Annotated in this window: 51 protein-coding genes and 3 pseudogenes (2 of these 54 running past the window's edge); 36 read left to right on the plus strand and 18 right to left on the minus strand. The window is 45.8% G+C overall.

The features are described from left to right. The 5 genes from prfA to GPLA_RS18355 form a co-directional block, all read left to right on the plus strand. Positions 1-262: the 3' portion of a peptide chain release factor 1 gene (prfA, locus tag GPLA_RS18335; RefSeq protein ID WP_007106476.1), read on the plus strand. The gene continues 827 nt to the left of window position 1, outside the view; 262 of the gene's 1,089 nt are visible here — the last part of the coding sequence; its start codon lies beyond the left edge, outside the window; it ends in the stop codon at positions 260-262. Between the two features lie 5 nt (positions 263-267). Next, positions 268-1,122 carry a peptide chain release factor N(5)-glutamine methyltransferase gene (gene prmC / locus GPLA_RS18340; protein ID WP_007106477.1) on the plus strand — a complete coding sequence of 285 codons (855 nt, stop codon included), beginning with the start codon at positions 268-270 and terminating at the stop codon, positions 1,120-1,122. A gap of 130 nt (positions 1,123-1,252) precedes the next feature. Then, entirely contained in the window at positions 1,253-2,806 is a 1,554-nt protein-coding gene (locus GPLA_RS18345; RefSeq protein ID WP_007106478.1) for a response regulator, read from the plus strand. A gap of 45 nt (positions 2,807-2,851) precedes the next feature. Beyond that, on the plus strand, positions 2,852-3,229 hold the full coding sequence (locus GPLA_RS18350; RefSeq protein ID WP_007106479.1) for a SirB2 family protein: 378 nt from the start codon (positions 2,852-2,854) through the stop codon (positions 3,227-3,229). 152 nt (positions 3,230-3,381) lie between these two features. Then, complete coding sequence (locus tag GPLA_RS18355; protein ID WP_007106480.1) at positions 3,382-4,284, plus strand: SirB1 family protein; 903 nt, start codon at positions 3,382-3,384, stop codon at positions 4,282-4,284. Between the two features lie 18 nt (positions 4,285-4,302). Here GPLA_RS18355 and bioA read toward each other — a convergent pair whose 3' ends face one another. After that, positions 4,303-5,583, minus strand: a complete 1,281-nt coding sequence (gene bioA, locus GPLA_RS18360; protein ID WP_007106481.1) for an adenosylmethionine--8-amino-7-oxononanoate transaminase — start codon at positions 5,581-5,583, stop codon at positions 4,303-4,305. Positions 5,584-5,681: 98 nt separating this feature from the next. Between bioA and bioB the strand changes: the two genes are divergently transcribed. The 6 genes and pseudogenes from bioB to GPLA_RS18390 all read left to right on the plus strand — a co-directional run. Then, a complete protein-coding gene (gene bioB, locus GPLA_RS18365) occupies positions 5,682-6,791 on the plus strand; it encodes a biotin synthase BioB (RefSeq protein WP_007106482.1) in 1,110 nt (369 codons plus the stop codon). After that, positions 6,791-8,005, plus strand: coding sequence for an aminotransferase class I/II-fold pyridoxal phosphate-dependent enzyme (locus GPLA_RS18370; protein ID WP_007106483.1), 1,215 nt, complete (start codon positions 6,791-6,793; stop codon positions 8,003-8,005). Before bioB ends, GPLA_RS18370 begins: the two co-directional genes overlap by 1 nt. 4 nt (positions 8,006-8,009) lie before the next feature. Then, complete coding sequence (locus GPLA_RS18375) at positions 8,010-8,918, plus strand: methyltransferase domain-containing protein (RefSeq protein ID WP_226993154.1); 909 nt, start codon at positions 8,010-8,012, stop codon at positions 8,916-8,918. A gap of 58 nt (positions 8,919-8,976) precedes the next feature. Further along, the gene (gene bioD, locus GPLA_RS18380) at positions 8,977-9,720 is read left to right on the plus strand and encodes a dethiobiotin synthase (RefSeq protein WP_007106485.1); all 744 of its coding nucleotides are present in this window, start codon (positions 8,977-8,979) and stop codon (positions 9,718-9,720) included. Between the two features lie 173 nt (positions 9,721-9,893). After that, positions 9,894-10,166, plus strand: a complete 273-nt coding sequence (locus GPLA_RS18385; RefSeq protein ID WP_007106486.1) for a response regulator — start codon at positions 9,894-9,896, stop codon at positions 10,164-10,166. 28 nt (positions 10,167-10,194) lie between these two features. Further along, positions 10,195-11,045, plus strand: a pseudogene (locus GPLA_RS18390) (FtsX-like permease family protein); the annotation flags it as partial. A gap of 151 nt (positions 11,046-11,196) precedes the next feature. On the opposite strand, the gene GPLA_RS18395 reads toward GPLA_RS18390, so the two are convergent. Further along, positions 11,197-12,003 (minus strand): DODA-type extradiol aromatic ring-opening family dioxygenase, encoded by an 807-nt coding sequence (locus GPLA_RS18395; protein ID WP_007106488.1) that lies wholly within the window; start codon positions 12,001-12,003, stop codon positions 11,197-11,199. Beyond that, on the minus strand, positions 12,000-12,359 hold the full coding sequence (locus GPLA_RS18400; protein WP_007106489.1) for a DoxX family protein: 360 nt from the start codon (positions 12,357-12,359) through the stop codon (positions 12,000-12,002). The genes GPLA_RS18395 and GPLA_RS18400 overlap by 4 nt, the downstream gene beginning before the upstream one ends. A gap of 138 nt (positions 12,360-12,497) precedes the next feature. Here GPLA_RS18400 and GPLA_RS18405 point away from each other — a divergent pair, with 138 nt between their 5' ends. Then, positions 12,498-13,394: a LysR family transcriptional regulator gene (locus GPLA_RS18405; protein WP_007106490.1), complete on the plus strand. Its 897-nt coding sequence runs from the start codon at positions 12,498-12,500 to the stop codon at positions 13,392-13,394. A 357-nt stretch (positions 13,395-13,751) separates the two neighbouring features. Further along, positions 13,752-13,826, plus strand: coding sequence for a hypothetical protein (locus GPLA_RS24115; protein WP_264370825.1), 75 nt, complete (start codon positions 13,752-13,754; stop codon positions 13,824-13,826). Between the two features lie 43 nt (positions 13,827-13,869). Here the strand turns inward: GPLA_RS24115 and GPLA_RS18410 are convergent, their stop codons facing one another. The 6 genes from GPLA_RS18410 to GPLA_RS18435 form a co-directional block, all read right to left on the minus strand. Further along, positions 13,870-14,073, minus strand: a complete 204-nt coding sequence (locus GPLA_RS18410) for a hypothetical protein (RefSeq protein ID WP_007106491.1) — start codon at positions 14,071-14,073, stop codon at positions 13,870-13,872. A gap of 171 nt (positions 14,074-14,244) precedes the next feature. After that, positions 14,245-15,588: a PQQ-dependent sugar dehydrogenase gene (locus tag GPLA_RS18415; RefSeq protein WP_007106493.1), complete on the minus strand. Its 1,344-nt coding sequence runs from the start codon at positions 15,586-15,588 to the stop codon at positions 14,245-14,247. A gap of 340 nt (positions 15,589-15,928) precedes the next feature. Next, positions 15,929-16,702, minus strand: coding sequence for a substrate-binding periplasmic protein (locus GPLA_RS18420; RefSeq protein WP_040515323.1), 774 nt, complete (start codon positions 16,700-16,702; stop codon positions 15,929-15,931). Positions 16,703-16,834: 132 nt separating this feature from the next. Further along, positions 16,835-17,842 carry an LLM class flavin-dependent oxidoreductase gene (locus tag GPLA_RS18425; RefSeq protein ID WP_007106496.1) on the minus strand — a complete coding sequence of 336 codons (1,008 nt, stop codon included), beginning with the start codon at positions 17,840-17,842 and terminating at the stop codon, positions 16,835-16,837. 142 nt (positions 17,843-17,984) lie between these two features. Next, a complete protein-coding gene (pepE, locus tag GPLA_RS18430) occupies positions 17,985-18,689 on the minus strand; it encodes a dipeptidase PepE (protein WP_007106497.1) in 705 nt (234 codons plus the stop codon). A 127-nt stretch (positions 18,690-18,816) separates the two neighbouring features. Next, complete coding sequence (locus GPLA_RS18435) at positions 18,817-21,408, minus strand: TonB-dependent receptor (RefSeq protein WP_007106498.1); 2,592 nt, start codon at positions 21,406-21,408, stop codon at positions 18,817-18,819. A gap of 336 nt (positions 21,409-21,744) precedes the next feature. Between GPLA_RS18435 and GPLA_RS18440 the strand changes: the two genes are divergently transcribed. The 4 genes from GPLA_RS18440 to GPLA_RS18455 are packed head-to-tail and all read left to right on the plus strand — an operon-like array spanning position 21,745 to position 25,748. Continuing rightward, complete coding sequence (locus GPLA_RS18440) at positions 21,745-22,422, plus strand: histidine phosphatase family protein (RefSeq protein WP_007106499.1); 678 nt, start codon at positions 21,745-21,747, stop codon at positions 22,420-22,422. Between the two features lie 15 nt (positions 22,423-22,437). Further along, entirely contained in the window at positions 22,438-23,664 is a 1,227-nt protein-coding gene (locus GPLA_RS18445; protein ID WP_007106500.1) for an acyl-CoA dehydrogenase family protein, read from the plus strand. A gap of 14 nt (positions 23,665-23,678) precedes the next feature. Then, a complete protein-coding gene (locus GPLA_RS18450; RefSeq protein WP_007106501.1) occupies positions 23,679-24,713 on the plus strand; it encodes a phosphotransferase family protein in 1,035 nt (344 codons plus the stop codon). A gap of 60 nt (positions 24,714-24,773) precedes the next feature. Next, on the plus strand, positions 24,774-25,748 hold the full coding sequence (locus GPLA_RS18455; RefSeq protein ID WP_007106502.1) for an NADPH:quinone oxidoreductase family protein: 975 nt from the start codon (positions 24,774-24,776) through the stop codon (positions 25,746-25,748). A gap of 197 nt (positions 25,749-25,945) precedes the next feature. On the opposite strand, the gene GPLA_RS18460 is transcribed toward GPLA_RS18455, so the two are convergent. Beyond that, positions 25,946-26,341, minus strand: a complete 396-nt coding sequence (locus tag GPLA_RS18460; protein ID WP_007106504.1) for a DUF3718 domain-containing protein — start codon at positions 26,339-26,341, stop codon at positions 25,946-25,948. A gap of 230 nt (positions 26,342-26,571) precedes the next feature. On the opposite strand from GPLA_RS18460, the gene GPLA_RS23755 reads away from it, so the two are divergent. Further along, positions 26,572-26,742: a hypothetical protein gene (locus GPLA_RS23755; RefSeq protein WP_007106505.1), complete on the plus strand. Its 171-nt coding sequence runs from the start codon at positions 26,572-26,574 to the stop codon at positions 26,740-26,742. A gap of 13 nt (positions 26,743-26,755) precedes the next feature. Here the strand turns inward: GPLA_RS23755 and GPLA_RS18465 are convergent, their stop codons facing one another. Next, positions 26,756-27,946 (minus strand): aspartyl/asparaginyl beta-hydroxylase domain-containing protein, encoded by a 1,191-nt coding sequence (locus tag GPLA_RS18465; RefSeq protein ID WP_007106506.1) that lies wholly within the window; start codon positions 27,944-27,946, stop codon positions 26,756-26,758. Positions 27,947-28,096: 150 nt separating this feature from the next. Between GPLA_RS18465 and GPLA_RS18470 the strand changes: the two genes are divergently transcribed. After that, on the plus strand, positions 28,097-28,636 hold the full coding sequence (locus tag GPLA_RS18470; RefSeq protein ID WP_040515349.1) for a DUF924 family protein: 540 nt from the start codon (positions 28,097-28,099) through the stop codon (positions 28,634-28,636). A 121-nt stretch (positions 28,637-28,757) separates the two neighbouring features. Here the strand turns inward: GPLA_RS18470 and GPLA_RS18475 are convergent, their stop codons facing one another. Beyond that, positions 28,758-30,848, minus strand: coding sequence for a S9 family peptidase (locus tag GPLA_RS18475; protein ID WP_040515325.1), 2,091 nt, complete (start codon positions 30,846-30,848; stop codon positions 28,758-28,760). Positions 30,849-31,272: 424 nt separating this feature from the next. Here GPLA_RS18475 and GPLA_RS18485 point away from each other — a divergent pair, with 424 nt between their 5' ends. Together GPLA_RS18485 and GPLA_RS18490 are read left to right on the plus strand one after the other, a co-directional pair. Continuing rightward, entirely contained in the window at positions 31,273-31,554 is a 282-nt protein-coding gene (locus GPLA_RS18485) for a YkgJ family cysteine cluster protein (protein ID WP_083882114.1), read from the plus strand. After that, positions 31,541-31,852 (plus strand): hypothetical protein, encoded by a 312-nt coding sequence (locus GPLA_RS18490; protein WP_040515329.1) that lies wholly within the window; start codon positions 31,541-31,543, stop codon positions 31,850-31,852. Before GPLA_RS18485 ends, GPLA_RS18490 begins: the two co-directional genes overlap by 14 nt. 214 nt (positions 31,853-32,066) lie before the next feature. On the opposite strand, the gene GPLA_RS24280 is transcribed toward GPLA_RS18490, so the two are convergent. Beyond that, positions 32,067-32,471 (minus strand): ion channel, encoded by a 405-nt coding sequence (locus GPLA_RS24280; RefSeq protein WP_040515331.1) that lies wholly within the window; start codon positions 32,469-32,471, stop codon positions 32,067-32,069. A 157-nt stretch (positions 32,472-32,628) separates the two neighbouring features. Between GPLA_RS24280 and GPLA_RS24285 the strand changes: the two are divergent. From GPLA_RS24285 to GPLA_RS24405, 9 genes and pseudogenes are all read left to right on the plus strand, one after another. Continuing rightward, a pseudogene (locus GPLA_RS24285) lies at positions 32,629-32,932 on the plus strand (TolC family protein); the annotation flags it as partial. 35 nt (positions 32,933-32,967) lie between these two features. Continuing rightward, entirely contained in the window at positions 32,968-33,135 is a 168-nt protein-coding gene (locus tag GPLA_RS23005; protein ID WP_007106514.1) for a DUF6488 family protein, read from the plus strand. 1,525 nt (positions 33,136-34,660) lie between these two features. Further along, positions 34,661-35,749 (plus strand): ABC transporter ATP-binding protein, encoded by a 1,089-nt coding sequence (locus tag GPLA_RS18505; RefSeq protein WP_007106516.1) that lies wholly within the window; start codon positions 34,661-34,663, stop codon positions 35,747-35,749. A 6-nt stretch (positions 35,750-35,755) separates the two neighbouring features. Continuing rightward, the gene (locus GPLA_RS18510; RefSeq protein ID WP_007106517.1) at positions 35,756-36,856 is read left to right on the plus strand and encodes an ABC transporter ATP-binding protein; all 1,101 of its coding nucleotides are present in this window, start codon (positions 35,756-35,758) and stop codon (positions 36,854-36,856) included. After that, a complete protein-coding gene (locus GPLA_RS18515; RefSeq protein WP_007106518.1) occupies positions 36,853-37,719 on the plus strand; it encodes a carbohydrate ABC transporter permease in 867 nt (288 codons plus the stop codon). Before GPLA_RS18510 ends, GPLA_RS18515 begins: the two co-directional genes overlap by 4 nt. A gap of 16 nt (positions 37,720-37,735) precedes the next feature. Next, on the plus strand, positions 37,736-38,536 hold the full coding sequence (locus GPLA_RS18520) for a carbohydrate ABC transporter permease (protein WP_040515351.1): 801 nt from the start codon (positions 37,736-37,738) through the stop codon (positions 38,534-38,536). An 11-nt stretch (positions 38,537-38,547) separates the two neighbouring features. Continuing rightward, complete coding sequence (locus GPLA_RS18525) at positions 38,548-38,823, plus strand: DUF2160 domain-containing protein (protein ID WP_007106520.1); 276 nt, start codon at positions 38,548-38,550, stop codon at positions 38,821-38,823. A 227-nt stretch (positions 38,824-39,050) separates the two neighbouring features. Then, on the plus strand, positions 39,051-40,799 hold the full coding sequence (locus GPLA_RS18530; protein WP_007106521.1) for an ABC transporter substrate-binding protein: 1,749 nt from the start codon (positions 39,051-39,053) through the stop codon (positions 40,797-40,799). 366 nt (positions 40,800-41,165) lie between these two features. Next, positions 41,166-41,309, plus strand: a pseudogene (locus GPLA_RS24405) (IS5/IS1182 family transposase); the annotation flags it as partial. 348 nt (positions 41,310-41,657) lie between these two features. On the opposite strand, the gene GPLA_RS18535 reads toward GPLA_RS24405, so the two are convergent. Beyond that, the gene (locus GPLA_RS18535; protein WP_040515333.1) at positions 41,658-42,449 is read right to left on the minus strand and encodes an AraC family transcriptional regulator; all 792 of its coding nucleotides are present in this window, start codon (positions 42,447-42,449) and stop codon (positions 41,658-41,660) included. A 107-nt stretch (positions 42,450-42,556) separates the two neighbouring features. Between GPLA_RS18535 and GPLA_RS18540 the strand changes: the two genes are divergently transcribed. Continuing rightward, on the plus strand, positions 42,557-43,789 hold the full coding sequence (locus tag GPLA_RS18540) for a CynX/NimT family MFS transporter (RefSeq protein WP_007106524.1): 1,233 nt from the start codon (positions 42,557-42,559) through the stop codon (positions 43,787-43,789). Positions 43,790-44,063: 274 nt separating this feature from the next. After that, entirely contained in the window at positions 44,064-45,440 is a 1,377-nt protein-coding gene (locus GPLA_RS18545) for an NAD-dependent succinate-semialdehyde dehydrogenase (protein WP_007106525.1), read from the plus strand. Positions 45,441-45,605: 165 nt separating this feature from the next. Here the strand turns inward: GPLA_RS18545 and GPLA_RS18550 are convergent, their stop codons facing one another. From GPLA_RS18550 to GPLA_RS18565, 4 genes are all read right to left on the minus strand, one after another. Beyond that, positions 45,606-48,185 (minus strand): M1 family metallopeptidase, encoded by a 2,580-nt coding sequence (locus tag GPLA_RS18550; RefSeq protein WP_007106526.1) that lies wholly within the window; start codon positions 48,183-48,185, stop codon positions 45,606-45,608. A 227-nt stretch (positions 48,186-48,412) separates the two neighbouring features. Further along, positions 48,413-50,062, minus strand: a complete 1,650-nt coding sequence (locus GPLA_RS18555; protein ID WP_007106527.1) for a long-chain-fatty-acid--CoA ligase — start codon at positions 50,060-50,062, stop codon at positions 48,413-48,415. 78 nt (positions 50,063-50,140) lie between these two features. Beyond that, on the minus strand, positions 50,141-50,908 hold the full coding sequence (locus GPLA_RS18560) for an SDR family NAD(P)-dependent oxidoreductase (RefSeq protein ID WP_007106528.1): 768 nt from the start codon (positions 50,906-50,908) through the stop codon (positions 50,141-50,143). Positions 50,909-50,923: 15 nt separating this feature from the next. Continuing rightward, positions 50,924-51,844, minus strand: a complete 921-nt coding sequence (locus tag GPLA_RS18565) for a haloalkane dehalogenase (protein WP_007106529.1) — start codon at positions 51,842-51,844, stop codon at positions 50,924-50,926. A 263-nt stretch (positions 51,845-52,107) separates the two neighbouring features. Here GPLA_RS18565 and GPLA_RS18570 point away from each other — a divergent pair, with 263 nt between their 5' ends. The 4 genes from GPLA_RS18570 to GPLA_RS18585 form a co-directional block, all read left to right on the plus strand. Beyond that, the gene (locus GPLA_RS18570) at positions 52,108-54,216 is read left to right on the plus strand and encodes a 3-hydroxyacyl-CoA dehydrogenase NAD-binding domain-containing protein (RefSeq protein ID WP_007106530.1); all 2,109 of its coding nucleotides are present in this window, start codon (positions 52,108-52,110) and stop codon (positions 54,214-54,216) included. Positions 54,217-54,252: 36 nt separating this feature from the next. Next, a complete protein-coding gene (locus tag GPLA_RS18575; protein ID WP_007106531.1) occupies positions 54,253-55,434 on the plus strand; it encodes an acetyl-CoA C-acyltransferase in 1,182 nt (393 codons plus the stop codon). 47 nt (positions 55,435-55,481) lie between these two features. Continuing rightward, on the plus strand, positions 55,482-57,284 hold the full coding sequence (locus tag GPLA_RS18580; protein ID WP_007106532.1) for an acyl-CoA dehydrogenase C-terminal domain-containing protein: 1,803 nt from the start codon (positions 55,482-55,484) through the stop codon (positions 57,282-57,284). 82 nt (positions 57,285-57,366) lie between these two features. After that, a protein-coding gene (locus GPLA_RS18585; RefSeq protein ID WP_007106533.1) for an alpha/beta fold hydrolase crosses the window boundary here: on the plus strand, positions 57,367-57,671 show its beginning. Its footprint extends 595 nt past the window's final position; 305 of the gene's 900 nt are visible here — the first part of the coding sequence; its start codon is at positions 57,367-57,369; the stop codon falls past the right edge of the window.

Here is a 57,671-nt window from a genome sequence, read left to right on the forward strand (position 1 = left end):
GCAATCTCGTTTGAACAAGCTTGAAGAAGATAAACGTCAAGCAGAAGAAACATCAACCAGACGTAACCTAGTAGCCAGTGGCGATCGTTCTGAGCGTATCCGTACTTATAATTTCCCACAAGGGCGTGTTACTGATCACCGTATTAACTTAACCTTATATCGTTTAGACGATGTGGTTGCGGGTGACTTAGATGCAGTACTAGAGCCCATTCGTCAAGAACACCAAGCCGATTTATTGGCCTCATTGTCTGACGAAGGGTAGGGAGTGTGAGCACAATAAATAGTGCTCACAGTATCGCTGAGCAATTAGCGAGCGCTAAACGGCAATTGCAGGTGAGTGACAGTGCGGCCCTCGATAGTCGCCTGTTAATGTGTCAGGTTTTACAATGTGAATCCGTGTATTTAATGACATGGCCTGAAAGGGAATTAAATACCGCGCAATTGTTGGCTTTTGAACAATTGGTGGCTCAGCGCAAAGCCGGTCACCCCATTGCCTACCTTATCGGTTATCGTGACTTTTGGAGTCTGCGCTTACAGGTCTCACCCGCAACATTAATTCCTCGCCCCGAAACTGAATTATTGGTTGAAACCGCATTGGCGCTGTCTTTACCGGAGCAAGCTCATGTGCTTGATCTCGGTACGGGAACGGGGGCGATTGCGTTGGCTTTGGCCAGTGAAATGCCCAACTGGCATGTTACGGGTATTGATAAGAGTGTTGATGCTGTCACGTTAGCGAAAAAAAATGCTCAGTTGAACCAACTCCCCCAGGTAACGTTTAAGCAAAGCGATTGGTTTGCACATGTTGCTCAGACACGCTTTTCACTGATTGTCAGTAATCCTCCTTATGTTGAAGATGACAGCGTGTATTTACAACAAGGTGATGTGCGTTTTGAACCGGCTAGCGCGTTAACCTCTGGACCCGATGGCTTAGACGACATTCGTTTGATTTGCGCGAAAGCCAGCAGTTATTTGACACCACAGGGCTGGTTGGCCTTCGAACATGGCCATCAGCAAGCACTGGGAATTCAGGCATTACTGGCCGCTCAGGGCTTTAGCCAAATTCGTTCTGTCAATGATCTTAACGGTCAACCACGTATCACCCTTGGTTGTCTCGCGGTCTAAGTGTCCATGAGTTTTGTCCTTGTTCTTTTTCAAACGTTGCAACTATCTGAAAAGCGTACTATTTTGGACGAGCATATAGGCGTACAACAGTATCAAGTTAGACATTGTGCAAGGGAAGGGAATAGAAAGAATGAACGACGAGTTGTTATTTGCAGAAGACCTAGACGAAGATAAAGTCGAATATCAGGGCACATGGAAAGTCCTCATTGTGGATGATGAGCCTGAAATCCATGCGGTCACCAAACTGGCATTAAATGACTTTGAATTTCAAAACAAAAATTTAGAATTCCTCAGCGCATACAATGGACAACAAGCCAGAGACATTCTACTCAAAGATAATGATATTGCGGTGGTTTTGCTTGATGTGGTCATGGAAACCGATGATGCAGGCTTAAAAATAGCCGACTTTATTCGCAACGAAGCAGAAAATCACTTCATTCGTATTATTTTACGTACCGGCCAACCAGGCCAAGCCCCTGAACGTGATGTCATCATTAATTACGATATTAACGATTATAAATCGAAAACAGAACTCACCGCGCAAAAACTGTTTACTGTGGTCATCGCCGCGTTACGTTCTTATCGGGATATCGTTGCCATTAACGAGAATCGAAAAGGACTGGAAAAAATCATTTCTGCGTCGGCAGATTTGTTTCGTACCCATTCAATGGAAAGCTTTATTGAAGGCATAGTACAGCAATTATCGTCGTTGTTAGGTGGCGGTAATAATGCCGCGTATCTCACCTGCGCTGTAGCGGGCCCGCGACCGTTCTCCGGGTCATGCACGCATTCGTTAGATAATCTTGTGGTGTTTACCGGCCAAGGCGAGTATCAAAGTGCTGCGGGCAAAGCCCTTCCAAGCGTTTTATCCGGTGAGCAATTAGATGCCTGTCGCGTTGCCTTAAAGGATAAATCCTTAGTGTATGCTGACGAGTACTTAGTGGCTTATTGCGAAAGCCATACTCAGTGCGGCTCATTGTTATATTTATCCGGTTTGCCAAAACGCCTTACTGATGCGCAGAAAAAGTTGGTGGAAATTTTTTCACAAAATGTACAAATCGCATTCGACAATATCATGCTGACAAAAGACATCGAAGATACTCAGCGAGAAATCATCGAACGCTTAGGTCAAGCCATGGAAGAAGGCAGTGCAGTGGGCAGTCATATTCAGCGTACCGTTAAAATATGCCAGATTTTAGGCCAAGCTTTGGAATTAGATGAAGAGCAATTACGCTTGCTCACCTCGGCAGTGCCGTTACATGATGTGGGTAATTTATATGCGCCTACCCACACCTTATTTAAAACCGATAAATTGAGCACACACGATATTGATTTGATTGCTAAGAACACAAAATTGGGTTATCGCTTACTCAAAGATTCAAAGCGGCCGCTGATTCAAGTGGCTGCTACTATTGCCAAAGAGCACCATGAACATTGGAATGGCAAAGGGCATCCCTATGGTTTGCACGGTGAAAACATACATCTATTTTCTCGTATCGCCTCAATAGCCATTGCTTATAACGTGATGCGAAGCGCTACCCAGCATCAAGATGCTTGGCCAGTGCCTCTTGTTTTGGCGCGTATGCAGGAGTTAAGCGGAAGTCAATTTGATCCTAATCTTGTCGCCATATTAAGTCAGAATATCGATAAAATTGAAGATGTAACTTTAGATTGTGTACGTTAATGCACATAGCGTAAGATCCCACTTTATTTTACTAAGGACCACTTCATGTACACAGCTGTAAAACACATTCATTTGACTTGTATCGCCCTGAGCGTTTTACTTTTTATTATTCGCTTCTTTTGGACGATGACCGGTTCAAGTATGCTGCAGAAAAAGTGGGTCAAAATCACCCCACATATCGTTGACACGCTTTTACTGTTAAGTGCCGCAACCTTATGTGTTCTCATTAGCCAATATCCATTTGTCACACCTTGGGTAACCGAGAAACTAGTGGGTTTGTTCATGTATGTGTTTATGGTTGCATTAGCGCTTAAAATGGCACGCACTAACTTTATGCGCGTTATCGGATTTGTAGGGGCGCTAAGTTGGATTGCCTTTACCGCTTTGGTGGCTATCAGCAAACAGCCTATTTTATTCTCGTAAAACGGGCACTCTTGGTATATTGAGTGTTGCCCGAGGTATTCAGGCAACACCTTTTTCAAGTTCAACTTTTTAAGCCAATCCTTCATTCTTCTATCAAGATTACGCCGTCCTTTCCGATAAAATAGATACGTTATGGATGAGGTGATCTCCCAGTGCAGTCTTTAGAGCAAGCAATTCAAAGCAACCAACTACTATATGCGGGGCTGATCGCCAGCCAGCACAGTGTTGGCGATGGCATGCCGGTCAATGTCCGTGAGTGTTTGCAGCAACTCAATCGTTGGTCGAATCGGGCTAAACATTTCGCTCATATTCACCAACCAGATGCCAATGCCCTAAAACGCTTTATTCAGTTTTTTTATCGCGAATTGGCGTTTAGCGGCACACATAATCAAGGTGATTCTTGTCAGCATAGCTTGATGCATGAGGTCATGAGCTACCGCAGTGGCACGCCTGTGACATTGGCGATTGTCTTTAGTAGCCTAGCGAAGCGTCTTGGTTTTAAGGTGAGTTGTATTAATTTCCCTGGTCATTTTCTGCTGCGCTGTGAACTCACCCATACCGCTGATAATGGGCTAGCGGGTTTGCCTGCTGTGCTGGCAGATTGCCAATCTAATAGGCAAAATACCCCGGGCTCCCAAGGGCAATACTTGTTTATTGATCCCCTTGATGGGCGGGTCTTATCAGGGGATACCTTGGAGAAAATGTATTTTAGCGTAATAGAAGATATCGATAATGAATCTATGCCTAAGGAAGCTCTTGAACCTGCGAGCAGCGATGAAGTTATCGTGCATATGCTGAACCAAATAAAAGCGGCGCTGATTAACGCTAAGCGCTATGAACAAGCTCTGCGGGCGATAGAGTTATTGATTACTCTGTGTCCAAATAATCCCTATGAACGCCGAGATCGTGGGGTATTACTGCATGAACTGCAATGTCCACAACTGGCGATCATCGATTATCAGTATTTCATTCGCCAATGCCCGCAAGATCCCGCAGCTACCTTGTTAGCGCATCAGGTTAAACATATGAACACCACGCCACCTGTGATGCATTAACTGCTATTGTGCTACGCCCTAAGCTAACACGTCATAAATTGCCTGTGTGAGCTGGCTTAGTTCATTTGGCGTGATGATATAAGGCGGCATAATGTACACCAGTTTACCGAACGGGCGGATCCACACCCCTGCGGCCACAAATTTGCGCTGCAAAGTAGCGACATCTACCACTGATTTGCATTCAACCACGCCAATCGCACCTAAAACGCGAACATCGGCAACAACCTCCAAATCTCGGCATGTTGCCAGTTCTTGCTGCAATTGGCGCTCGATGTCAGCGACCTGAGTTTGCCATTCTCCTGTGGCGATTATGTCTAAACTGGCGTTTGCCACAGCGCACGCAAGTGGGTTGCCCATGTAGGTTGGGCCGTGCATAAATACCCCAGGGCTACCCTGACAGATCCCCTGTGCAACATCTTCAGTACATAGGGTTGCAGCTAACGTCACATAACCACCGGTTAAGGCTTTGCCTACGCACAGTATGTCGGGGCTGACATCCGCATGTTCACAAGCGAACAGTTTACCGGTGCGACCAAAGCCAGTGGCAATTTCATCACATATCAACAGCAAACCGTAGTCATCACATAATTGGCGAGCACGTTTTAAATATTCCGGATGATAAATACGCATCCCTCCGGCATTTTGTACTATGGGTTCGAGTACCAGTGCGGCAAGCTCCTTATGATGTTGCTGGATCAATTCTTCCAAAGGAGCAATATCGTCTTCGTTCCAAGTTTGGTTAAAACGGGTTTGTGGTGCAGGGGCAAAAATCTGCTGGGCGAGGGCATCGGTAAACAAAGAATGCATGCCGTTGATCGGATCACATACCGACATAGCGGCAAAGGTATCACCGTGATAGCCATTACGCGGGGTAATAAAGCGGTGTTTATTCGGACTACCTTGGCAGGCCCAGTATTGCAATGCCATTTTCATGGCGACTTCCACTGACACAGAGCCTGAATCCGCCAAAAACACGCGCTCTAAACCTGAAGGGGTCATGTTGATTAATTTACGGCATAAATCGATAGCAGGCTGGTGGGTTAGCCCACCAAACATGACGTGAGAGAAATCATCGATTTGGGCTTTGGCGGCTTGATTTAATTCAGCTCTGCCATAGCCGTGAATAGCAGTCCACCAGGATGAGCAGCCATCGACTAATTTTTCACCGGTCGCTAAATGAATATGGACACCTTGGGCGCCAGATACCTGATAACAAGGCAGGGGATCAAGTGCAGAAGTATAAGGGTGCCAAATGTGTTGTTGGTCAAAGGCGAGGTTTGCCTGAATTGAATCGTTCAAAAAGTACCCACTTGTAAAGTTTAAAAATGAAATTAAGTTGACAATGTGCTAAGCGGACTTAGACTAAGCGCGAATTATTATGATGTAAAGGATCAAGTATGTCAGCCAGTGTCAATGCCCTTAGTAACAGCACAACCAGTGATATTCGCCATGACTGGACGTTAGAAGAAGTGAATGCGCTATTTGCATTACCCTTTAATGATTTAATGTTCAAAGCGCAATGTGCACACAGAGCGCATTTTGATCCGAATTATGTCCAAGTCAGCACGTTATTATCAATTAAAACCGGCGCGTGTCCTGAAGATTGTAAATATTGTCCGCAAAGTGCTCGTTATGACACAGGTCTTGAAAAAGAACGCCTGATGGAAATCGAAAAAGTTATCTTACGTGCTCGTGAAGCCAAAGCTGCAGGCTCAACACGTTTTTGTATGGGCGCAGCTTGGCGTAATCCGAAAGAGCGTGATATGCCTTATGTTACCGACATGGTGCGTGAAGTGAAAAAATTGGGTTTAGAAACCTGTATGACACTCGGTATGTTAACTCGTGAGCAAGCAATAGCCCTGAAGCAAGCCGGTCTTGATTACTACAATCATAACTTGGATACCTCACCGGAGTTTTACGGCGACATTATTACCACACGTACCTATCAAGACCGTTTGAATACCATAGGCAATGTACGTGAAGCCGGCATGAATGTTTGCTCTGGCGGTATCGTTGGTATGGGCGAAACGGGTTCTGACCGTTCAGGTTTGCTGATGCAATTGGCTAATTTAGATCACCATCCAGAAAGTGTGCCGATTAACATGTTGGTCAAGGTTAAAGGGACACCCATGGAGAATGTCGAAGATTTAGATTACTTCGAGTTTATTCGTACCATAGCGGTTGCACGTATCATTATGCCTAAGTCGTTTGTGCGTTTATCAGCAGGGCGTGAAGCCATGAATGAGCAAATGCAAGCCATGTGCTTTATGGCGGGTGCGAATTCGATTTTCTACGGTTGTAAGTTGTTGACCACCTCGAATCCCGAAACCCATGAAGACGTGACTTTGTTCAAAAAGCTCGGTATCAATGCCAAGCAAACTCGTGAATTTTCCGATGAAGCCCATCAAGCAGCCTTAATGGAAGAAATTCAAAGTAAAGAAACGTCACAAACCGCAGATTTATTTTATGATGCGACTCAGAAAAAAACTGAGACAGTAAGCGCTTAATGGCCTTTGAATTTATTCAAGCAGCGCTTGCTGAGCGGCGCAAAGACAACTTGTTTCGCCAAGTTACCACCTTAGACTCTGCGCTAGGTGCGTTAATTGAAGTGGACGGCCAGTACTACCTAAATTTCTCCAGTAACGATTATCTCGGAATGCGTCAATCCACTGCTGTCATGCAGGGCTGGATAGACGGCATTGGTCAATTTGGCGGAGGCAGTGGTGCTTCTCCTTTGGTCACTGGGCATACTTTGGCTCATCAAGCGTTGCAGGAGCATCTTGCGCACAGTTTGAATCGTGACGCTGTGCTGTTGTTCAATTCAGGTTTTGCGGCTAATCAAGGGCTATGCCAAGCACTATTTCAATCCCCCATCAGTCAAAAGAATACACATGAGGGGCATATTGTTGCAGACAAATTAATGCATGCCTCATTGCTAGACGGTGCCATGAGCAGCGACACTACCTTGCGTCGCTTCAGCCATAATGACAGTGCGCATCTGCAACGGCTGTTAGCTAAAATTCATGCAGGTGCTGAGGGTAAAACCCAAGATATTTTGCTGGCCACCGAAGGTGTGTTCAGTATGGATGGCGACGAAGCGCCTTTACAGGAGCTGGCCGCTATCAGTGCGCAGCATAATGCGTGGTTAATGGTGGATGATGCCCATGGTTTTGGGGTGCTGGGCGAAACAGGCATGGGTGCCCTAGAGCAGCATGGATTAAATCAACAACACGTGCCTGTGTTAATGGCCACCTTTGGTAAAGCGATTGGCACTGCTGGGGCGTTTATTGCGGGCAGCCAAGAGCTAATCGACTATTTAACCAACTTTGCGAAGCATTATATATACAGTACGGCCATGCCGCCTGCGCAAGCAGTGGCAACACTGGCGAGCCTGCAAGCGATACAGCAAAGTGATCAGCGTGCATTGTTGCAAGATAATATTAGCTACTTTCGTCAGTTAGCTAATGCCGAGGGTATTGTGTTAACCCCATCAATGACCGCCATTCAACCCATTATTATTGGCAGCCCAGAGCGCACGGTTTGTATCAGTCAAGGGTTACGTAAGATGGGGCTGTGGGTAAGTGCGATCCGCACCCCAACTGTACCCAAAGGAACCGACCGGTTGCGCATTACATTAAGCGCAGCTCATCATAAAAAAGATATTCAGGCATTGGTTGACGGCTTGACGTTAGTCATGGGCGATGATGCTTATGGGGCATAAAGCAATGCACGGGACTGCAATGGTCAAACATGTAGATGAGCGGCCAATGGTGAACCCAGTAAATAGCGTAACGCTTGAACGGCGTCTTAAGTCACGTATCGCCATGCAGTTTAGTCGAGCCGCGACGCGCTATGATAACGCAGCGCAGGTGCAAATTGATATTGCTGATGACGCAGTGGTTTTGTTTACTGAGCACACTAAAAATGACCTAACAAAATTACCTCGCCGAGTGCTCGATATTGGCTGCGGGACGGGCCGGGTGACGCGGCAGTTGGCGGAAACTGGGGTTAATAAAGCGCAAAATATTTTGGCCATGGACCTAGCCTTCGGCATGTTACAACATGCCGAACAAGCCTGGGAACAGCCAATCAGTGGGCAATCAGCACCGCAGCTATCAACTATCTGTTGGTTACAGGGTGACGCTGAACACATCCCTTTGGGGGATAATACGCTTGAAGGGGTATTTTCATCCATGGCGCTGCAATGGTGTAAAGACCGAACTCAGGTATGCCATGAAATTAATCGAGTGTTGGTCAGTGGCGCACGTGGTGTACTGGCAATTATGTGTGCAGGCTCAATGCATGAACTCGATACCTGTTGGCAGCATATTGATCATACGCGGCAAATTAATCATTTCGCGTCAGCCCATGATTGGGCAAGTTCAGCTGAAAAAGTAGGTTTACAGGTGAAAATGCAGCAAAAAAACTATGTGACCTGGCACGCAGATGTTCGCACGCTGCTTGGCTCAATGAAACAGATTGGCGCCAATGTCGTCACTGGTAATGGCCAGAAAAAAACCATTAGCCGTCCCACATTACATACCCTCGAGCAATATTATCAAGAGCAATTCGGCAGCCACCAAGGCTTGCCTTTGACCTACAGTGTGTGTTTTTTACAGATCACAAAACCCTAGACTCACTACTTCAAGCTATTGAGTAAAGCCAAAAACCCTCAAATTAAGGAAATGCGTCATGTCGCTTAATAACGCTCAACAACCCAGTGTACAACATGCATTTTTTGTTACCGGTACGGATACCGAAGTGGGTAAAACCTTCGTGAGCTGTGCCTTACTTGCCGCGTGTCGCGATATTGGACTATCCACCGCAGCATATAAGCCGATATCGGCAGGTTGTGAGCGCACCACTTTGGGTTTACGCAACGAAGATGCCTTACAGCTTCAGCTGGCGAGTAGCCTAGTGCTTGATTACGACGAGGTGAATCCCATTGCCTTTGAAAAGCCGATAGCCCCGCACTTAGCTTGTGCGAAAAAAGTCGCATCGGGTGACGGTACCTTCATCGAGTTACATGATATTAATCTGGGTTACCAGCATTTGGTTGATAAACAAAGTGATGTGCTGTTGGTCGAAGGGGCAGGTGGTTGGCGCTTACCTCTGGGTAAAAACAGTGAAGGGTATGAGCAATATTTGTCTGATTTTGCTGTGGCACACAAGCTAGCGGTTATTTTAGTGGTGGGCATGCGGTTAGGCTGTGTGAATCACGCCTTATTAACGGCACAAGCCATTGAACAGGACGGACTGATTGTGGTGGGTTGGGTTGCTAATATGCTTGAGCCTGATATGCCCTTTTTGGAAGAAAATATTCAGAGTTTGCAAAACTTGTTGCAGGCTCCTTTACTGGGGCGTGTGCCAAGGGCATCAGCGCCTGAGGATGTAAAAGCGTGTTTTGGATTGCAGGCACTAGGCCTGATTACTTAGGGCGTAAAATTTAAGCGCTAAAACGTTCACTATTTATTTCATCCGTTTAGTCAGTACTTTGATACCTGACATAAGGATTGTGTCGTTCTTTAAAATGACAATCTGGTCATACTTGTTGCGAGTGCAAGGCTTCAGGTGGGATACTTTCATCGGTCGTTAGGGACACACACTGAATGAAAATACTGCTTGTCGAAGACGAACAAAAAATAGCTGATTTTATCTGTGCAGGCTTGGGCGCAAAAAGCGTTAATGTCTCCCATTGCATTGATGGTAATCAAGGCTATGAATTTGCATGTAAACATACCTATGACGCGATTATTCTCGACATTATGCTTCCGGGACGTGATCGCCTAGATATACTGCGTTCTTTTCGCCGAGCGGGAGTTAATACCCCCGTTATCCTGCTTACTGCCCGCAACGAACTAGGTGATCGTGTTCAGGGCTAATGTGGCTATTCGTTATTCCAGTGAAACGGTTACCGGTTCAGTGCAAGGGGTAGGTAGTGAGTATTTCCGTGTTCGGGGTTACAGTTTGGCCCAGGGGCAATATTTTACTGAAGACAGTATTGAGACCTTAGCCCAAGTCGCTGTGATTGACGCAAACACCGAACAAGCACTCTTCTCGCAAGGCCATGCACTGGGCAATGTTATTTTTCTCGGTCAACTTCCTGTGCGCGTTATTGGCGTGACACAACCGATTCAAAGTGTGTCTGACAACAGTGATGAACTCAATGTTTGGCTGCCTTATACGACTGTGTCTGGGCGTATATTTCGGCAAAATTATGTCAGTGATATCACGGTAAGAGTCGGCGGAAATGTTGCCAGTGATGTGGCGGAACAAGGGATTATCCGTTTACTGAGCATGCGTCACGGCACGGTTGATTTTTTACTATTAACACAGACACAGTGCGCAAAAGTATTGCTAAAACATCTGAAACCATGACCTTGCTTATTTCTGCCATCGCGTTCATCTCGTTATTAGTAGGAGGAATTGGCGTGATGAATATCATGCTAGTGTCTGTCACAGAACGAACCCGCGAAATAGGTATACGCATGGCAGTAGGCGCTAGGCAAACCGATATCATGCGCCAGTTTTTAATCGAAGCTGTGTTGGTCTGTTTCTGTGGTGGGGCATTAGGCATCGGACTGGCCTATCTAATCGGTGTGATTTTTACATACACCAACAGTGATTTTCAGATGATTTATTCGAGTTCATCTATCCTTGCCGCGTTTGTCTGCTCAACCTTGATTGGCATTTTGTTTGGTTATATTCCAGCCCGCAATGCAGCAAAACTTAACCCTGTTGATGCGCTATCCAGAGATTAATCAAAACACACAATGTTATCCTTGTAGCGACAGTGCGAAATTAAGATAACCGCCTTTTTAATTAAGGTGGCGGCTACTTTTTCTGATTTTCTCGCAGCCGATTGGCGCTGGTAAGTGCCCTTAAATACAGGCTGATTTAGACTCTCGGCTATCATTGCCACATAAATGCAGATATTTTTTTGTCAAACAACAATCCGCTAAACACTTTTACGGCGGGTGTATTTTGGGCAATGCTTGCGCCAAAACACACATGAAGCGGTAACAAGTGTTCTTCCCTGGCGTGACTTTCTCGAGCGGAGGGGGCGGTTTCCCAGTCGATTAAGTGCTGTGTGCTTTGTCCTAAGTTTTTGTCTGTTAGGGCATTTGTTAGCCAGTTGTCAAAATTTAGGCTGTCTTGATTGCTTCCATTAAAATGATGAAATGACATGCCTGAACCAATGATTAATACGCCTTGCTCTCGCAGTGAACTCAAGGCTTGACCTATTTTTATGTGTTGTAAGGGGTCGAACGAACGCACCAATGAGACCTGCACCACTGGGACGTTTGCCTTAGGGTACATCAACATTAATGGTACAAATGTACCGTGATCATAACCACGCTCAGGATCTATTGCGTAATCAATGTCGTTGGCAGCAAATAAACGGCCAATGTGACGAGCAAGCTCAGGTTGACCGGGTGCCGGATACTGATATTGGTAAGTTTCTTGGGGAAAGCCGCCATAGTCATAAATCATCCCCGGATTGGCGGATGAAGAAATACTCACTAGGTTTGATTCCCAGTGTGCGCTAATGATCACCAGCGCTTTAGGTGGCTGTATTGTTCGGGGGATTTGGCCTAAAAATGCGATGAGTTCTTTATGTTGCTCCTCACCCATAAGCGGCAATGGACCGCCACCATGGGGAATATAAAGTATTGGCATCAATGAAGAAGGCACTATATTTTCAGTGGGGATACTCATTGGGTGATGACTCCTTTACGGCGATTATGGATGATGTTTATCAACAATAACGACAAAACAATTGCAGGTACGGCATTGGCAACCGCGTCGTATACGAGATGGAAATACAGTGCGCCTGCCATTATGATTAACAACCCACTGGCGGCTGAAATGCTGAGTTTTTTAAGCCAAATTCCAATTGCACCTGCCAGTTCGCTTGCTCCGATAAAATAGCCAAACCAAACAGGTAAACCCATTGCTGCAAATGACATGTGCATTTGCTCAACACCGGCTAACTTGGCAATACCCGCCGCCGCGAACGCCATTGTTGCTAACCCTAGTGATGCGTACAGCCCATATTTTCTAAATTTACTCATGTGTTTCTCCTACAAAATTAAATTAAAACTAAGTCGTTTCTCAGTCCGTGAGAGAAGATTAGACTGATGGTTAGTTAATTAATATTGAATGTTTGTGAAGAACTTATAAACTAATACTTTATAAGTTAAGGAGTGACTATGAAGTTTGATCAACTCATCATGTTTGTGACGGTCGCCGAGTTGGGCTCATTAAGTCAAGCCAGTACGCGGCTACATAAAACGCAGCCGGCTATTAGTCAGGGTATACGCCAACTTGAAAGCGCATTTAATTTGGCGTTATTCAATCGTGCTGGTTATCGATTAGAATTGACCGAAGCCGGTAAGGCTTTATATCAAAAAGCCGCGTTACTGCTAAAAGAAGCGTCAGCTCTGCAGCAAGTGGCAACGCACCTTTCACAGGGCAACGAAGCGAGTATTACCATTGCAATTGAGGCGTCATTTAATTTAAAAGGGATCTTGCCATTACTAGCAAACGTGCAAAATCAATTTCCCCATACTCAGATTATCATCAAGCAAGAATATATATCGGGTGCGTTTGAGGCGATTCAACATAATCTAGCGACACTGTGCATTAGCCCAACATTCAATGATCTGCAAATTGACCCTCAAATTGATGGTCATTTCCTCACCAATGGTTCGTTAATAAATGTTGCTGCGCCAGCCTTAATTAATCGCCACCCAAAATTAAATAGCAGCCAAATGTTGTTAAATGAGTATCAAATCATCGTTCAAGACTCAGGTAAAGGCTCAAAAGACACTGAATGGGGTGTGCAGGGCGGGCAACGTAGATGGTATGTGAATGATTTTTCAACCAAGAAAATGTTAATTGAAAATGCCATGGGGTGGGGGAAATTGCCCGATCATGTTGCTGAGCAAAGTATTAAAAATGGCACTATCGCTAGATTGGCGTTATTGGATGTACCAAATGAAATTCCCCTTAAATACTATATTATGAAAAACAAGTTACAGCCGTTAGGCCCGGTTGCCCAAGCGGTTTGGGCGCAATTTACGCACTACACCTTTAATCAGATTTGATGTGTAAATAATGCCAGCTTATGGCGACAATATACTGCATTTAACTGTACGTTTACTGGGATTTTTCCGTCAGCTTCTTAGTGAGTATGTGGATCGCGAAAGGGGTAGGTGGTTTTTAGAGCCGATAACATACGCGATTATGTTTTTTGTCGCGTTACTGAGTCGTTCCCAATGAGATAAGTACATGCTTAGAATAGCGACGTTTTATTTGCTGATGTTACTTTGTATTGATGTTTCGGCCGATGAAACATTGCCAAACTTATATTTTTAGATGACACGCAACCAAGCCCCAGGGCTGACTTAAGCGCAGTGAAATAGCTCGCCGGTCATTGGCGGGGAGAAGCTTTCGGAGGGATTATTGAGGAAGTTTGGGCGCCTGCTATCGGTGGCAGCATGATCATTGCCTTAAATTTTGGCGCTGTTACAGGATAAAAAAGAAGCCGAAGCTTCTTTTTCCGAGATCACCATCAGCCGTTTAATTTTCAGATAAATGGGTTTTTAATCCCGGTATGAAATCAACGCCGTGAACGATTTCGATGCTGGAGTTGGTAAAGTCATCGCCAATGGCCTCTACGCGACCGCCTAAGCAAGATCCTAGAAACGCTTCAGTAACGGCGAAAAACGCTAAGCTGTTTTCTGGTTTATTAAAACCATGACCTTCGTTAGGGAATAAATACACCGATATTGCGCAGTATTAGTTGGGCTGCAGTAGGCTTTTCCACATTAAAAAACGTGAAAAGCAGCTGCAAGTACGCCTTTAACGATAAATTTATTAGGCGATTATGGCATAGGGGCAATGCATGCCTCTATGCCGGTATTTTTTGGGTGACCTAGATTACGTAAGACCGGATCAGTTTGGGTTATGGGTAATATTTGAATCGCTTGATGAAACCCGCCAAATAATATTTCCCACATCATCGGCAACCAATAAATCTCCCTGTTTGTTTATTTCCACACCGACGGGACGACCTTGGGCTTGCCCATCTTGGCTTAAAAATCCACTTAGTATTTCAATCGGTTTACCCGCCGGCTGTTGGTCACTAAATGGCACAAAAAGAACCTTATACCCTGCTCGCGGTTCACGGTTCCATGAGCCATGCTGGCCGATGAACATTCCTTGGCCGATATCATGCAAATTATGCTTTCCATCGGTATAAAATAGCCCCAGCGAAGCCGTGTGAGCGCCTAACGCGTAATCAGGCTTAAGCGCTTTTTTAACGAGTTCTGGCGCACGTTGTTCTACCCGCGTATCTATGTGCTGCCCATAATAGCTATAAGGCCAGCCATAAAATGCGCCGTCTTGGACTGATGTCATGTAGTCAGGTACCAAATCGTTGCCCAATTCATCCCGTTCATTTACCGATGTCCACAACGTATTGCCTACCCAAGTCATTCCCACGGGATTGCGTAATCCAGAGGCAAAGATACGGTGCTCACCTGAGGCGATATTGATCTCCCAAATTGCCGCTCTGCCTCTTTCAGCGTCGAAGCCGTTTTCGGCGATGTTACTGTTGGAGCCTATCGATGCATAAAGCTTAGTGCCATCTTTGCTGGCCACGATGTTTTTCGTCCAATGGTGATTTAATTTTCCGGCGGGTAATTTAATCACTTCACTCGACCCAGCCGTAATTTCAGTTTGCCCCTGCTCGTAGGGGAAGCTCACGATGGCGTCAGTATTTGCCACATAAAGTGTGTTCCCCACTAACACCATGCCAAAGGGGGAGTGTAAATCGGATAGAAACGTTGTTTTCGTTTCCGCGATCCCGTCTTTATCTGCATCTCTAAGCAGAGTAATACGATCGGCGCTGGGACTACCTGCTCCGGCTTTGCTCATGACTTTTTTGGTGATCCATTGTTTTATGCCGCCTTCTTCATCATGTTTTTGTGGTTTATTGCTTTCTGCCACGAGTACGTCGCCATTGGGCAAGGTGTATAGCCACCTTGGGTGATCTAAATTTTTGGCGAAGGGATTAACTTGCAATGCGTTGAGCGCTGTCGTGGGCTTGTTTCCTTCAGGCCAGCCAACGGCATCGGCGATATTGACGGTGGGGATAAGTGTGGCATCCGGCTCAACTAAGGTAGGCTCACTCCCAAAGGTCGTGGCGGGGTCGAGTTGTGAACGATCTGAACATGCACTTATGCCTATGGCCGAAAGTAGCAATAAAACACTGGGAATAGGGCGAGTTGAGAACATGAAGACTCCTGTAATTTAGCTAGAGTATATTTAACACTCGGTTAATAACCACCCTCACGTACGCACATTGTGCGTAGGCATTGATGTTGTTGACTAGATGCTAAATGCATACGTTACTGGCATGGTAAGCAAGTTGTCTGCCGTTATGAGTCGTAGCTTAACATCGTCATTAGTCATGGGGCTATCATATTGATTTTACGCTATTAACTGAGATGTTCATTGGACCTTTCGACGCTTCTTTATTAGGCTATTTACACGAAGTCGTCATGTGCCGCGGGTTGATTTTACAAGGTATTTCACCATTTTACCTGTGCGTACTCACCAGAGGATGCACTGTGGCCTAAACATCTTCATCAGCAAAAATATTGTATTTATGCACCAGCTCCTGATGGGCGAGGGATGTTTGGTAGGCTTTCAGAGCTTGATTGAAATCTTGCGCCAGATTCGGGTTTAAAAAGCCCACATGATAGTCACTGGGAGCGAATATATGGTGGATCGTAATAGGTTGTCTATTCGTCCCAGGCTCTAGCACTGCCTGTAGATTATTAAATATGTTTACGTCAATGATTAACACCGAAACGTGTCCATTGAGCAACATAGCGACCTGCTTGGTTTGATCTGGCAGCTCGACATATAACGGGGCTTGTTTAACGGCGTAAGCGTATTGTTCACCTAAATTTTTGGCGGCAGTTTGATAGGCCGCAATCGCATAGCGGCCCAAGTCTTTGGGCTGTTTAATGTCAAGGTGCTTGGATTGCAAGGACACGGCTACGTTTTGATATTGAATATAACTGTCGGTTAATTGCACAGGGGGCACCGCAGCATTTTCGCTCAACGTTAATGCACCGTCTACGCGGCTATTTTGCAACATACTCAAGCTGCGACCATAGGGCACATAGACAGGTTTGAATTTGTAGCCCATTCGAGCAAATATTTGCCGGATCATATCCAGTTCGAAACCGCTATCATCGGCGGAATTTACATACGGTGGTTTATTCCAACCTACTGCTACCTCTAGGCTTTTATCGTCGTTGCTGGCTAATACCTTGTAGGATATTAGGCTAGTTAATATACCCCATACAGCGAGCTGTAACATCGGGTGCTTCATATTCATGGCTATATCTCAGTTCGGTTTGTCACCGACACTCATCTCATTGTTATGTTTGTTAATAAATCCCTGTAAACAAAGTATTAAAGCAAACTAATCGCTGCTGTTGATTTTCCGTGACGTAAAATTACCCTATTGTTAGAGGCTTTTACGCATGTTTTGGCTGCTGGCTAATAATTGCATACTGTGTAAGCGCGCTTTCTGATCGTGTATCGGAAATGAAAATATCACTTCATCAGCAAGGGTATTTTCAATAAAACGCGCAAGCTGAGCATGTGCAGTTTCAGGCGAACCAACGATGGCATATTGCAATGTGTGTGCAATCATCGACAATTCAGCAGGGCTGCACACCGTGTTAATATCATCCACGGGACGGGCAAAGGGCTTATTGGCGCCTCTGCGCAAATTGGCAAATTGCTGCTGTAACGATGTATATAAATATCGTGCTTCTTCATCGGTATCGGCAATCACCGCCATTACTCCAGCCATTGTATAGGGCTGATTTAGTTGAGCAGAAGGTTTGAACTGGCTACGGTAGATATTGAAGGCATCGAATAATGCATCTGGGGCAAAGTGCGAGGCAAACGAGTATGGTAAACCAAATTGCGCCGCCAATTGTGCGCTGTACAGACTTGAGCCTAGTAACCAAAGTGGTACATGGCTGTCACTACCGGGTACGGCAATAATTGTTTGATCGTCGCTGGGGCTACCTAAATAGCTTTGCAATGCACGAATGTCGCTGGGGTAATCTTCAACGCTGGCTTGCATGTTTCGTCTTAGCGCTCTGGCCGTTGCCATATCAGTACCCGGAGCGCGGCCTAAACCAAGATCAACCCGATCAGGAAATAATGCGGCTAAGGTGCCAAATTGTTCGGCAATCACTAACGGAGAGTGATTCGGCAACATAATGCCCCCAGAGCCAATACGGATTTTGTTGGTGGCAGCGCCTATGTGACCTAGCACCACAGATGTGGCTGAACTACCCACACCCCGCATACCGTGATGTTCTGCTAGCCAAACTCGGTTATAGCCTAGTTTTTCTGCCTGTACAGCCATTTGGCGGCTGTGCTCAAGGGTTTGCGCTATGCCTTGTCCTTGGGCAATAGGCGCCAAGTCTAGAATCGAAAACGCAGTTGAACCTGTCATGTATGAATGTCCTTTAGTTAGACCAATGTGAGCAAGGTGGGGATGACAATGTGCGATTGCAAGCAACATTCACTCTTTGGGGTCATGTCAATTACGCATACCTTAGTGTTATAAGTACCAGGGCAAAATTGTTGGGATATCTTTACGCTTTCACGTTTAGGTATTGACGCAAATCTTGTCCTGGACTTAAGGTCGCTTGCAAACCATTTTCAAATATCACACCCGCTAAACTTCCCTGCAGCGTGAGTGCGTCGCCAGCACATACAAGTGCTGTACCTTCTCGTATTCCGAGCACCGGCATGTGGGGATTGAGTACGCAAAATTCTGCGATCCGCTGGGCACGTGTTTCACCGTTGTGTCCAGGAGCTCGATAATCGTTGTAGTGTGGATTTAGCTGAAAAGGCACTAAATTTAAGGCGTCAAACGTGGGTGGAAATATAATCGGCATATCATTGGTGGTACGAATGGAGTTACCACAGATATTTGAACCCGCGCTCCAGCCCACATAGGGTATACCGCTTTTGACCCGTGTTTGAATGCATTGGACTAAGTTGTTGGCATAGAGTTGATGTAACAAATTAAAAGTATTGCCTCCACCGACCATAATGGCATCGGCTTGCGTCACGCCAGCTACGGGGTCGTCATAGGATTCAATACCTGAGATAGGTAAATGAGGTAACGCAGCCTGCACCTTTGCAGTGTAACTTGGCCAGTCTATTGTGACACCTGCATAAGGGATAAAGACAATCTTTTGGCTGTTGGCAAGATGAGTGGTAATCATATGTGTTGCGTGGGACAAATATTCTTCATCGCCCGCGCGTGAGCTGCTTAACATCAATAAATTCAAAATACGTCCTTAGTAAACACCAGAGATAGGCACCAATGAAATGATAGCAAGTTGATAACGGACTTGATAACAGAATGACAGATAATAAAAAACCGGCTTTCGCCGGTTTTTTGCTTATACATTTACTTTAGAAGCGTTTTTTCACTGTCAGGCCATAGGTGGCTGGCTCAGCCATATAAGCATTTAGCTTACCTTCCTGCAGAGGCGTATTGAAGTTGGTACGGTTGATATATTCTTCGTCTAGTACGTTACGCGCCCATAATATGACGTCCATATCGTAATCCGTGAAGTTCATGAAGAATCGAAGGTTCAAGATGTTGTAAGAATCTTGCACTGCGTAGGGGTCATTACTGCCATCAAGAATTACATCACCTGTGTAGCTGTATTCACCTTGTACATAAGCATAGATACTGTCTGTTAATTCAAAGTCTTTTTTGACACTTAGCACGGCGTAATTCTCAGGCTCTCCGCCTGGGCGATCCCCTGAGCGATCACAGAAGCTGTCGTCTGCATTCACGCGACCAGGATCGTCGATACCGGTATGCCACGTATAAGCGGTCCAGCAGTTACCCGCTTTAAACGTTTTGTATTCAGCATTCACTAAGGCATAACCCAAATGCACTTCTACGCTATCCATTGGCAGCCAAGTTGCTTCTAGCTCCATACCTGATATTTCATAGTCACCGGCATTTTGTAAATTAAAGCCGTTGCCGGTAAAGGTGTTAGCTTGAAAATCATCCACTGTGGTGTAGTGTGCTGCTGCATTTACGCGCAGGTTTTGCTGGCGAAAATCTTTTTTGATACCTAGCTCAAATGACTGAGAGGTTTCGGCATCAAAAATCGGGTTAAACCCTGCTGCTATACGGTCAGTATTGGTGCCGCCTGATTTATAACCGTTGCCGTAAGATGCGTACAATAATGTGTCACTGTTTGGTTGGTAGCTCAGTTTCAAAGTGCCGCTTATTTGATCATCACTGATGCTTTCTTGGATGTCGCTGCGTGGACGAGTGGTATCACCCAGTAGGGGAAAAGCCCATCCTGCCTCGGAGAAACCTTGGAAATTAACCAAAGTGGCTTGACCCGCTGCTGTGGTTAAATCAATGGCCCCCGCTGCAATGCCACCCGCCGTCGTTAGGGCGGCGACTAAATCAACCGGCGTGTTGCCTGCTAACCCGTTAATGCCTGGTCCAACTTCGGTAAATACCGTCAATAAATCTTTTTTCTCTTTGGTGAAACGTAGACCTGCGGTGAGGGTAAATTCAGCGCTTAATTTGTAATCGAACTGGCTGAATATTGCGTAGCTTTTGTGTTCTTGCTCAGCCACATGGTTAAACCCAGTTCCAGCGGGAGCCCCAGCTGCGCGCGGAGCAATTAACCCTGCTGTCGCTAGTCCATCTATGCCTGCGAGTAGGCTCGAAAATGAACCTGCAGTGCCGGTTAATGCGTCCACGTTTTGGCCTAAAACACTGAGTGCGAAACCGTCAAAAATGGTATCGGTATAAAGACTGTATTCAAGATCCAAATCTTGGGTGAAGAAATAAGCGCCAACGATAAAATTAAGATCTTCGCTGGTATAATCTAAGCGGAATTCTTGTGAAAATGAGTTTTGCTGGGAATCGTTGCTGGTGCCGAATAAATCCGCATCAGTAAAATCGCTGTCGATATTGTCGTATGAATCGAATGAACGATAAGCAGAGATCGACACAAAGGTGTAATTATCGTCTAGTTCCCAGTCAACTTCTGCTGAAACTCCTCGGTCTTTCATAGTGGCCACGGGTAAGAAAGAGACGGCAACTTCTCGGTCGAAGAATGCGTTGCCACCAGGGAAGCGTGTACCGCCTAGCTGATCTATCGCAGCGTCAGTACCGAATTTTCCCGGAATTTCATTCGCTTGAAAGTTACTTAACTGCACGGGGGCACCACAGCAAATCTCGTCGATTTCAGCATAATCTGCGATAACGCGTACCGAAAGATCTTCGCTTGGGGTATACAATGCTTGTAAGCGACCACCGAAACGGTCTCTGTCGTTTAAGGTGTCTTCACCTAAGTTAACATCACTTATGGTGCCGTCACGGTTACTGGAAAACCCTGTTACGCGAAAGGCCAATACATCCTCGATGGCGGAAACAGACATGGCCCCTGACAAATTCACTAAACCATAATTGCCTACTGTGGCTTCTACAAAAGCGTCGCCACCACTATGACTTGGCGCCACGGTAGATATTAGAATGGCGCCAGATGGGGTGTTTTTACCAAATAAGGTGCCTTGTGGACCACGCAATACTTCTACCGCTGCGACATCCACTAAGTTATTGATCATCGAGTTTTGACGGGCGCGATACACACCGTCCACATAGAGACCAACCGATGATTCTAATCCAAAGTTTTGCGACGAGGTGCCCACACCACGAATTGAGAAACTAGAGTTGGTGGCACTTTGGCTCTGAAACGCACCTAAACCTGGCACATTCGTTTGCAAGTCATACATATCTTTGATGACGGCTTCGGCCATCGCTTCGCCGTTAAATGCAGTAACTGAAACGGGGACTTCTTGTAAGTTTTGTGCACGCTTTTGAGCGGTTACCGTAATGGTTTCAAGCCCTTTATCACTAGGTGCTGCTTCTTCTTGGGCGAGGGCGAATCCACTGCCGAAGGCAAGAGTGAAGCCTATTATTGAAGCAAGCGGTGTGCGTTTTAAACGATGAGGTAAGGTAGACATTATTTTACTTCTCTTAATGTGTTAGCTGGCGGCCCTAATGTTTTTTGTTGGTATATTTTCATTAGGGGAACGAGATCCAACACATTGCATCGGGAGCAACTAGTCGGATGAGCATAAGACTGCAATTTTTTCGCCGGAAAGTAAATAAGACGTTAGTAAAATGTTAATCTGTGTTTTTTATTGCATAAAAATAATCTCACTTCCCTGTAAGCCCTATGCCTGTTGTTATCTGTTAGCTGAATAACATCAATCAATACAAAACCATTAAAATAATCAATTAAACTAATAATAGCTTTGTCACTAGTATGATTTTCAGTTTAAAACTGAGGTGGTTAGATGTCAGAGTTCTATATTGTACGTCATGGACAAGCATCCTTTGGTGCCGATAATTACGATAAGCTGAGTCCACTAGGGCACCAGCAGTCTGATTGGCTAGGGGAATATTTCGCAGCTCGAAATCTTGAATTCAGTCAGTTGTGGTTGGGTGAAATGGTTCGACATAAAGAAACCGCAAGCGGCATTTGTCGGGGATTAAATACCCAGTTAGAGACAGTGACCCACACTGGGTTGAATGAGTTTGACTTTCAAAACATTGCTGCCGCTTATCTTGCTGAGCACCCTAACGATGCGGTGCAAAAAGGTGCGCCGGCTGCGGATTTTTACCGGTTACTTAAAAAGGCCATGGGTGCCTGGTCAAATGAACAACTTGATCCCAGCATGTTAAATGAAACTTGGGGCGAGTTTCGCCAGCGCGTATTTGCGGTACTCAGTGCCATGCGTAAGGAAAGCCACGATAAACCCATTTTGCTGGTTAGCTCAGGCGGTGCGATTTCTATGTTAATGAGCATAGTGCTTGAGCTAGATGCTAAGCATGTCATTGAACTTAACATGCAAGTGCGCAACGCCAGCTACAGTCATTTCTTTTTTAACCGCGACACCGTGCGGTTAAGTAGCTTTAACAATGTACCGCACCTCGATGTACCTGAGCGTGTTGGTGCCATCACGTTTAGTTAAATGGAATAAAATACTATGAACTTCGATTACTCACAGAAAACCCAAGAACTTATCGCTCGTTTAGAAGCCTTTATGGATGAGCACATTTATCCTAATGAGAAACAATATTTAGCTGACGTGCAAGCCGCTAGCGCTGATCCGGCCACCCGCTGGAAAACCTTGCCTTTAATCGAAGAATTAAAAGGAAAAGCCAAAGCGGCCGGTTTATGGAACCTATTTTTACCTGAAGAATATTTACCCTATGGCGCAGGTTTGAATAACCTAGAATATGCACCTTTGTGTGAAATACTGGGGCGCGTAATGTGGAGCTCTGAAGTGTTCAACTGCAGCGCGCCTGATACTGGCAATATGGAAGTATTGGCCCGCTATGGTTCAGAAGCAGATAAGAAAAAATGGCTTGAACCACTACTCGAAGGCAAAATTCGCTCTGGTTTCGCCATGACTGAACCTGCAGTGGCTTCATCTGATGCTACCAACATTGAAACGTCTATTACTCGTGATGGTGATGAGTATGTGATCAATGGTCGTAAATGGTATACCAGTGGCGCCATGAACGAAGATTGTAAAATCCTCGTGGTCATGGGAAAAACAGATCCATCAGCAGTACGTCATGAGCAACAGTCACAAATCCTTGTTCCTATTGATACCAAAGGGGTAACGGTTGTGCGTCCACTGAGTGCAATGGGCTTTTATGATGAGCCCGTTGGCCATGCTGAAGTCTTGTTTGAGAATGTTCGTGTGCCAGCCTCCAGCTTATTAATCGGTGAAGGCAAAGGGTTTGAAATTGCCCAAGGTCGTTTAGGACCGGGTCGTATTCACCACTGTATGCGTTTGATCGGTTGTGCTCAGCGCGCGTTAGATTTAGCCTGTGAGCGAGTAGAAAATCGAGTTGCTTTTGGTCAGCCACTAAGTAAGCAACAATCTGTGCGTGAAAGTATTGCGAGAATGCATTGTGATATTGAACAAGCGCGATTGTTAACCCTAAAAGCCGCCGACAAGATGGATCGCTACGGCAATAAAGTAGCAAGAGACATTATTGCGGCAATCAAAATTGTTGCGCCAACAATGGCCTGCAAAGTTATTGATGAAGCTATTCAAATGCACGGTGCAGCAGGTACGAGCCAAGACTTTATTTTGGCCGGTAGCTATGCGTACGCGCGTACTATTCGTTTAGCCGATGGTCCTGATCAGGTGCACATGATGCAACTTGGACGTAACTTAATTAAAGATTACAACGCATAATTGGAGTAAGCGCAATGAGTAAGCAAAGCGGTGTAGAACAGCTAGACGAAGCACGTCTTGCCACCTATTTGGCTGAACATATTGCCGGTTTTAGTGGCCCAGTAACGGCCACTAAATTTGCTGGTGGGCAGTCAAATCCCACCTTCAAATTACAAACCGCGGATGCAACCTATGTTTTGCGTCGCCAGCCACCGGGAAAATTATTGAAATCAGCCCATGCTGTAGACCGTGAATATCGCGTGCTAAAAGCGTTGGAAAATAGCCAAGCACCTGTGGCAAAGGTCTATCATCTTTGCGAAGACCCCGAGGTGATTGGCAGCATGTTTTATGTCATGGAGTTTATGGACGGTAACGTCTATTGGGACAGTTCGTTACCTGAAATAACGGATAACCAAACCCGCGCGACTATGTATCAAAACATGGTTAACGTTTTGGCTGCGCTGCATAAAGTCAATATTGAAGAGGTGGGCCTTGGGGACTACGGCAAGCCGGGTAATTATTTCGAACGTCAAATTAGTCGCTGGACTAAGCAGTATCGTTTGTCCGAGACCCATGAAATTCCTGAAATGGATAAGCTCATCACGTGGCTGGAAAATAATATCCCTGAGGACGATGGGCAAGTCTCATTAGTACATGGCGATTACCGCATGGATAATCTGATGTTTGCTAAAGATTCAGCCGATATTATTGCTGTGCTTGATTGGGAGTTATCGACTCTTGGCCATCCGTATGCGGACTTAGCATATCAGTGCATGCAACTTCGTTTACCGGATAATGTCGGCAAAGCAACAGGTCTAGGCGATGTAGACCGTGCGTCATTGGGCATTCCAAGTGAAGAAGAATACGTGGCGCAATATTGTAAATTAGTGGGTATTGATAATATCCCTAACTGGAATTTCTATTTGGCGTTTAGCTTCTTCCGACTTGGCGCTATCGCTCAAGGTGTGGCGAAACGAGCCGTAGACGGAAACGCCTCTAACAAACAAGCGTTGCAAGTCGGCAAGTTAGTACAGCCGTTAGCCCAGTATGCATTGAAGATACTGCAATAATCAGCATTTAATTGCGCCGCTGATAGGTTGGTGGCGCGACAGACCCGAATGGAGTAAAGAATGAAAGCCATAGTATGTAATGCCTTTGGACCAGTAGAAAATTTAGAATATAAAGAGATGCCTGATCCTAAAGCAGGCAAAGGACAGGTTGTCGTTGATATCAAAGCCTGTGGTGTGAACTTTCCTGATGGCCTAATTGTTCAAGGCTTATATCAAATGAAACCTGAAGTGCCTTTTATTCCAGGTAATGAAGTCGCTGGCGTGGTTAGTGAAGTTGGTGAGGGCGTGACGCATTTAAAAGTGGGCATGCGTGTTATCGCGTTATGTATGCTTGGTGGCTATGCGGAAAAAGTAGCCTGTGCAGCAACTCATGTATTACCTTTGCCAGATGAAATTTCCGATGATGAAGCAGCGGGACTGGTTACCGCTCACGCAACAGCGCATCATGGTTTAAAGCAGCGTGCGAATATCCAGCCGGGTGAAACATTACTTGTTACCGGTGCCGCGGGTGGTACCGGGTTGGCCGCAGTGCAAATTGGTAAACTCATGGGCGCTAAGGTTATTGCCGTGTGCTCAACCCAAGAAAAGCTTGATATGGCCAAAGCAAATGGTGCCGATATCCTGATTAACTACAGTGAAGTCGATTTAAAAACCGCCATTAAAGAAGTCACAAACGGTAAAGGTGTTGACGTCGTTTATGAATGCGTTGGCGGCGACACCTTTCATGCGTGTTCACGGAGTATGGCGTGGAATGGTCGATTATTAGTGGTAGGTTTTGCCGGTGGGACAATCCCTGAGTTTCCGGTGAATTTGTCCTTGGTAAAAGGATACTCAGTAGTGGGTGTTTTCTGGGGGTCATTTACCCAACATCAGCCACAAGATTTCGCACAAAATATGCGAGAACTGCTGACTTGGTATGTGCAAGGCAAAGTGAAGGTGGTGGTCGATGAGGCGTTACCGTTAGCACAAGCAAAAGATGCACTTAACAAGGTTATGGGGCGAGAAGTGAAGGGAAAAATGTCGTTAAACCCCTAGCGTACTGTCAATATTGCGTTGTTTGAATAAACAACGCATAAAAAAACGGTCTCAATTAAGGCCGTTTTTTTATGGTATTTGGTGCGTGTTCAACAACCCATTTTAACATCGTCTTCTTACTTGCGTCAGTTCAAATACGCTCAAAAAAAGGCTGCCAACACGCGAAAGCTGAAATAGATGTCTGAGTAAAGACTATGTTAGATGCGGTCGTTTAGTACCGCGACGATAGGTGAATTGGTCAAGCCATTTTCGGTGGCCCAAGCCACAACGGTTTTGCCGTCTTGCTCAGGTGTGCTCAAGTCGCTTTTTGGCATTTTCTTAACCATTAAGGTACCGGTTTCAACTGCGCCATTTAACATGGCGGTACGGATTAAACTGTTACCCCCACAGCTGATACCTGAATAATAATCTTGTAGTTTAAGGCGATAGTCAGACTGAACACGTTTCATTTTTTTGCGTAGTTCACCTTTATCGTCTGCTTTAACGATAGTGCAGATGTTTTGCAATGCTTCTGCGACGTCAGCCTGAGCAGGTGCAGCAAACATAATAGTGGTAGCGGCGATAGCGATAGAAGCGTTAACAATTTTCAACATGGTCAATTCCTCGGTTCTTATTTTAATTATAATTTCGTTTCGTTGAGGTAATTAAACGCTATTTGCATTGATTAAAAAATCTACACTGTGATACTAGGGTATAGGGTGTCATACCAAAGACAAACCATCCTATGGTAGCGAGAGCAACACTTTGTTGCAGTTCAGCCCTAGTTGTAGGGGCGTTTGGTTGCTTTAATCTAACCACTTAAGTGAATTTTTAAGGACATAACGTGAGATTAATATACAGAGTGTTGTTATCAATCGCTGTCATTTTGGCTGCATTGCTGTGTTACTCAGCGGGCAGTATGACGGGCGTAGTTGCATTTTTTATACTCGGTATTGTACTCGAAGGCGCATTCTGGTTTGGCATTGGTAAAATGTTCAGACGAAGAGTTAGCTAACAAGGTTTAGTGGCTAACTCGTTATGTAAAGGTGCTTACCTTGCTCTGAAAATTCGTCTACCGCAATCAGCATGTCAGTGATCAAGCCTTTTTCATCTTCGGTTAGTTCAGGTCGCCAAATATCAAATAGCAATACCACACGTTCCTCTGAGCTGGTATTCCAAGCTTCGTGTTCTATGCTGTCGTCAAATATCAGGGCTTTTCCATCTTCCCATTGTCGGGTTTCGTTACCTACCCGCAGACCACCGCAATTTTTTGGCACTATTATGGGTAAATGGCATATCAAACGGGTGTTTAATAAACCATGGTGCGGCGGTATTTTTACCCCTGCTTTTAATTTTGAAAACAGTGCCACCGGTGTTTGCCCGGTAATAAAAGGCAAAGGAGCCGTATCTAGGGCTTGCTTGGTATTGGGACATTGTTCGGCAATGTGATTATTTAGTACGCCATAATGCCAAAGATAGGCTGCTGACCAGTTTAAGCTATCCACAATATCTAGATGTTTAACAAAATTTGGTTCAGTACTGCCACTGTCTAAATAAGGTGAAAATTGCTCTTGGCCATTTAACATGGCTTGTAGTTCATATTTTATTGCAGGGATTTTGGCTTCAAGTTTACGTAACCAAGGAAACTCATTTCGTTCAAAAAATGCCCTTTGGGGTAAACCGGGAAAATAGAACCGCGTGGGTTGTTGAAGAAAAATCTCTTTTGTACCAAAGCTGATATCAAGTGCTTGGTCGAATCGCTGGCTAACTTTACCTCGTTCATAACCCTTTTTTGTCAGTGCGCTGAGTAGGTATTCACGGTATTGAGTATCATATTTTTCGCGCAGTACCATACCTCGTTGCAAGCCGCGTACAATTTCATCAGGAAGGTTTGCTTGCTTGCTGGTTAGTTGAAGCGCTCCATCATAGAAGGATAAAGCCATGCGCTCTTGCTTGTTATACACCAGTTGGTCCGCTTTAAAGATAAGCGCTTTTACGTTCTTTGGCTCGTGGTCTAATACATGCCCAATGGCGGCGATAGACGCGTTAAAATCTTCAAGTTGACCACAAACATAAGCTAGCCCAAACCAAGCTTGGGTTACACTGGGTTGTTCGTTACATAAGGATTCGAACATTGTTCGAGCCTGCTGCATTTTACCTTGTTGCAGTGATTGGATGGCTAATTGTAATCTCGGTTGCACTGACGACGGTTCATGCATGGAACTTTCCTTATTATTATTAGATCACGCTACTGCTTTGCTTGCTAAAAAACAAGACGAAGCGAAGGGCGTAACGGTTCATTTTTACCATGATTAAGGTTAAATTCTACTCGACCAGTGAACAGAGCACGTAAGATAAGGAGCAAAGTGGTGAACTACCAACAAATTATTCAATTTTGGTTTGATGAATTAACACCAGCCCAGTGGTGGCAAAAAAATGCTGATTTTGATCAGATGCTTAACCAACGATTTTATGACGTTCACCAACAAGCTGTGCAATGCGAGCTAAGCCATTGGCGAAAAACAGCTTTAGGTCGCTTGGCAGAGGTGATTGTGATTGACCAGTTCTCGCGCAATATTTTTCGTGATGCACCCCAGGCATTTGCATACGATGCGATTGCCCTGGCCTTAGCGCAGGAAGCCGTCGCTGTTGGGGCAGATGATGAATTAAATGAGCAGCAGCGTAACTTTTTGTATATGCCATTTATGCACAGTGAATCGCTTGTCATTCACCAACAGGCAAATGAATTATTTGCTAATAAAGCCAGTGATTCGACTTATAAGTTTGAACTAAAACACCTAGCGATCATTGAACGGTTTGGTCGTTATCCTCATCGAAATACCATTCTCAAACGCAGTTCAACCGAACAAGAGCGCACTTTTTTAACACAAGCCGGTTCGAGTTTTTAAACGTAAAACGCAACCTGTCTTAATGTTGGGGTAGGGGAAAACGCTCCGTAGGGGGGACGAAACGTTGATGCAAGACGAGATTTGCTTGCATCAGCGCTTGATATATAGAGGGTAAATAAGGTTATTCTTGCGCTTGGCCGTCAGTCGTATCTGATTTATTTGAACGATACTTATCAAACCACCACATGATATACCCCACTTTTGCCATTAAATTACTTGGGCGGGTATAAATACCGTGCGACGCTCCGGGAATACGTACCATAGCAGACTCAACCCCTTGTAATTTCAGCGCTTGATAGTATTGCTCGGTTTCTGAAATCGGCGTGCGATGATCTGACTCGCCGGTCAACAACATAGTTGGGGTCGTTACATTGCCCACATAACTTATCGGTGAGTGTTTCATGTATAAGTCTTGTGCTTCCCAAGGTTTTTTACCGAACCAATTTTTGTAAAAAAACGGATAGAAATCTGAGGTCAATACAAAGCTGTACCAGTTTATTACCGGCTTGGCGACAACAGCGGCAGCGAAGCGCTCTGTGTGGCCGACAATCCAAGCGGTCAGCGTGCCGCCACCTGAGCCTCCGGTAACGAATAAGTTTTTCTCATCAATTGAGCCTTGGGCGATAACGGCATCCACAGTGGACATCAAATCGTCGTAATCTTGGCTGGGGTAGTTTTTATCGATAGTTTGTGCGAATTCTTTTCCGTAACTGTCACTGCCCCTTGGGTTTGCGTATACCACCACATAACCTTGGGCCGCCATAAGTTGAATTTCGGTTGAAAAGTGCGGCCCATAATTGGCAACAGGCCCGCCGTGTATTTCAAGAATAAGCGGATAACGTTTACCTTGTTTTTTACCTTGCTCAAATCCTGGCGGGTAAACCACCCATGCTTGGATGGGCAAGTCATCAAATGACGATTTAAGGTTTAACGCTTTAATGGTTGCAATGTCTTTATGGCCAAGGGCATCGTCATTCAATTGGGTAAGTACACTTGGTTGGTCACCTTTTTGAATTGCGACATCCGCTGGGCGCTGGGGATCCGAGTAGGTAAATGCCACTGTACCGTCTTTGGCCACATCAAACTCACCACCTGAGTAGGGGCGACCAAAGGCAAGGCCACCGACTTTTTCAGCAACGACTTTTCGATTGCCTTGAAGTGGTTGATACGCGACGTAGGTTTCGCCTTTGTCGTCATAGCTGATGTACACGCCTTTGCTGTTATTGGCCCATTTAATACTGCCGACTGAGCGATCGAAATCGGTAGTGAGCGAGCGGCTAACGCCTCCATTGGCGTCCATTACATATAGCTGGGTGTTTTCATAATTAGTGTATTTTTCATCGTATCCCAGATAAGCAATCAGCTTGCCATCGGGTGAAACCACTGGGTTATTATCTGGGCCAATGCGATCAGTTAACTGCAGCATCTGGCCGCTATTCACCTCTACGCGATACACATTGTCGTCGGTGAGCTCTAAATCGCTGTCAGGGCGCAGATTTGCCGAAAATACGACAGCTTTGCTGTCGTGGCTCCAACTGATTTTACCGCCGTGGTCAAACTCGCCTTGGGTAAGTTGCCTAGGCGTGCCACCATCCGCGGAGATGACAAATATCTGACTGTTGCCCGGGGGAATGTAGCCTGCACCATCGGCGCGGTAGAATAAATCATCAATGAAAATGGCGGAATCGGCCCATTTGGCGCCTTCCGGTTTACCGGGCAAACTGACGGGGGACTTAGGTGTGCCTTTTACAAATTGACTAAACGCGAGCATTTTACCATCTGGCGACCAACTCAAACTAGAAGGTGAAGCACTGAGATGAGTCATTTGGCCTGTTTGGCCACTTTTGAGCCATTTGATGTGTATTTGTGCAGTGCCGCTAGCGGTAGAAATATAGGCCAACTTAGTTTCATCCGGTGACAGGGTAGGGCTGAAATCAGAATATAAGCCGTTTGTGACCGGCGTCATGACTTTATTTTTATCGACCTTCCAGATATTACCCAGCTTTTTATCGCTTTGAATATCCATATAGTTGCGCACGAAATACACCTCATCACCATTGTTGGTAATGTCGAGCTCAGAAGCATATTCCAGACTAAATACATCTTCGAGTTTAAGGGGATTGTTGTGAGTTGCGGCGAAGGAAAATGAGGCGCTTAATGCTAACGGCGCAGCCAACAGCGCCAGCTGAATCGAGGTTTTACTTATGTTCACGTGAGTGTTCCCTGTGGTTGCTTGTTTTATTTTTATCATACTTTTCATAGCAACAACCAAACTAGCACAGTCAACGCGCATCAAGAATAAGCAATACGACGAATTGCAACTGGCGCAAGATGATTGCGGGCGAATTGAAAATAAGCTCTCTGTAGACATGGCTAACGATGCTATGAATGACGAGAGGATTTGTTATAACGCTTGAATTAATGATACGGCTGCAATGAGTATGCCTGGAACGTTAAGAAGAGCCAGATTGAACAGTAAACGCGTGCTGCGCCATATTTTAACAAAGTAAGACTAGAATGCGTTAAATATCACAGGGGCGCACCGATAAATCATGTAATATATCTGCGCCGCAGACCGAGACGTTCAAAGATAACTTGGTCAAACTAATCTGGTTAAACAAAGCGAAATAAATCCTGTGACCATTGATGTAATAAACCTGCCAGCCAACGACGTAACTTGCTCTACCTGTAGGGCGAATTGTTGTCGCTTGGAAGTCATGTTGATCACCGAAACTGGCGTACCCGAAAAGTTTATTGCCGAAGATGATTGGGGCGGGCAGGTTATGCATCGTTTAGACGATGGTTGGTGCGCCGCCGTCGACCGCGAAACTATGCTGTGTACTATTTATGAGAACCGCCCACTGATTTGCCGCGAATTTGAAATGGGTGGTTATGAGTGCTTAGATGAGCGGACCTAAATTCCAAGTCATGAGGTTAGATGCTCGTTCTACCCTGGGTGAGACACGATTACTTGACCATGAAAGTACCCCTTCTATCGGTCAACCGACAATGGATAAGGTGAGCTTTATTACTGAAGATCAATGGCGTTATACCAAATGGCGCAGTAAATTCAGCTTTTCATTAAAGTGTAAAAAATGGTCGGCGACCTATTCATTGCGTTATATAAGTGCGGCTGATTATGTTAACGGTGGCAATTTGGACCCTTTGGGAAAATTTTTTGATGCGCTGACTTATTCAGATATAGCTGGGTCCTAGTATGTAAATGATGATTTTTTAGTCTCAATTGGCATAGATAATATCTTCGATAAAGAGGCTCCTTACCTTACCTCATAGAATGACGCTAAAACGGATGTGATGACCTATGATTTGTTAGGTCGAATAGGCTTTGTGAGAGAAAATTATCCCTTTTAAGCCGTCATATACTTAGCTTGTAGATTGGAAGCTTGTCACTTTTTATTAGTGACAAGTTTTATTTGTTAGTCATACAAGTGAATAGTTTCGATGCTGAACAGCTTATTAGTAAAAATCCGGTTGCTGATTCCACTCCAGCTATCATACGCAGGTCTTCGGTGGGTTGCGAGCTACCCAGACCCAGAGTAGTAATTGTCGTTAACGAAAAATAATAGATATCTTTCACACTGTGTCTGCCATTAAATTCCCCGAGATCCAATTCAACTCCTATTAAATAGCACAGGCAGAATAACCCCGCGATCAACATTTGGCTGCATACGGCAATCAGCAAGATAACGTGCATTGCTGCAAATTTGCTGTGCAATTTGCCTGAAATTCTGTCAGCCAGCCATGAGATATTAACGTAGTGAAGGGTCAATGCCATCGCGACACCAAGTAGCGAAATTAACATTGTAGTTATCATAGATCACCTATATTGATTAATTGGAGTATATGTTGCGTATAAAAATCAGCTTGTTTTAAAGCCATTTTGAAATAATTATTTTTACTAAAATAATCACTCATACTTGTAAGGATTATACGATGAACTATACAAAATTTGCAGCAATGATCATTCCAAGCAGCGACGTATTACTCAGTCGTAAATAGAGTTGGCTCGCATAGAGGCTAAGTCGCAATGGCAATTTTCAGCTGAGATGCCTCGCTATGAACCGACGGATGATTTCGGCTTAGTTGCCGGGATCTCAATCCCATGGGGAAATAACAACTAGCAACGCTGGCAAGATTGACGCCTTACAAGCGCAGCAAGAAGTATTAGCTGATGAAGCCAGTGCTTTGTTACAAAAGCTTGTCGCACAACTTTACGTGCTGCTTGAGGAAATGGGGCATTCACGTAATGTTATCGACACCCTACAGCAACGTATCTAGATGCATCTTGGAAGCGGCTGACTTCATCAGATATGTCAGTCGTTAATGTTGAAGACCGCTTTTATGTTGTCAGCGCCAACAACACTGAAACAGAAGATACGATTTACTTCCAGATCGACAATAATTGCCGAGTCATGGATGTTACCCATAAAACAATATCTCAATCAAAAATCAAAAATCAAAAATCAGTCAATGACTGAAAACCGTTCGAACTTACCGATCGGCCTATGGTTTATTGGTGCCATTTTCTGACACTCTCTTGGCTACCTTATTCAATTTTTTAAACCATAAAGCCATCATTCAAAAGACGAATATATGTTTTTCGGAGTACACCAGGTAAATTGAGGATATTATCGAGTAGTCTCAATAATATCCGTTTTCATGGTAGAAAATGTATACAAAAAACTTTTTAACTCATTGTTTGTGTAGCAGATTAATATAATTAAAAGTGTGTAAATGTTGAGGTGTTAGTGAGACTTCTACACTGTTATCTGTCAATTTTCACAGAAAGGAATATATGGATATTTCAATATCTGGTGCTTAGCAGCTTTGTTCAATAATAACTTCAAACGGAAAAATAGGCGTTAATACCCACTTTAAAGTAATAATTCAATCAAAATTGAATATCACTAACGTCTGCATCGCTCACAAGAGTCAGTCGCCATCCGTCGCTCATGTGTTATGTTAATCGATTGAAATCAATGCTTTTTCCTGCCCTTCGCATAGTTTCGCCGTATGTGCTTTTCAACAATTTCATTATCTAACAGTAAAAAACTATTACTTTTCACAAAACTGGTCTTTACTTAAAACGCTTCGTATCTCCTTTCAATTGACTACATTTAAGATGTACTGTCCTAGGTGATTACTCGGGGTTTTTAACTAATTGTAAGGTTGTCTTTTCCAGCATCGGTTTATCGCGACACTCCATAGTCATCCAACCTGCCAATCATTCAGTTTGAATGTCCTCAGGTGAACAATAAAGTGCAACAGGAAAATAAAATTGCCTCTGAAAATGAGGGTTATTCTCCGGGGCTCACTCTTTGATTATGGAATTTTACCGAGAAATACTGAGAGGATTGCTTTTTTTGAGATCAAATACACAAGAATAGCCAGACATTTATGTTAAATATTATTCAGCCGAAATAAAGGAGGCCGAGCTTAAAAAAATAATGCAGCCAAGTAATATTTATCACCAATTTAGCTGACTGCAAGGGGACATGACTCCACACCAAAGATACAGAGGATTAGAAAAAGCGGCTAAAATACTCTGCAGTTTAGTGACCATTGCAACTGAGGTGATGCGAGGTGTATTTTGTTTTGCAGGTAAGGTAGTCATGGGTAATCTTACAGTTTAATTAATAACTACAGTATAGGCTTATATTGGACAGGATGACGAAGATAGACTATTGCAGTTACAAGGTGCATCGGTGAGCTACGGTATAGCCATTTGGCCGCGTCAATGCGTAACAACATAAAATCGCTCGTTCAATAACATTGAAGACGATCACTTTTTTGTCCGTCAGTAGACCTTATTAAAATCTAATTTGAATGATCGGCTTCATTCAAGGAATTTAGTTTTTTACGCATGGATTCTCCGCGACGAAATAAAGTAATGCAGGTTATTTTTGAGGGGTAATTTATCCTTTGTTATTTGTCTTCACATCAATGTTTGTATGTTCATTGCGTTGTCACATTTGGAATCGAATAAAAACAAGGATCAAATCTATGTCGTTAACACTGGAAAACGTCTCCCGTTCGGTTGATGGCGTCCAACACATTGCAGGCGCCAATATCACCTTTAAGGCTGGCTCCTTCAACGTTCTACTGGGTCGGACCCTGGCAGGAAAGACGTCTCTTATGCGACTTATGGCTGGGTTGGATAAGCCGGACACTGGCCGAGTGCTTATGGACGGGCGGGACGTAACTAATGAATCGGTTCAGCGCCGCAATATTTCAATGATCTACCAGCAGTTTATTAACTATCCCAACTTGACCGTGTGGGAGAATATCGCGTCGCCTTTGCGGCTGGCCAAGATGAAAGAGCCTGAGATCACCCGCCGGGTCAAAGAAACAGCTGCCATGTTGCAGATAGAGCCACTACTTCAGCGTTTCCCATCGGAGCTTTCCGGCGGCCAGCAACAGCGGACAGCCATGGCGCGCGCGCTGGTCAAAGATGCCAGTCTGATCCTGTTCGACGAACCCCTGGTCAACCTCGATTACAAGCTTCGTGAAGAGTTGCGGGCGGAATTGCGGGAGTTGTTTAAGGAACGCAATTGCATCGCTGTCTATGCCACAACTGAGGCCAACGAGGCGCTTGCGCTGGGTGGCGTCACGACGTTGTTGCAAGAGGGTAATATTATTCAGTCCGGGCCGGTAATGTCGGTGTACCGGCAACCCTCGACGGTGACAGCTGCGGAGCTTTTCAGTGAGCCACCGATTAATCAGATCAAAGGGCGGGTGACAGAAACTGAAGTCACATTTGATGACTACGCCCATCACCCGCTGACTCGCAACCTGAGTGATCTTGCGCCTGGCGCCTATCAGTTTGGCGTGCGTCCCAGTCATATCAGTCTGGTACCGCAAAACGACGATGATCTCGAGCTTGCCATGACTGTGGAACTAGGTGAGATCAGCGGGTCAGAAACCTTCATGCACGTGAAGAATGACCATTTTTCGCTGGTGCTGCAGTTGATGGGGGTGCACCAATACCACACGGATACGCCCGTCAAAATTTATTTACCGATCAGCAAGTTGTTCGTTTTCGGGGTGGATGGGAGCTTGATTCAAGCACCGCATCACCTGTCCAAGGAGTGAGTGAAGATGGCTGAAATACAACTAAAATCATTGGCGCACAGTTACAGCAAACACCCTTCGGGCGCCGAAGACTATGCCATTCGCCAGATGAGTCACGTCTGGCATAATGGTGGCGCTTACGCTTTATTAGGCCCCTCAGGGTGCGGTAAAAGCACCATGCTCAATATCATATCGGGCTTGCTACAACCCTCTGAAGGAGAGGTGTTGTTTGACAACGTGAAGGTCAACGAGCTGTCGCCGAAAGACCGGAACATCGCCCAGGTGTTCCAGTTCCCGGTCATCTATGATTCCATGACGGTGTACGACAACCTGGCCTTTCCGCTGCGCAATGTGGGCATGCCAAAAGCCAAGATCAAAGCCAAGGTGGACGAAATAGCCGCCATTCTTGAGCTCGGTGAGGTGCTTCACAACAAGGCCAGAAATCTGACTGCCGACGAGAAACAGAAAGTGTCCATGGGCCGCGGTCTGGTGCGCGACGACGTGTCGGCGATCCTGTTTGACGAACCACTCACCGTGATTGACCCGCAGTTGAAATGGAAGCTGCGTCGTAAACTCAAACAGATCCATGAGCAGTTCAACATCACCATGGTGTATGTCACCCACGATCAGCTGGAAGCGTCTACCTTCGCCGACAAGATAGCGGTGATGTACGAAGGGCAGATCGTCCAGTTCGGGACACCGCGGGAGCTGTTTGAAAGCCCTAACCACACCTTTGTTGGGTATTTTATTGGTAGCCCAGGCATGAACCTGATTCCGGTTCAGCGAACGGAAACGGGCGTCGAATTTGATGGCCTGCCGCTGCACATTCATCCGGAACTGGCGAAATACGCGGAGACCAGTACCTCGTCGAACATCAAAATCGGGATTCGTCCTGAATTTGTTCGCCTGTCCAATACCCCGGCTGATGACAGCTATGAGTGTCATGTGAAGTACATAGAGGATCTGGGCACTTATCGGATTGTTACTCTTGAGCTCGGGTCCCAGACGTTACTGGCGCGGATTGATGAAGACCAGGTGATTGAGGGCGATACCGTGCATATCGGTTTTCCCCGCCAATGGCTGAAGCTTTACATCGATGAATTTCTGGTAGAGGGAGCGACAGAATGAACAAGGTATCCAACAACAAGGCCTGGTGGCTGGTGCTGCCGGTTTTCATCCTGGTGGCATTTTCCGCGCTCATCCCGCTGATGACAGTGGTCAATTATTCGGTCCAGGACATATTTGGCCCGGGACAGGCTTACTTCGTGGGCACGGAATGGTTTGAAGAAATACTCGGGGATGAGCGGCTGCAGGACTCTCTGGGCCGTCAGTTTCTGTTTTCTGCTGCCGTGTTGTTGATCCAGATCCCCCTGGGAATAGGGATCGCGCTGATGATGCCTACCCGTGGCAAACGTGCCTCTGTATGCCTGATTATGCTGGCCATCCCGTTGCTGATCCCCTGGAACGTAGTTGGCACCATCTGGCAGATATTTGGCCGTGGCGACATTGGGCTGTTCGGCTGGGGATTGAACCAGCTCGGGTTCGATTACAACTACACCGCCAATACCGGTGATGCTTGGGCAACCGTACTGTTGATGGATGTCTGGCACTGGACGCCGCTGGTAGCGTTGCTCTGCTACTCCGGTCTCAAAGCAATACCTGAAGCGTTCTACCAGGCGGCAGAAATAGATCGTGCCTCCAAGTGGGCTATCTTCCGTTATATCCAGCTCCCTCGCCTAAAAAGCGTTTTGGTAATCGCGGTGCTGCTGCGATTCATGGACAGTTTCATGATTTACACTGAGCCCTTTGTCCTGACAGGTGGTGGCCCGGGCAGCTCAACGACGTTCCTGAGCCAGACGCTGACAACCATGGCCATCGGTCAGTTTGACATTGGTCGAGCAGCCGCCTTCTCACTGATCTACTTCCTGATCGTGCTGTTGGTGTCATGGCTGTTCTTTACCGCTATAACCCACCTCGACAAGCAAAAGTGAGGGCTTAGTGATGAAAATGAATAAACGTAAAAATTTCGGTATTACGGCCTACATCATCCTGCTGATGTTGCCGATCTACTGGTTGCTGAACATGTCGTTCAAGACCAATCAGGAAATCCTCGGACAGCTGACTTTGTTTCCCCATGACTTCACGCTGGCAAACTACGCGACGATTTTTACCGATCCGAGTTGGTACTCCGGTTATATCAACTCGATGATCTACGTTTCAATGAACGTGGTGATCACCCTGTTGGTGGCGCTTCCTGCAGCCTATGCCTTCAGCCGTTACAAGTTTGTGGGTGACAAACACCTGTTCTTTTGGCTGCTCAGCAACCGCATGGCGCCACCTGCGGTGTTCCTGCTGCCGTTCTTTCAGCTCTATTCCTCTATTGGCCTGTTTGACACGCACATAGCGGTAGCGTTGGCTCACTGTCTGTTTAATGTTCCGCTGGCGGTGTGGATTCTGGAAGGTTTTATTTCGGGAGTTCCAAAAGAGTATGACGAGATGGCCTATATTGATGGTTACAGCTTTCCAAAATTCTTCGTGAAAATATTTATTCCGATGATTCGCTCGGGGATTGGAGTTGCGGCTTTCTTTGCTTTCATGTTTTCCTGGGTGGAGTTATTGCTGGCGCGAACACTGACCTCGGTGGATGCTCAGCCTATTGGTGCTATCATGACGCGGACCATGGGGGCCAGTGGTATTGACTGGGGCGTGTTGTCCGCAGCCGGAGTATTGACTATTCTTCCGGGTCTGCTTGTGGTCTGGTTTGTCCGTAACCACATTGCCACCGGCTTTGCCCTCGGTCGGGTATAAGGAGAGTCATTATGATTGCCTGGATGAATTGGACCTTACCGGTCGCTATTTTCTTTTCTGTAATTGCCGCTATTCTTCTGGTGATGACGGTGTACGAAGTTGTTTCTCCCTGCACCGAGCGCAAGGGGTTTCTGCCCATCGCAACCACCCGTGGTGACCGTTTGTTCATTGGTCTGCTCACAAGTGCTTACCTCAATCTGACGTTTTTGGGTTTAACCGAACTCAGCCTTTGGATAGCCCTGGCGGTCTCGGTTGCCTGGGTCGCCATACTGCTCCGCTGGGGCTAACAAAAGCGGATCGCGTAAAAGTCGGGAAAAATGCGCAAATTTTAAAAATTTGCGCATTGATGTTTTTTCGTAAACGAACTAATGTTTTGTTTATGGTCAAAAACGATCACAGTATTGTTTTCGACCTGCCACATCACGGGTGACTGACGTCAGGTGATACGTATGTAAAACCAAAGGCTTTTGCCCGCTTGTCATCCCGAATTCTAACAATTCAATCGAGGTTGGATATGCTTAAGAATAAGAAGTATCCGAAAGCGCTAATGCTGAGCATGGCAGTAAGTGCGGCAAGCCTGGGGCTCAGCCTAGGGGCTTACGCGGATCAATACTCCGACGCGGCCAAAAAATGGGTGTCCGAAGAGTTTGAGACGTCAACGCTCAGCCAAGCTGAACAGCTTAAGGAAATGGCCTGGTTTACCGAAGCCGCCGAGCAGTTCCGCGGTATGGAAATTAATGTGGTTTCCGAAACCATTGCAACTCATGAGTACGAGTCCAATGTTCTGGCCAAGGCTTTTGCGGAAATTACAGGTATCAAGGTGACCCATAACCTGATCCAAGAAGGTGATGTCATCGAGAAGCTGCAGACCCAGATGCAATCCGGGCGTAATATTTACGACGCCTATGTTAACGATTCCGATCTGGTCGGCACTCATTGGCGTTATGGTAAAGTGGTTTCTATCTCCGACATGATGGCAGGCGATGGCAAAAGCGTCACCAACCCCATGCTGGACCTGGACGACTTCATTGGTCTGGATTTCACCACCGCCCCCGATGGGAAAATCTATCAGCTGCCTGATCAGCAGTTTGCAAACCTATACTGGTTCCGAGCGGACTGGTTCGAGCGCGAAGACCTTCGAAAACAGTTTAAAGATATTTATGGCTATGAGCTTGGTGTGCCTGTTAACTGGTCCGCCTATGAGGATATTGCCGAGTTCTTTACAGTCAGTGTGAAAGAAATTGATGGCCAGCACGTTTATGGTCACATGGATTATGGCAAGAAGGATCCATCATTGGGATGGCGCTTCACGGATGCCTGGTTCTCCATGGCGGGCGCTGGCGACAAAGGCTTGCCAAACGGCATGCCGGTGGACGAGTGGGGAATTCGGGTTGAAGAATGCCACCCGGTCGGCTCCAGTGTGACCCGCGGCGGTGCCACGAACGGACCGGCTGCGGTATACGCAACCGAGAAGTACGTCGACTGGTTGCGAAAGTATGCTCCGCCGGAAGCGCAGGGCATGACATTCTCGGAGGCCGGGCCGGTACCTGCGCAGGGCAATATTGCTCAGCAGATCTTCTGGTACACCGCGTTTACCTCCAGCATGACCGAAAAGGGCTTGCCGGTGGTGAATGAAGACGGCACGCCGAAATGGCGGATGGCACCTTCACCCCATGGTCCCTACTGGGAAGAGGGCATGAAGTTGGGTTATCAGGATGTAGGTTCCTGGACATTTTTGGATTCCACGCCTAAAAAACGCCGTCTGGCGGCATGGTTGTACGCCCAGTTTACGGTGGCAAAAACCGTGTCCCTGGAGAAAACCCTGGTGGGTCTGACGCCGATTCGTGAATCGGATATCAACTCCCAGGCAATGACCGATGCTGCGCCCATGCTGGGTGGTCTGGTCGAGTTCTATCGCAGTCCGGACCGGGTGAACTGGTCGCCGACCGGTACCAACGTGCCGGACTATCCGAAGCTTGCCCAGCTGTGGTGGCAGTACATTGCCCAAGCCGCTAGTGGCGAGCGTACACCGCAACAGGCTCTTGACGGTCTGGCCGAAGCACAGGACAAGGTGATGATGCGCCTAGAACGCGCCAGTGTAATGGCCACCTGTGGGCCCAAGCTGAATGAGCCACGGGAAGCAAGCTATTGGTTTAACCAGCCCGGCGCACCGAAGGCTAAAATTGCCAACGAGAAACCACAGGGCGAGACCGTGCCTTATAAAGATCTGCTGAAGCGCTGGGAAGGCGCCCGCAAGGAATAAATGCCTGGCAAGCCACCGACTTGCATGAATTTTGTCGGTGGCTTGCAACCCGTTCTTTTAAGGGACTGGGCTTTCGCAGCTGATTTATCGCCGATGTACGAACACTAGGCGAGACGTGCCTCGATGTCGCTTATTTCCTAATCTCTGTCAGATCCCCGAAGGCCTGCCTAACCGAACAGCGGATGAATGGCTGCAACCGTTACTCTCATCATGAGGTGATGATGAATTCCGGACCAATCGACTTCAGCAGCTTGTATATAAGAATAATAAACGCTATCCCGGGTCTAAACAATGAACAACAGGCTGTACTTGGGCTGCAATCATGAAGTAATACTTGCTATTCGCCGCTATTCGAATAGCGTGTGGTTGATGATAACGGATAATATGAACCGTCAGGTCTGTTACAACGTGCAACGCGCTGTGGATACGATGCATCACCTCATCATAAGCCATGACATCACGATGTCGACAGACAGAGGCCAACTAACGCCAGTTACAATGCAAACTCAATAGGCATTGAATGGGAAGGACATTCGTAGGAACACCGAAGCTAATAGCAGCCATGTAGGGATAATGGTCAGCTGTCGCCAAATCCGCCTCAAAAAATGCAGTCATCAAGCCTATTTACTATCAGTTTTGGAACCGAGACTCAAAAATAGACATCACCGCCGGGTTGCCCAATGCCTATATAGGAAGTCTAAATATTTTAAATCTGAGTCAAAAATGCAAAGGAATAAACTTGTGTCACGGAGACCCGTTTCACACCGCCTGAGCTCATATCTGCCTGTCAGTTCAGTAATCCGCAATTATATTTTCAACCTTACGAATATCCCTTTTCGCTATATTTCGCGGTTTCCATTATTTATGCTGTTGAGCCGTATAACGCTTAGGCGATTGCCCCAATACACCTTTAAACATGGTAATAAATGCGCTGACTGAATTGTATCCAAGATGTTCTGACACGCTTTGTACCGACATCTTGTTGGTGAGTTGCTGCATTGCAACGATTACGTGTAGCTGATGACGCCAACGACCAAATGTCATACCGGTCTCTTTTTTTATCAAGCGTGCCAGAGTGCGCTCTGTCATTGCTAATTGAGCAGCCCATTGGCTGAGGGTTTTTCTATCTCCGGGTTGAGAAAAGAGCTGTCGAGCGAGCCGAGACACAGTCGGATGAGTCGATAAAGGTAAGTCGAGGGGCTGTTGTGGCATATCGGTTAATATATCAATTAGTACCTGTGCCATGCGATGAGTCGCACTCACCACAGAGTAATGCTGCTCCAACGTGGCGAAGTGGCATATGAGCTCTTTGGCTAGGGGAGTGATGGCGAGTGTACAGGTGTGATCCGGCATACGTAGTTCACTGGGTTGAATAAATACATGGCACAGGGTCGCGTTATTATATGCTCGGTTACTATGAGTGGTATGGGCGGGGATCCAAATCGCGCTGTGGGTGGGCACCATCCACATTTTACCCGCAACTTCACAGGTCACATAACCGTGCAAAGCCAATATCAATTGACCCTTTGGGTGTGTATGCAACGGCAACTCATGACTATTGTGGACCCTTTCAATCCGAGCAACTACCGACTGAGGCATTGATTCAAAGTGTTGCAGATCATCCCATTGGATAGCGTTAAAAAGGCTCATTTGTCAGGATTTAGTTATTTGAAGTCATTATTGCTAAATTATATTCGTTTAGAACCTTCTATAATAGCCCTCTATTTATCGTTAACCGTTTAGCCAGAGGTTTAGCAATGCAGTTTGTTAAAAGACTAGAGGGATTGACGCCTAGTATCATAGCCTCGTCTTCGTTTATTTTTGTATTGGGTATTTTTTTTGTCGCAGCAAACTTACGTGCACCAATCACCGGAATCGCACCGCTGCTGGACAAGATCATTGCGACTTTTGAATTAAGCAATACCCAAGCTGGCATGTTGACGACGTTGCCGTTAATCGCCTTTGCCGTGTCATCACCTATGGCAGCAAAGTTAGCACGAAAAATAGGCATTGAAGGCTCGTTATTTATTGCCTTGTTACTCATAGGTGGGGGGATTAATTTGCGCCTCATGGATTCAGTGTGGGCACTGTATAGCGCAACCGCCATTATTGGTGTGGGTATCGCCATAGGCAATGTATTACTGCCGAGTTTGATCAAGCGTGATTTTGCGGCGCGTGTTGCTGTGATGACCTCGTGTTATGTGCTGGCCATGGGAATTTTTTCAGGTGGGTTTTCAGCTATAGTCACTCCTTTAGCCAATATAGAAGCGTTAGACTGGCAAGGCGCACTAAGTGTGTTTTCGTTAATCACTTTAGTCAGTTTATTACTGTGGGTACCACGACTACGCTCCCAAACCATGCCTGATGTTAGGGGGGCTGATATCAGTGGAATACCCGGGGGAAATCCCCTAAAAACCAGCAAAGTGTGGCATTTTCCTTTGGCATGGCAAGTAACCATCTTTCTCGGTCTTAATTCCTTTATGACTTATATCTTGATTGGTTGGTTGCCTAATATCCTTGTTGAGGCGGGACATACCCCTGAGTATGCTGGCGTATTACACGGCTGGCTTCAGGTAGCATCTGCTGTGCCTGGGTTTGTGCTTATCCCATTATTGCCAAGACTCAAAGATCAGCGAGTGCCTGCTGTCGTGATGTCAATTTTGGGCAGTACTAGTGCCCTAGGGTTACTTTACGCGCCTCAGTTTGCGCTTTTATGGACCATTCTAGTGGGGTTTAGCTCGGGTGGCTGCTTTATTTTGGGGCTGTCGTTTATTAGTTTTCGAAGTCAGGATGCTATGCAAGCGGCGTCGTTATCGGGGATGGCGCAATCGTTTGGCTATTCTCTCGCGGCCATTGGCCCTATGTTGGCGGGTTACATGTATTCGTCATTAGGCAACTGGTCAGGCGGGCTTTGGCTGTGCGCAAGTGCTAGCTTTTGCTGTGCGATTGTTGGTTTAGGCTGTGGCCGGGACAAAGTCTTACCAAAGTAACGTCTGTCCCCTATAGATAAGGGAATAAGCCTAAAGACTTTACAACGCCACGTTGTAAAATTTACCCCAATGTAAGGACTGCAGCGGCGCTGCAAAGTGCATTAGCGTATTTAGGGGGTTAGTGACATATCTTTTTACGTTTGTGCAAGCCCCATTATTCGTGCCCTGTAGGCATTTACTATGACAGCTTGCTGTTTCTCCTGCGTGTTGGCGTTCTACTTGCTCCTATTGACATGACTCCACATTCATTTCAATCATTAGGAGAGAGAAGATTATGTCAAACACGGTGAAGACGATTAATCCGACAACTGAAGAGCAGTTGAAAGAGTACACCTTACTATCAAAAGATGAAGCGATTAAGGCAGTCGATAAGGCGGATGAGGTATTCCAAACGTGGAAGTTCACCGACCCAGAAGAGCGCGCTAAGCTTCTAAACAGCATGGCTGACGTGATCGATGACAATCGAGATGCCTTGGTGACGTTAATGATCGATGAAATGGGTAAAGTAAAAGAGCAGGGTTATCAAGAAGTGGATTTGTGTGCGGCGATTTGTCGTTACAGCGCTGAAAAAGGTCCTGAACTTTTAGCTGACGAAGAGCGTGAATACGAGCAAGGTAAAGCCTTGGTAAGTTATCGTCCTCTTGGCGTAGTGCTAGGTATTCAGCCATGGAATTTCCCTTTATATCAAGTTATCCGTTACAGTGCGTCGAATTTGATGGCGGGTAACGTAGCGGTACTAAAACACGCAGCAAACGTTTTCGGTATGGCAGAGAAAATTCAGGAAATGTATGAAACAGCTGGCTTTCCTAAAGGCGCCTATCAGTCAGTTTTGATTGATGGCGAAACCGCCAGTGAATTGATTAAACATGAAAAAGTCCGCGGCGTATCTTTTACTGGCAGTGACGGTGTGGGCAAAAAAGTCGGCGCTTCTGCGGCCGAGAACGTTAAAAAATCAGTGCTTGAATTAGGCAGCAACGATGCCTACGTGGTGCTTGATGATGCAGATCTTAAAGTGGCAGTTGAAGCATGTGTTATGGGGCGTATCGTCAATAATGGTGAAACTTGTGTGTCGGCCAAGCGCTTTATTGTGACTGAAAAGAACTACGACGGGTTCAAAGAAGCATTTGTTAGTGCGATGAAAGCCATTAAAATGGGCGATCCGAACCTTGATGATACCGACCTTGGGCCGATGGCCCGTGAAGATCTACGAGACAAATTACATCAGCAGGTCAGTGATTCGATAAAAGCCGGCGCAAACTGTCTTATCGGCGGCGAAGTACCAGAGCGTACGGGGTACTTTTACCCAGCGACTGTGCTTGAAAATGTGCAGCCTGGTTCTCCGGCTTATGATGATGAATTATTTGGCCCCGTGGCATCTTTGATCAAAGCAAAAAATGATCAAGACGCCATGCGTATTGCCAATGACTCTCGTTATGGCTTGGGTGGGGGTATCTTTAGTCAAGACGAAGACAAAGCCATTAAACTAGCCAGAGAGGTATTTGATACCGGCATGATCAACATCAATGGTTACGGTCTGGCTCATCCTAATTTACCTTTTGGTGGAGTAAAGGACAGTGGTTACGGGCGAGAGCATGGCGGGTTTGGTATTCGCGAATTTGTGAATGTTAAAGCAATCATGGTCACCCAGTAGTCTTACATTCTTCCGTGGCGCGTTGTTTAACTGTCAGCGTCTTAGGATGGCAATAAAACCAGTAAAAAAGGCAGCCAGATATAATCTGGCTGCCTTTTTTTGTGTTTATCTTACGGATGATTAACCCGCAAGACAAAAACGACATTCATAGGTAGTTGTGTCGGCTCAGAAGTGCGCGGATGTTCCTTGAAGATACTGGTTAAATGTACCTTGGTTGGCATCCTTTAATTGAACACATTGCTTTGACTCGTCTTGGGCTACATCAAAACTGCGTGACATGCCATCATACTTATCCATATGTTGTTGATAGAAGTTCTGGGCGAGTGCGATGTTATGCTGACTACAACTTGCCGACACATACTCAGGCATGCGAGCAATATGATAAGCCGGCATTTTAGCGGTGACTTTTTCCATGTTTTTATCCAGCCATTGATACAGCACATCTTTATCTTCCCGGGCTTCGCTGGCGATGGAGATGAAACGCAACACATTTGCAGGGCTGACGTCGTTATTAAGACTCATGTCGAGAACCTTACGGATGGTGTCAGGCTCAGAAAATAACATGCCGTAGCCAATGGCACTTTGGGTATTGGCGTCTGTAGTGGCAAAATATGCACTTTGAAAACGCTCAAACCACTCTTTATCGCCATTCACTGCCAAACTACGCATGGCGCTACTGGCAATCGCACGGCCGGTACTGGTGTCATCTTTAAGGAATTTTTCGCTAATACGTTTACTCTCTTTCATTACCTCTGCATCTTGCGTATAGCGACCTAACATACCAAATACAGCGTTACGTAAACGACTGACATCATTACTGTCGCTTGTTTGTTCAGTGACGCCAAGTCGTTCAAACCATGGACTTAACTTGGCGCTGATAAAGCCGGCAAATAAGGCTTTATTGCTCTCGTCGACCAAATAGGTTAAGTCATTCAGGGCTGCCACTACCGAGCGTGCCACAACAGGATCACTGTCTTGTGCGAGAGCATCGAGTACCGCCATGTGTTGATCTAGGGGGATTTTGTCGGCGTTAAATAACGCGTCTGAATTGTACAGCAGCGACTTTTTCTCTCTGGCGTTTAAATCGCTTATATCATTTAATAAGGCTTGCATTTGCACGGCTGGGATCTGCCAGCGCATATAGCCCATAGCATTGTCATTTGGGTACGCCCATTGGGCTTGTGCTAACTCGCTCATATTGACCTGCGCTTTATCTAAAAACAAAGATGTGCGCTGAATTTCACCGTCTTTCTTATAGATAATAGCCAAAGGAACCACCCACGTTTGAGCCTTTACGTTTGCACCGGCTAAATGGTAACGGCTTTGGGTTACATCGCCATTGATAGCGATGTTTATCAGGGGGTAACCCGGCTGATCTAGATAGGTTTTCATCATGGCGGGCACATCGAAGTCTGCCACAGTGGCCAGCACTTCCCACAAATCATCTGCCTGAGCATTGCCCCAAGCATGTTTGTGCATGTAGCTTTGCACCCCTTTTTGAAAGGCATCCTCACCCACTAATGATTCAATCATTTGTAAGACAGATTCACCTTTACTGTAATTTAAGCCTAAGCCGTCCATCACGTCAGTTTGGCTACGAACTTCTTTTTTGACCGCTTTGGTGGTGGGGCTAGCATCAGCACCAAACGCACCTTCTTGCACTAACTGTGCTTGAGTATTTTGTTCAGGGTAAAGCGCCATGGTGATTTTACTTTCCATCCATGAGGCGAACGCTTCGTTTAACCATAAGTCGTCCCACCATGCCATCGTTACTAAGTTGCCATACCACATATGGGCTAATTCGTGGGCGATGGTTTTTGTTGGGCCACTTTGCTCGGTTAAGCGAGGTTCATCATCAAGCAGCAATAAGCTACTGCGATAAGTCACTAGGCCAGCATTTTCCATTGCGCCATGGGTGAAGTTAGGTACAGCAATGAAATCAAGTTTTTCGTAGGGGTAGGGCGTCCCGAAGTAGTCTTCTAAGGCAGCGAGTATTTTTGGCGTTTGCGCAACGGCAAACTTAGTACGATGGGCTTGACCTTTTGGGGTGTAAATTTTACCAGGAACAGATAAGCCGGTTATATCCGCCGAATCTAACTCGCCTACAGCAAAGGCAACCAAATAGCTTGGCATCGGCTTGGTTTTTTTGAATGTAACCGTTTGCCAACCATCCGCTGAGGTGCGAGACGCCACAGGGGTATTTGATATCACAGTGTTGATACTGGGTGCGGTAATGGTCAGTTGATACGGAATTTTAAAATTTGGCTCATCAAACCCCGGGAATGCTCGGCGGGCGTGCATGTCTTCGAATTGGGTAAATATGTAATTGCGTCCTTCAAAAGTAGACAAGTACATGCCGTCCGATGTGGTATTCACTTTGCCATTAAATTGCATGTGTAGCTGATAGGTTTTAGCTGGCAGCATTTCGGACGCTTTACCCTGCTGAATATCGTATTCTTTACTTTGTACCGTTAACGGAATATGGCGCTGACCGTCGATAAGCTCAGCGAGATAAACATCAAGGTCCCGTTGATAAAAACGCACAATGTCAGTGGCGTGTTTTATGTTTACTGTGATGGTCGTTTCACCACTAAACGTGGCTTGATTGGGGTCTATTTTAAGTTTTATTTGTTGGAATGTGGGTATTACGTTTTCGTCTAAACGGTAAGCGATATCACTGGCGTGAGCTTGGGTAATCATCAGTAAACCCAGCGCGGTGCTTAAGCAGCGTTGTATTAATGTCATATTAAGTCTCTGTTATCGATTATATTTTTTAACGTAATGCATCAGCCTAGTGTGTTAAGCGTTATTGATGTATTCGTTTGACGCGCAGATTAGGGGAAATTTGTAAAAATGCAACTTCCTAAGCGTTAACAGGTGTGTCAATTGTGGGAAATTAAACTAGGGCAATAGATACAAAAAAGGCTCATCACTGAGCCTTTTTTAGGGTTTAATCTTGTGCTGTGTATGCGTTAACTTGCTACCGGGAATTGATAATCCTCGAAGGTTTTACGCAATGCCAATTTATTGAGCTTACCTGTTGCTGTGTGGGGTAATTCATCAACGAATACCACATCATCTGGCATTGACCATTTGTGTAGTTTATCGGTTAGGAATGCTAGTACTTCTGCGCTTGTGGTTTGTTTATCGCCTTTGCGTACGGCTATCAACAGTGGACGTTCAGTCCATTTCGGATGATAACGACCAATAGCGGCGGCTTCAGCAATACCAGGATGGCTAACGGCTGCATTTTCAATGTCGATTGAGCTGACCCATTCTCCTCCTGATTTAATCACGTCTTTGGTGCGATCGGTAATTTGCATATACCCAAGTGGGTTAATCGTGGCCACATCGCCGGTTTCAAACCAACCCATTTCGTCAACCGGACAACCTTCTTCTCCCGGTATTTGCGACATACCATAGTAGCCGCTAACGACCCAAGGACCACGTACTTTAAGGGCGCCAAAAGCCACGCCGTCCCAAGGTAACTCGTTGTTGTCTTCATCGACAATGCGCATTTCGATGCCAAATACGCCTCGACCTTGCATGGCTTGTAAGTCAGTTATTTGCTCGTCGGTGTAATCTTCCATACCGGGTTGTAAACCGAAGATAGTACCCAGCGGGCTAGTTTCCGTCATGCCCCAGCCTTGATAAACCATGGTGTCATAATTATGTTTGAAACGTTCGATGATAGTGCGTGGGCACGCAGCGCCACCAACGGATACCTTGTGTAGCGTAGGAATTTTCTTAGCGCTTTTATCTAAGTAATCCAACAAAGCTAACCAAATAGTGGGCACCCCAGAACTAAAGGTCACTTGTTCACTTTCAATTAAGTTTTGCAAGGTTTCGCCGTCACCCATTTTTGGCCCAGGCATGACTAATTTAGTGCCTGTCATGATGGTGCCAAATGGCAAGCCCCACGCATTGACATGGAACATAGGAACAACAGGTAAGCACGTTTCACGACTTGATGAGTTGGTGACATCGGGCAGGGCCCCTGCAAATGCATGTAGCAGTGTGGATCGATGGCTATACACCACGCCTTTAGGGTTGCCAGTGGTGCCTGATGTATAACACATACCGCTGGCGGTGTTTTCATCGAATTCAGGCCATTCAAATTCGCTCGACTTGTCAGCAATAAGCTCTTCGTAACACAACACATTTTCAAGATTAGTTTCTGGCATGTTGGCTTTGTTAGTTAAAACGATAAAGGCTTCAACGTTACTCAGCTGAGGTGCTAACGCTTCAATTAGCGGCATGACTAACACATCAACAAAGATGAATCTGTCTTCTGCGTGGTTGATAATATAGGTTACTTGCTCAGGGAACAGCTTAGGGTTGATGGTGTGGCACACCATACCGCTGCCTGAAATAGCATAATATAGCTCTAGATGACGATAATCATTCCATGCCAGGGTGCCGATACGATCGCCAAATTGAGCACCAATAGAATTCAGTGCATTAGCTAGCTGGCGGCTACGAACCGCAAAATCTTTGTAGGTATAACGATGGCGTGGATTGTCTGCTGTGACCGAGACAATTTCACGCAGGGGGTAGTTCTTTTCGGCGTGCTTTAAAATGTTTGAAATCATCAATTGTGACTTCATCATGAGTGCTTGCATTTGCGGTTCCTTATTCACGTCAAAGGGCAATCAGATTGCCCTTTTTAAATCGGTATTTAACGATAATCTATTGGGGTACTACCAAGCGGTAACACCACCATCGAGAGCAATGGATTGTCCCGTCATATAAGTGTTGCCAGGCGACAGTACTAACAACATGGCATTAACTATTTCTTGTGGTGTTGCCAAGCGTTTCATCGGGCAACCCACAGCTAATTGATTAATACCGTCTTGGGAAATTTCACCATCGATATTTAAGATATTAGTCGGCGTGTAAAAAGGGCAAATTGAATTCGCTCGAATACCTTTGCGTGCGTATTCAATGGCGGCGGTTTTGGTCAAACCGATAACGGCGTGTTTAGCGGCAGCATAGGCTGCGCCTTTTGGTGCTCCACCAAGACCTGCAAGAGAGCTCACATTCAAAATGTGGCCGCTGCCTTGTTTTAGCATGACTTCAATTTGATGTTTCATACCGAACATCACGCCTTTTACGTTAACCGCCATTTGCTTGTCCATGGTCGCTTCGTCAAGAGTGTGCATAGGCGCCATGCTGTGAGCGATACCTGCATTGTTTACACCGATATCAACTCGGCCAAATTTTTCCATTGCGCTATCAACCATGGCTTTACAGTCTGCTTCTTTTGACACATCGCAGTGCTGGGCCACAATGCTGTCCGCAAACTCCTTCAGACCATCAACCGTTTCAGCGAGACCTTTAGGGTCAATGTCACTGATCACAAGTTTACAACCGCGCTCGGCTAAGCCTTTTGATAATAAACGTCCGAAACCACTGCCTGCACCGGTAATTAATGCCACTTGTCCGCTAAAATCTAATAATGAATCCATGTTAAATACTCGCTTTTAATGTGTTGAAATGGGGTTGTCGTTAATAAATTGCAGTAATACTTTGGCTAACTGCTTAGGTTGATCTTCTTGTAAAAAATGTCCGCCCTGAGTGATCGTGGTATGTGATTGACCTTTTGTTCCTGGGATGAGCTTCTGCATTATGCCGTCGCCACCTACCGTAACGGGATCACTATCACTAAAGGCGGTGATAAAGGGTTTTTCAAATTTCTGCAGTACCTGCCATGCTTGGCGATTAGCATCGGTTTGCGGATCGTCTGTGCTGATAGGCACCAGTAGAGGAAATTGGCGCACACCCGCTTTATATTCTTCGCTTGGATAAGGAGCGTTGTAACCGTCGATCACCTGCTCAGTCAATTCCGTTACGGTTGCCCCCTTAATAATACCCGCCACTGGAAACTCGGGTACTGCTTGGGAAAATGTACGCCATTTCATAAAAGCGTCACCCGGCGCGTGATCGCCAGTGGGCAACATAGTATTGGCTGCTAATACCCGGGCGAATAACTCAGGATGCTCGGCTACTAAACGTAACCCTAACAATCCCCCCCAATCCTGGCATACCAAGGTCACGTGAGATAATGATAGTTGGGTTAAGATATTACGTACCCAATCGAGATGGCGCTGATACGTGTAATCGCCGCGTTCCGTGGGTTTATCAGAACGACCGAAGCCGATTAAGTCCGGGGCAATAACCCGATAACCTTTATCTGTTAGTGGTTTGATCATATTTCGATACAAATAACTCCAAGATGGTTCACCGTGGAGCATCAAGATCACTTCACCATCTTGACTACCTTCGTCGAGGTAATGCATGCGCAATTCGCCCCCTTCGAAATCATCTACACTTATGTAGTGAGGCTCGAACGAATAGCCGTTAAGGCCTTCAAAACAGGCGTCCGGGGTGCGTAAATACTGCATAGTGGCTATCCTAATTTTTACTTAACAAGGTTATGTAAGTACCTTGTTAAACATGTAAATGGGGTATTAGAAAATCATCTGGCCCTTAAAAAGTCAACTCGCCTAAATTAATGCAGAAGTATGAATTTAATGAATATTAAGCTCCTTGTAAGAATATTCGCGTTATCAGTTAGGATTATTAATCATTATAAAACCAATAAATTTGGATGATTAAGCTGCCTGACCTAGTATTCGTTTACTAATTTATCTGGTAAGAGGTGTTTATGAGTCAAGCAGTGGTAGCTGAAGTACAAGGAAATGTTGCGGTTTTGTATATGCAAAACCCACCGGTTAATGCGTTATCTCAGTCGGTGCGTGTTGGATTAATTGAAAACATTAAGCAGGCGCTGGACAACGATAACGTACACGCCATTGTCATCTCATCTCAACTAGCGCTGTTTTCTGGCGGAGCTGACATCAGCGAATTTTCAGGCGGTAATCTTGAACCGCATCTTCCAAACGTATTAGATGTCATCGAAAATGCAAGCAAGCCGATTATTGCCGTGCTTAACGGTCCTGCGTTTGGCGGCGGTTTAGAAGTCGCACTTTCGTGTCATTACCGAGTTACGTTCGCGAGTAACAAGGTTGGTTTACCAGAAGTAAACTTGGGTATTTTACCTGGCGCCGGTGGCACACAACGTCTGCCACGTTTAGCTGGCGTTGCTAAAGCGCTGGATATGATCGTATCCGGTCGTCCAGAAAAAGCCAGCAAGTTAAGCGGCGTGTTCGACCTAATAGTTGAAGACCCTAGCAATCTATTAAGCGAAGCCATGGCTTTTGTGCAAAAAGTGATTGCAGATGGTGCAAAAATTCGTAAAACCGCTGATGTAGCGATTGATAAAGCAAGTGCACCGGATGAGTTATTCGCTCAATACCGTCAAGGACTTAAAAAACAAGCTCGCGGATTTTTCGCTCCAGAGCGTTGTATTCAAGCCGTTGAAGCCTCAGTTTCATTGCCGTTTGAGCAAGGTTTGGTGCGTGAAGGTGAGTTGTTTATGGAATGCATGGGTTCAAAAGAAGCCCGGGCACAACAGCATTTCTTTTTTGCTGAACGTGCTGCATCACATGTTAGCGATTACGATAAATCTACCCCGGTTCGTGACATTAAACAGGTAGGTATTATAGGTGCTGGCACCATGGGTGGCGGTATCGCCATGAACTTTGCCAATGCAGGTATTCCGGTGATCATGCTTGAACTTAAGCAAGAAGCGCTTGATAAAGGCTTAGCACTTATTCGTAAAAACTACGAAAACTCGGCTAAAAAGGGCAAATTGACCCAGCAAGCTGTTGAAGAGCGTATGGCGTTGTTAACCGGATCGACTGAATACGCTGCGTTGAGTGATGTGGACTTGGTTATCGAAGCGGTATTTGAAAAAATGTCGGTTAAGAAAGAAGTCTTTGCTGCACTTGATAAAGTTTGTAAGCCAGGTGCCATTTTGGCCTCTAATACGTCAACGTTAGATGTGAACGAAATCGCGGAATCTACTTCACGCCCTGAAGATGTCATTGGCCTGCATTTCTTTAGCCCTGCCAACGTGATGAAATTGCTCGAAGTGGTAAAAGCAGATAAAACCTCTGCTGAAGTCATTAAAACGTCAATGCAGATGGCGAAAAAAATTAACAAAGTAGCTGTGCTGGTTGGCGTATGTTTCGGCTTTGTGGGTAACCGTATGATTGAACCTTACGGTCGTGAAGCTGCTCGCTTGATGTTAGAAGGGGCTACGCCACAACAAGTAGATAAAATCATCTACGATTTTGGCTTACCCATGGGTCCATTTACTATGGGTGACATGGCTGGTTTGGATATCGGTTTCTATGTGCGTGAATCACGTCGTGAGTTCATTGAACATGATCCTAGCTACTGCGTGGTATCTGACCGTTTGGTTAAGCAAGGTCGTGTGGGTCTTAAGTCAGGCCGTGGCGCGTACATGTATGAACCAGGCAACAGAACGCCAATACCAGATCCTGAAGTCGTTGAAATGGCGAAAGAAGAAGCTGCGCGCTTAGGTGTTGCGCAACGCGACATCTCTGAACAAGAAATTCTAGAACGTATTATCTTCCCGTTAATCAACGAAGGTGCGTTGATTTTAGAAGAAGGTATTGCGGCTAAATCAAGCGACATCGATGTTATCTATGTGTACGGCTATGGCTTCCCAGTTTATCGCGGCGGTCCTATGCAATATGCCGATGAAATTGGCTTGAAAAAAGTTTACGACGCGATGTGTAAGTATCGTGATGAATTAGGTGAATACGGCGGACATTGGTTTGAACCAGCCCCGTTGTTGAAAAAGCTCGCTGAGCAAGGCAAACGCTTTGCAGATTTCAAACAGTAACGCCTACTTAACCTATTAAAAAACGAGAGAAAAATTATGAAAGAAGCAGTCATAGTATCCACCGCAAGAACTCCCATTGGCCGTGCCTATAAAGGTGCGTTTAACAATCTTGAAGCGCCTAGCTTAGGTGGTCATGCCATTCGCGAAGCAGTGAAAAAAGCCGGCATTGATCCCGCGTCAGTTGATGATGTGATCATGGGTAGCGCTTTAACTCAAGGTAGTGGCGGCATGAACATCGGTCGTCTAGCGGGTCTGGCGGGTGGTTTACCGGTTACGGTTTCAGGCATGACACTTGATCGTCAGTGTAGCTCGGGTATGTACGCTATTGCGACAGCCGCTAAGCACATTATTACCGACAACGTACCAGTAATGGTAGCGGGTGGCCTTGATCAAATCAGCTTGGTGCAAAACAAATACATGAATACCCATCGCATGGTTGACCCTGCATTGGCTAAAATGCATAAAAATATCTATATGCCTATGTTGCAAACAGCTGAAGTTGTTGCTGCTCGCTACGGTATTGACCGTGATGCAATGGACGAGTACGCACTGCAAAGTCAAATGCGTACTGCCGCTGGTCAAGCTGCCGGTAAGTTCGACGATGAAATCGTGCCAGTGACGGCCACTAAAGTCGTTGTTGACCGTGAAACTAAAGAAGAGAGCTTCCACGAAGTTACTTTGAGCAAAGATGAAGGTAACCGTGCTGAAACGACGCTTGAAGGGTTAAAAAGCCTTAAGCCTGTTATTGAAGGCGGTGTTATCACAGCCGGTAACGCGAGTCAGTTGTCTGACGGTGCATCAGCCAGTGTGATTATGAGCTCGAAATTGGCTGAGCAACAAAACCTAACGCCCCTTGGTGCGTATCGTGGTATTGCGGTTGCAGGTTGTGAACCCGATGAAATGGGCATTGGTCCCGTATTCGCTATTCCTAAATTGCTTAAGCAACATGGCTTAACCATGAACGATATCGGTTTGTGGGAATTAAATGAAGCATTCGCCGTACAAGTAATGTACTGCCGAGATAAGTTGGGCATTCCTGATGAATTGCTTAACGTTAATGGCGGTGCTATTTCAATTGGGCATCCTTATGGTATGAGCGGTGCGCGTATGGTCGGTCATGCACTTATCGAAGGTAAACGTCGTGGCGCTAAATACGTGGTATGCACCATGTGTATTGGCGGCGGTATGGGCGCAGCTGGTTTATTTGAAGTTTACTAAATTTTAAGCGCCTCGTATGAGGCGCTAAAACGCAATGAGGTTACACAATGCAAGGTTATAAAGCGCCGCAGAAAGACGCATTATTTGTCATGAACGAGTTACTGGGATTTGAAAAGCATTATGCTGATCTCGGTTTTGAAGATGCGTCTCCCGATATGGTTGAAGCCATCTTTTCAGAAGCAGCTAAGTTCAGCGAAAACGTACTTGCGCCGATCAATGCCATCGGTGATGAAGAGGGTTGTACGTGGACAGACTCAGTGGTGACCACACCAACGGGTTTTAAAGAAGCGTATCAACAATATGTTGAGGGCGGATGGCCTTCAATGACTCACCCAGCTGAATTCGGTGGTCAAGAATTACCTTACTCCCTTTCATCTGCGTTAGGTGAGTGGTTATCGGGCGCAAACCATGCTTGGGCTATGTATCCAGGATTGAGTCAAGGTTGTATGGCAACGCTTGAAGCCCACGGTACCCCTGAGCAAAAGAAAATGTTTTTGCACAAATTAGTGGCCGGCACATGGACAGGCACTATGTGCTTGACTGAATCTCACTGTGGTTCAGACCTAGGTATGCTTAAAACCAAGGCTGAAAAGAACGATGATGGCACGTACAGTTTAACCGGCACCAAGATTTTCATCTCGGCGGGTGAACACGATATGTCAGAAAATATCGTGCATATTGTGATTGCGCGTCTTCCGGGAGCACCAGAAGGAACGAAAGGTATTTCGTTGTTCGCGGTACCTAAATTTAACGTCAGTGCTGATGGCGAAAACGAAGATCGCAACGCTGTTACCTGTGGCTCTATTGAGCACAAAATGGGTATCAAAGGTTCAGCGACATGCGTAATCAATTTTGATGGCGCGAAAGGCTACTTAATTGGTACTGAGAATCGTGGTCTAAATTGCATGTTCACCTTTATGAATTCAGCACGTATTGGTACTGGCCTTGAAGGGCTAGCATCAAGCGAAACTGCTTTCCAAGGCGCTCTTGCGTACGCAAAAGACCGTTTACAGTTCCGTTCAATGAAGGGCGTACAAAACCCTGCTGGCCCAGCTGATCCTATTATCGTGCACCCAGATGTACGTCGTATGTTATTAACCCAAAAAGCATTTGCCGAAGGTAGCCGAGCATTAGCTATTTATGCGATGAAATTGGTTGATATCACGTTATACAGCAAAGACGAAGCTGACAAACAGTTAAGCGAAGCGAAATTGGCATTCTTAACGCCGATCGTTAAAGCGTTCTTAACTGAAACTGCGCAAGAATCGACTAGCTACGGCATGCAAGTTTACGGCGGACATGGTTTCATTAAAGAGTGGGGCATGGAGCAATTGGCTCGAGACACTCGTATTTGTACTATGTACGAAGGTACAACAGGTATTCAAGCTATCGATTTACTGGCGCGTAAAGTGGTCGGTTCGAATGGCAAGTTGCTGGATGTATTCACCCAAGAAGTACGCGATTATTGCTTAAGTATTCGTGACAAAGGCCAGTTCAATGCATGGTCAAATGCCATCGAAGTGCATTTAGATGAATGGAAACAACTGACTGTTGATATCACTAAGCGTGCGGCAAATAATCCAGACGAGCTCGGTGCTGCGTCGGTAGATTACTTGATGTATTCAGGTTACGTCACAGTGGGTTATTTCTGGTTGAAAATGGCTGTTTTAGCACAAGAGAAGCTAGATGCAGGCGTTGATAATCCAGAATTTTATCAAGCGAAGTTACACACGGCTAAGTTCTACTTTGACCGATTGTTAACGCGCACTCGCTCATTAGTATCTGCAATCGAAACGGGTTCAGATAGCTTAATGAGTATGCCGGTCGATCAATTCGACTTAGGCGCTTAATACCTCACTTATTCATAGGAATAAGTAAAGGCGAACCTTTTCTTTAGGAAAGTGTTCGCCTTTTTTATTAAAGGGATAAATTATGCCTATAAGCCATCATTACGCTGATATCAACGGCGTATCATTGCATTACGTAGAAGCTGCGTGTCATCAGCCGAAAAACAATACGCAAACCCTAATTTTCTTACACGGTTTTCCCGAATATTGGGGGACTTGGCAGGCGCAAATAGCGCACTTTCGCGAGCATTATCGTGTCATAGTGCCGGATCTCATGGGTTACAATTTAAGTGATAAACCTGAATCACAAGAAGCTTATAGCGTACCCAATCTTATCGCCTTGTATGCACAGTTCGTTGCAACGATAAGCCCAAATGCACCAGTGAACCT

Source organism: Paraglaciecola polaris LMG 21857 (assembly GCF_000315055.1).
In the GTDB taxonomy this organism is placed as follows: domain Bacteria; phylum Pseudomonadota; class Gammaproteobacteria; order Enterobacterales; family Alteromonadaceae; genus Paraglaciecola; species Paraglaciecola polaris.

Excerpts from the sequence above, each read along its gene's own strand:
- GPLA_RS18345 (WP_007106478.1), top strand. The coding sequence starts at position 1,253 with ATGAACGACGAGTTGTTATTTGCAGAAGACCTAGACGAAGATAAAGTC.
- GPLA_RS18350 (WP_007106479.1), top strand. The coding sequence starts at position 2,852 with ATGTACACAGCTGTAAAACACATTCATTTGACTTGTATCGCCCTGAGC.
- bioB (WP_007106482.1), top strand. The coding sequence starts at position 5,682 with ATGTCAGCCAGTGTCAATGCCCTTAGTAACAGCACAACCAGTGATATT.
- GPLA_RS18370 (WP_007106483.1), top strand. The coding sequence starts at position 6,791 with ATGGCCTTTGAATTTATTCAAGCAGCGCTTGCTGAGCGGCGCAAAGAC.
- GPLA_RS18375 (WP_226993154.1), top strand. The coding sequence starts at position 8,010 with ATGCACGGGACTGCAATGGTCAAACATGTAGATGAGCGGCCAATGGTG.
- bioD (WP_007106485.1), top strand. The coding sequence starts at position 8,977 with ATGTCGCTTAATAACGCTCAACAACCCAGTGTACAACATGCATTTTTT.
- GPLA_RS18385 (WP_007106486.1), top strand. The coding sequence starts at position 9,894 with ATGAAAATACTGCTTGTCGAAGACGAACAAAAAATAGCTGATTTTATC.
- GPLA_RS18395 (WP_007106488.1), bottom strand. The coding sequence starts at position 12,003 with ATGAGTATCCCCACTGAAAATATAGTGCCTTCTTCATTGATGCCAATA.
- GPLA_RS18400 (WP_007106489.1), bottom strand. The coding sequence starts at position 12,359 with ATGAGTAAATTTAGAAAATATGGGCTGTACGCATCACTAGGGTTAGCA.
- GPLA_RS18405 (WP_007106490.1), top strand. The coding sequence starts at position 12,498 with ATGAAGTTTGATCAACTCATCATGTTTGTGACGGTCGCCGAGTTGGGC.
- GPLA_RS18415 (WP_007106493.1), bottom strand. The coding sequence starts at position 15,588 with ATGTTCTCAACTCGCCCTATTCCCAGTGTTTTATTGCTACTTTCGGCC.
- GPLA_RS18420 (WP_040515323.1), bottom strand. The coding sequence starts at position 16,702 with ATGAATATGAAGCACCCGATGTTACAGCTCGCTGTATGGGGTATATTA.
- GPLA_RS18425 (WP_007106496.1), bottom strand. The coding sequence starts at position 17,842 with ATGACAGGTTCAACTGCGTTTTCGATTCTAGACTTGGCGCCTATTGCC.
- GPLA_RS18435 (WP_007106498.1), bottom strand. The coding sequence starts at position 21,408 with ATGTCTACCTTACCTCATCGTTTAAAACGCACACCGCTTGCTTCAATA.
- GPLA_RS18440 (WP_007106499.1), top strand. The coding sequence starts at position 21,745 with ATGTCAGAGTTCTATATTGTACGTCATGGACAAGCATCCTTTGGTGCC.
- GPLA_RS18445 (WP_007106500.1), top strand. The coding sequence starts at position 22,438 with ATGAACTTCGATTACTCACAGAAAACCCAAGAACTTATCGCTCGTTTA.
- GPLA_RS18450 (WP_007106501.1), top strand. The coding sequence starts at position 23,679 with ATGAGTAAGCAAAGCGGTGTAGAACAGCTAGACGAAGCACGTCTTGCC.
- GPLA_RS18455 (WP_007106502.1), top strand. The coding sequence starts at position 24,774 with ATGAAAGCCATAGTATGTAATGCCTTTGGACCAGTAGAAAATTTAGAA.
- GPLA_RS18460 (WP_007106504.1), bottom strand. The coding sequence starts at position 26,341 with ATGTTGAAAATTGTTAACGCTTCTATCGCTATCGCCGCTACCACTATT.
- GPLA_RS18465 (WP_007106506.1), bottom strand. The coding sequence starts at position 27,946 with ATGCATGAACCGTCGTCAGTGCAACCGAGATTACAATTAGCCATCCAA.
- GPLA_RS18490 (WP_040515329.1), top strand. The coding sequence starts at position 31,541 with ATGAGCGGACCTAAATTCCAAGTCATGAGGTTAGATGCTCGTTCTACC.
- GPLA_RS24280 (WP_040515331.1), bottom strand. The coding sequence starts at position 32,471 with ATGATAACTACAATGTTAATTTCGCTACTTGGTGTCGCGATGGCATTG.
- GPLA_RS23005 (WP_007106514.1), top strand. The coding sequence starts at position 32,968 with ATGTCAGTCGTTAATGTTGAAGACCGCTTTTATGTTGTCAGCGCCAAC.
- GPLA_RS18505 (WP_007106516.1), top strand. The coding sequence starts at position 34,661 with ATGTCGTTAACACTGGAAAACGTCTCCCGTTCGGTTGATGGCGTCCAA.
- GPLA_RS18510 (WP_007106517.1), top strand. The coding sequence starts at position 35,756 with ATGGCTGAAATACAACTAAAATCATTGGCGCACAGTTACAGCAAACAC.
- GPLA_RS18515 (WP_007106518.1), top strand. The coding sequence starts at position 36,853 with ATGAACAAGGTATCCAACAACAAGGCCTGGTGGCTGGTGCTGCCGGTT.
- GPLA_RS18520 (WP_040515351.1), top strand. The coding sequence starts at position 37,736 with ATGAATAAACGTAAAAATTTCGGTATTACGGCCTACATCATCCTGCTG.
- GPLA_RS18525 (WP_007106520.1), top strand. The coding sequence starts at position 38,548 with ATGATTGCCTGGATGAATTGGACCTTACCGGTCGCTATTTTCTTTTCT.
- GPLA_RS18530 (WP_007106521.1), top strand. The coding sequence starts at position 39,051 with ATGCTTAAGAATAAGAAGTATCCGAAAGCGCTAATGCTGAGCATGGCA.
- GPLA_RS18535 (WP_040515333.1), bottom strand. The coding sequence starts at position 42,449 with ATGAGCCTTTTTAACGCTATCCAATGGGATGATCTGCAACACTTTGAA.
- GPLA_RS18540 (WP_007106524.1), top strand. The coding sequence starts at position 42,557 with ATGCAGTTTGTTAAAAGACTAGAGGGATTGACGCCTAGTATCATAGCC.
- GPLA_RS18545 (WP_007106525.1), top strand. The coding sequence starts at position 44,064 with ATGTCAAACACGGTGAAGACGATTAATCCGACAACTGAAGAGCAGTTG.
- GPLA_RS18550 (WP_007106526.1), bottom strand. The coding sequence starts at position 48,185 with ATGACATTAATACAACGCTGCTTAAGCACCGCGCTGGGTTTACTGATG.
- GPLA_RS18555 (WP_007106527.1), bottom strand. The coding sequence starts at position 50,062 with ATGCAAGCACTCATGATGAAGTCACAATTGATGATTTCAAACATTTTA.
- GPLA_RS18560 (WP_007106528.1), bottom strand. The coding sequence starts at position 50,908 with ATGGATTCATTATTAGATTTTAGCGGACAAGTGGCATTAATTACCGGT.
- GPLA_RS18565 (WP_007106529.1), bottom strand. The coding sequence starts at position 51,844 with ATGCAGTATTTACGCACCCCGGACGCCTGTTTTGAAGGCCTTAACGGC.
- GPLA_RS18570 (WP_007106530.1), top strand. The coding sequence starts at position 52,108 with ATGAGTCAAGCAGTGGTAGCTGAAGTACAAGGAAATGTTGCGGTTTTG.
- GPLA_RS18575 (WP_007106531.1), top strand. The coding sequence starts at position 54,253 with ATGAAAGAAGCAGTCATAGTATCCACCGCAAGAACTCCCATTGGCCGT.
- GPLA_RS18580 (WP_007106532.1), top strand. The coding sequence starts at position 55,482 with ATGCAAGGTTATAAAGCGCCGCAGAAAGACGCATTATTTGTCATGAAC.